Raw genomic sequence first — 57,671 nt, 5'->3', positions numbered from 1 at the left:
ACCTCGGCCACGGTCTCGGCCGTGCCGAACTCGACTGCCGAGTGCAGCGGTGTCATCCAGAACGGGCCGGCGTTCGGGTCGGCGCCCGCGTCGAGCCTGCGCCGCACGGCCTCGACGCTCTGCCAGCCGGCGGCAGGGAATCCCCGCCAGCCCTCGAGAACTTCCTCCCCCATGGGAACGGCACCCTACCGAGGCGGGGTGCCGTTCCGTGCAACGGGTTCAGGCGAGCGCGATCTGGTCCAGGTCAGGCGCTCCGGCCGTGTCGTTGCCGAACTTGATCGTGTTCGCACCCGCGTTCAGCGTCACCGGGATGTCCACGACGTACGGGGTGTTGTTGCCCTGCCCGTTCAGCTCGACCTCGACGGGCGCACCCCCGTTCACCGACACGAAGTACGACCGCGGCCCGTTCACCGTGAACTGGATGAACAGCTTGTACACGCGAGCTTCGGGCACGACGACGTTCGGGAAGGTCACCGAGGCGTCCGGGCCGCCGCCGATGTTGCGCACCTTCTCCCCGCCCGAGCAGGCCCCGCAGCTCGACAACCCGGTGCTGCCGAACGCGTTCGCCGAGTCCTCCGCCTCCCGCACGAACACGCGGTCCGCGGGCCGGGTCCGCACCGGCACCGATCCCGACACCTTGCGGTCCGAGCCGAGCAGCTGGAACGACGCGGTCACCGGGATGCTGACCGAGCCCACGTCCGCCCCGGCAGGTGAGGTCGCCGTCCACACGCCTTCCAGCACACCGGCCAGACGCATCGACGGTCGCACAGCGGGCGAACCGGTCAGCGTCCACCCGGCGGGCAGGACGGGCGCGAGCGACACGGTGTCGATCTGGTCGTCGGCGTCGAGGCGCAGCCGTGCGGTGATCTTCATGGACTGCTGGCCCGGCGCGGCCCATTGCACGCCATGGGGTTCCACCGTCAGCGTCGTCTTCGGCGTGTAGTTCGCGGGCGGCAGGCCACCGACCGAGATCCGGTCCAGGCCGAGCGGCTTGCCGGTGCTGAACACGCGGACCGTGTTGCGTCCGGCGTTCAGCGGCACGGCCAGCGACGTCGGGCCGGGCACGTCGGCACGACCCGCCGGCACCGCAACGGAAACCGGTGCCGCCCCGTTCACCGACACCGAGACGGACGAGGCGGCAGCGGACGTCAGCGACAGCTGCAGGTTGTAGGTACCGGCCGCCGCAACGGAGACATCGCGGTAGGTCACGGCGTTGCGCTCACCGCCGCCGAGCCCGGTCACCTGCCGCTGGCCGGAGCAGGCCGCGCAGAACTCGCCGCGGACCGAGCCCGACCGCACCGCGTCCTCGGCCTCCAGCGCACCGCCCCTGCCCGACCGCGGATAGCTGTGCCCGACCCGGATCTCGTCGATCTTCAGGTCCTTGAAGTAGACGGGAGCCTGCGGGCCACCCCACGTGTTGAGCACCGTCAACCGCAGCCAGCGCGCGGTGGTCGACCCGATGTCGATGAACTGCGTGCCACGCGCGGAAGGCAGTGCGCCACTGCGAACGTGCCACCAGTTGCGGCCGTCGTCGGAAGCCGTCAGCTGGTAGTCCTTGATCCGCGACGAGTCCTCCGGCCGGCCGAACGACACGCGGGCGTGCGTCGGCGACGACTCGCGCTGGTTGATCGCGAGGAACGAGGCCTCCTTGCGGCGACCGAGGTCCAGCGAGATCGACACCGGCTGAGCCGCGTTGGCGTCCCAGTACTTCTCGTAGCTGCCGTCGGTCAGGTTCGAGGCGGGGAAACCGTCCTTCGAGGACGTCGCGAAGGCCTTCACATCGCTGTAGAAGCCTTGCTGCCCACGGGTTTCCACCGCGAACACGGTGTCGTACTCGTCCCACGCCGTGATGCCCTCGATCGTCAGGTACCCGGCGGACTGCGAGAACCGCATCTTCTCACCCGTGCGGAGATCGGTCACGCGGGAAACCCGATATCCGTTGTCCCGCAGGCGAACGAAGTCGGCTCGCGGGCGCGTCACGACGTGCACGTACTGCTTGCCGGTCGACGGGTTGATGGTGATCACGCCGTGCGCTCCGTCGTTCCAGAACCCCGGCTGCATGCCGCCGTACATGTACCCGGCGCCCTCGACGCCCTGGATCGACTCGCGGATCGGCGGCACCCACGAGGCCATGAAGTTGTTGAACGCCTCCTGCTGCGCGGGCATGCGGCCGTTCACCATCGGTGTCTCGGCCATCAGCGACTTGATCGAGGAGCCCGCGTTGGTGATGTAGCGGCCGGTGTTCAGGCGCGTGTCGACGGCGTGGTTGCCGCCGTCGTACCACCAGTCGCCGGTGGTGGGCAGCTTGTAGCAGGCTTCGGACAGGCGCGGCATCGGCGTGAACGTCGCCGCCGGGTAGTCGTAGGACGGGAACATGCCGGTCTTCTGCTCGTTCGAGACCGTGTCCATGATCGGCGTGTCCTCGTTGTTGTTGCTCAACAACCAGGTGGGCTGCAGCTGCCGGATCTGTTCGTAGAGCTTGTTGCGCTCCCAGTACTCGTTGTCGTTGTCGATCCAGAAGCCGGCGAGGTCGTTGTAGTTCTTCATGACCTCGAAGAAGAGGTCGTAGCTGTACTTGCCGAAGCCCTCGCGCGTCGTGAGGTCGACCTGCTCACCCTTGTAGGCGGAGTAGGCGGCCGAGTCGAGCATCTCCACGCCCTGCTCGGCGTGCCACTGCGGGTCGTCGGTCATGTAGAGGATGACCTTGACCCCCTTGGCCTTGCCCGCCGTGACCAGCTCGCCGAGCAGGTCGCGTTGCGTGGCGCAGCTGCCGGGGATCTTCGACGGCCACGGGCGCGCGTAGCCGAGTCGCGAGTGGAACGTCGCCAGCACCACGTAGGAGGCGCCGAGCTTGCGCGCCTCGTCGATCCAGTAACCGGGCGTCCACCCGCCACCGGTGACGTCGCGCTCCCACTCGGCGCACTTCAGGTGCTTCGGGGCGGTGAACATGCCCCAGTGCAGGAAGAGACCCGCGGTCGACTTGCGCAGCCACTCCTGTCTCGGGTGGTACACCTCGGCCTGCGCCGCGGCGGGCAGGACGACCGCGACCAGGCCGGCGAGCAGCGCGGCCACCACGGCCACACACAAACGTCGTAGTGCCATGACCATCGCATTTCTCGTCGGGGCGGCGGCGAGAGATCCGATGATTGCACCCGGAACTGCGAGGTTCAAGCCTTCGTCACGCTTGCGTTTCGCGGACTCATCGGAGCACTACGAGACCTGCACGGGCGGGTCGGCCTTCAGGGCGCCGTCGCGCAGCCACCACCTGGTCAGCGAGGCGCCGCTCGGGCAGCAGTTCGCGTCGCTCGGCCGGTACCAGAGCTCCTTGACGGTGATCGCGCCCTTCTCGAACTTCGGCTCGGACAGCAGCGGCACGTGCGTCGCGTCGTCGCGCATCGTGGTCGGCGTGATCTCGCCGACCACCTCGAGCGCACCCCGCGCCGACCGCACCACCGCGAACCCGAAGGCGAGCTGGCTCGACGCCGTGCCACCGCCGTTGTCGCAGCCGAGCGAGATCGCCGCCTCCTCGCGGCCGTCGCCGTCGACGTCGCCGTAGTGCACGTCGACGTCGAGGAACACCTCCACCGACCCCCACAGCTCCGACGTCGCGCGGGCGGTGCCGTCGCTCAGCCGAACGGGTTTCCCGACGTGGCAGAACCCCGCGGGCAACGTGGCCTGCCGCCAGTCCACCGACCGCAGATCCTCGGGTGCCGGACCGAGCGTCGGCCCGGCGGCGGCGGACGAGGCCGGTGGCGTCGTCGCGGAGGCCGTCTGGTTCGGCTCGGGCTGCCCGGTGATCTTCGGGCCCGGCTCCGGTCCGGTGCACGCGGCGAGGGCCAGCACCAGCGGGAGAACGCGTCTCATGAGGTTCCCTTCACGCGCACGGCGGGTCGTAAGGGATGTCGGGAAGGTACTGCCGCCACTCGGTTTCCGGCATGGGCCGCGTGTCCGCGCACAACCGGGCCAGCAACCGCGGCACGTCGATGCTCCAGATGGTCGTGCGCGTGCCGTCCGCACCGCCGAGCATCGTGCCGTCCGGGCTGAACGCGATCGCCGCGGCGGTGTAGCGGCCGCCCGCGCGCAACGTCGACACCTCGACCGGCCGGGACGGGTCGGCGACGTCCCACAGCACGACCTCGCCCGCCACCCCCGCGCTCGCGAGCCGCTGCCCGTCCGGGTGCAGGGCGAGGTGCCGGACGCTGCCGACGTGCCTGCGCACCGTCGCGACCCGGCTGCCGTTCGCCATGTCCCACACGGTGATCAGCCCTGTGGCGCTGCCGGTGACCACCGTGTCGCCGGTGGGACGGAACAGCACGGACTCGACCGGGTCGGACTTCGTGTCGTGCGTGCGGATCAGCCGTGGCGCGTCGGGTGAGCTGACGTCCCACAGCTGCAACGTCTCGCCCTTCTCCCCTCTCGTCACCGCGCGGCTGTCCGAACCGAAGGAGATGCCGTGCGGTGCGACGACCGATCCCCGCAGCTCGGCCGCCGCCCGCATCCGGTCGCCGTCGCGCACCCACAGCCGGAAGACGCCGGGATGCGGTCCAGCGCCGAGCAGCCGGCCGTCCGGGCCGAACACCAGGCTGTCCGCGCGTTCCTCGTGCACCGGTGTCTCCCCGGCCTCCGGATCGGTGAGCGCCACGGGCAACCCGCTGGCCAGCCGCGTGCCGTCCGGGCTGAACGCGAGCTGCGGGCTGCCGCCGCGGTTGAACGTCCGCAGCGTCCGGATCTCGCGCGGGTGCACGACGTCGGTCAGGTCGTAGAGCTTCGTCGGAAACCCCGTGGCCAGCCGGTGGTTCGCACCGAACGCCAGGGTGTGGCTGCCGCTGGGCAGCACCGTCACGGCGGACGACCTGCCGGCGCCGAGCACGTTCCACAGCCGGACGTCCTCACCGGCGGAGGCGAGCGTGCGCGAGTCCGCCGCGAACGCCAACGCGTTGATGCCGTCGGCATGGCCGAGCAGCGGTTGTGCGGTCTTCGGCCGGATCGGGTCTCGCACGTCCCACAGGTGGACCGTGCCGTTGCCGTCGCCGAACGCGAGCGTGCCGCCGTCCGGCGCGAAGGCCGCCGACGTCACGAACAGGCTCGCACCGGTCAGCACGCCGTACTGCTGCGACGTCGCGGTGTTCCACAGCCGCACCGTGTCGTCCTTCGAACCGCTCGCGAGCAGGGAGCCGGTCGGGGCGAACCGCAGGACCGAGACCTCCATGGTGTGGCCGGTCAGCACCGCGCGCCTGGCCGGGGTACCGGTGATGTCCCACAGGTCGACCGCGCCGTCCGAGCCGGCCAACGCGAGGGTGGTCCCGTCTGCGCTCACCGCACTCGAGGTGAAGATCGACTCGCTGTTCGGCTCGAACTCGGTGATCAGCTTGGCCGCCAAGGGATCCGCGATGTCGAGCAGCCACGTGTGCCCGCCGCTGACGGTCACCGTGAGAACGGGTTTGCCCGGCACGAACGCGAGCGACCTGATGCCGCTCGTGCCGGTGTCCCACGTGGATCGCTTCGCCGGATCGGAGACCTGGGCGAGCAGCACCCGGCCCCGGATCGACGTGGCGGCGAGGAGGTTCCCGTCCGGGCTGAACCGCACCGCGGCGGCGTCGGGCAGCGGGATCTTCGCACGTTCGGACGTGCCCTCGTGCAGAACCAGCTCGTCCTTGCGCAGCACGGCCATGGCGTCGCCGCGGGGGCTGAACGCCACGTCCACGGCCGCTCCCGGCACGACGCGCGGGATCGACGCGCTGTCCATCAACGCCCCGAGCACCTCCGCGGTCGGCGCCATCCGGTACGCCTGGGCGAGCAGCTGCCGCGCGGTGGCCGGTCTCGCGTCGCGGACCGCCGCCGCCTGCGCCACGAGCTGCCGCGACGTGGCGACCAGCGTCTGCTGCCGCGCCCGGTTGCTCTGCTGCTCCGAACGGACTGCGAAGATCACCGCGGCGACCAGCAGCACGACCAGCACGGAGATCGTGGTGAGCACGGTTCGCCTGGTGCGGCGGCGTTCCCGGAGGTGGTGACCGATCAGCTCGGTCTTGTCGATGCCGTCCAACGGCGCCACGACGTCCGCGAGCACCGACTCCCAGTCCGGGTTGCGCACGTCGAGCTCGACGTCGCGGACTCCGCGCAGGTCGACGCAGCGCGGTTCGGGCAGGCCGTGCAGGGCCTCCGGCAGGGCGTCCGTGCGCTTCGGGTCCAGCACCCCGTCGTCCCACACCGCTTCCCCGTCGGTGAGCAGCACGAAGAGCGTGCGCCGGTCGCGGTTCTCCAGCCACCACGCCACTTCCTTGCCGACCCAGCGCGAGCGCGCCGACGCCGGTGAGGCCAGCAGCAGGAAGTTGTCCGACCGCGCGAGGCCGTCGAGGATCGCCCCGGTCAGGTCGTGTTCCGCGGCCAGCACGGAGTTGTCGAGGAACACCCGCCGCGCCCGCGGCCGGTACCAGGGCTTCGCGAACTTCTCGACACCCTCCTGCAGCAGCGGTCCCAGCGCGTGGTCCGTTTCGTGGCTGTACGAGATGAACGCCGCGTACGTCCTCTCGCCGGGCATGCCCCACCTCTCCGCTGCACGGGTGAACACCCCTACATCGCCCGGGAAGCGACCTCCGTTAGGCCTCCGTCGTGGTAACACACGTTTGGTGACGCACGATCAGCGTTGTCGGACGAGGAAGAGGGAACACGGATGGATGACGAGCACCTGCCCGGCTTCTACCACGACGCCGAGGAGGCCTCCCGGAGCGGCCAGCGCGCCACGCTGCTGCTCAGCCGGGTCCGGCTGCTCGGCGCGGTGGTGGCGGCGGTGGGTGGCGCGTTCAAGTGGAAGGTCGGCGGCGGCGTCGACGTGTGGGCCTGGGTGGCCCTGATCGGCTTCCTGATCGCGCTGTTCGGCGAGTTCCTGCTGTGGGTCATGCATCCAGAGCTGAAGTGGAACGCCGGCCGCGCGATGGCCGAACGGGTGAAGTCGCTCGGCTGGCGCTACGCCGTGGCGGGCGACCCGTTCCCGCTCACCTCGCCGGACGCCCGCGCGGACCTGGAGAAGGCCGTCATCGACGCGGCGGCCGAGCACCGCGGCACGTTGCTGCTCACCAGTGACAACCCGGCCGGCGAGGCGGTGATGACCGGGTTGCGGGGCAAGCCCTACGCCGAACGCAGGACCGCCTACTGCGAGAACCGGGTGCGCAGGCAGCTCGACTGGTACCACGACAAGGCCGCCGCCAACGAGATCAGGGCGAACCTCGCGCGCGTCCTGCTGTTCGCGGGTGAGTTCATCGCGATCCTGTTCGCGATCCTGCGCATCACCGGCGCGTGGGACGTCGACCTGTCCGGCGTGATGGCCGCGGCCGTCGCCGGTGGCGCGGCGTGGATCGGGCTGCGGCAGTACGAGAACCTCAAGGTCGCCTACTCCACGGCGGCCGGCGAACTGGCCGCCATGCACAAACGGCTGCTGCGCACCGACGAGGGCGACTGGCCGACCACCGTCGCCGAGGCGGAGGCCGTGATCAGCACCGAACACGCGGCGTGGCTCGCGTCGCGCCCCAGCACGACCTGAGAGGACCGCTGTGACGACCGACGAGCCGATGACGATCTTCGTCGCGATGCCGGGCACGACGCTCGGCGAGCGCGCGAAGTGGACGGACATCAAGCAGATCAAGGCGGGCCTCTACGATCCGCTGGCCGCGAAACTGGAGGAACGGCTCCGTCGTCCGGTGCGAGTGCAGATCGAGAAGGAACGGCGGGAGTCCGGTCCGATCAACCACACGATGTTCGCCGAAGCGTTCAACGCCGAGGTCTACATCGCCGATCTCACCGGCGCCAACCCGAACGTGTACCTGGAACTCGGCGTGCGCTGGGCCGTGCGGGACAACGTGACGGTGCTGGTGAGCCAGAACCAGGACGACGTGCGGTTCAACGTGTCCGGCAACCGGGTCGTGCCCTACAGCAACCGCTACGACGAGCTGGCCGAGGCGCACGAGGTCATCCTCAGCATGATCATGCACGGGCTGACGAAGCAGAACGTCGACAGCCCGGTGCGGCTGGGCAGCGGACTGACCACCGTGCCCACCGGCGTGCTCGACGAGCTGCACGCCAAGATCGCGGAGCTGGAGCACGCCCGCGGCGACGACCTCTTCAACGAGGCCATGGCGGCACCGCACGAGGAACGCGTCGCGAAGCTGCGTCGCGTGCTGCTGCTGAACGACACGCGAGCCGACGTGCACGGCGAGCTCGGCAAGGCGCTGCTCAAGCAGGGCGACTTCGCCGGTGCCATCCACCACCTCGGGCTCGCCACCCGGCTGGAGCCCGGCGGCGCGCAGTGGTGGCGGGAGCTCGGCATCGCCCAGAGCCGCAACGAGAACCTGCCGGAAGCGATCCACTCGCTGACCGAGGCGGTGAAGCTGAACCCCGCGGACGTGGACGCCTTCTCCGGTCTGGGCGGGGCGCACCGGCGCCTCGGCCGCGCCACCGGTGACAGCGCCGAGCTGCGCCTGGCCCGTGACGCGTACCGCAAGGCCAGCGAGATCGCGGACGACAACCTCTACGCCCGCGCCAACGCCGCGCGGCTCGACGTCCAGCTCGCCACGACCGATGACGAGCGTCAGGCGGCGGTGGACTCGTTCCTCGACCTCAACCCGCTGGCGACGTGGAAGACCAAGAACCCCAAGGCGAAGTGGGAGTGGCTGGACTTCGCGGACACGTTCGCGTTCTCCGGCAACACCGACGCCGCCCTCGACGCGGTGCGCAGGGGCATGGAGCGGTTCGAGCCGGAACACCGCGCCACCACGGCACGGACCGCGATGGAGCCGATCCAGGACATGCTCAGCGCGGGCACGCTGCCGGCGGCCGTCTCGGACGCGCTGAGCAGGATGCTGGAGGAGTACGAGTCGTACCTGTGATCGGGTGGCAGGCACGTCGGCCTGGCACCTGGTCGTGGCCGAGGTGCTGATCGACCCGCGGCTCACGGCCACCAGCGAGCAGCACCTCGTCGTCAGGCGAGGGCCTCGACGACCTTCGTCACCATCTCCTTCTCGGTCGCGGCGACCTCGCCGTCCGCGCCCGCCACCGAGCGGCACATCTCCGTCACGGCGGCGCGGAAGATCTCGACGTCGCGCGGTTCGTGGGCGTTGATGATCCGGACGGACTCCTTCAGCGCGGCGAGGACGCCGACCTCCACATCGGACGCCGTCCCCTTCGGCAGCGAGGGCGGGGCGGCGGCGATGACGGCGCGCAGGTCGTCCGAGAGCAGGGTCATGGCCCTGATGCCGGCGTGGCTCTCCTCGTCGACCGAGCCGGGGTCCGCCGTGGACACGAGCACCATGGCACCGAAAACGGCCGTGCGGAGGGTCTGGCCCTCCGCCTCCGTGTACGCAGTCATGGGCGCAAGCCTATGCAACGATCAGTGGCTATGAGTGCGGGTCAGGTGCTCGGCGCCAACATCAGGGCGTTCCGGGAGCAGCGCGGGTTGTCACTGTCGGAGCTCGCGCGGCGGTCGTCCATCGCCAAGGGCACGCTGTCCCAGCTGGAGAGCGGGGCGGGCAACCCGACGATCGAGACAGTGTTCAGTTTGTCGAACGCTTTGGACGTTCCGGTGTCGGAGCTGGTGACCGAGCGGACGGCGCCGGACGTCGTGCTGGTGCGGGCGCGGGACGTCGAGGTGCTCAGCAGCAACGCCGTCGACCTGCGGCTGATGCGGCGGATGGACATCGCCGACACCGTCATCGAGATCTACGACCAGCGGGTGCGGCCGGGTGCCACGCAAACCACCGAAGGTCATCCCGGCAAGGAACACGTGCTGGTCACGAGCGGCCGGCTGCGGGTGGGGCCGACCGAGCGGCCGTACGAGCTCGGGCCGGGCGACTACGTGTGCTTCCCCGGCTCGACCCCGCACCTGTACGAGACTGTCGAAGGAGAAGTCAGCTCGGTACTGGTGCTGGAGTACCCGAAGCACTAACGTTCATTCTAATGAACGGAGGTGGCGATGCACCCGGACGTCGTGGTCGTGGGAGCGGGCATCATCGGGGCCGCGTGCGCGCAGGCGCTGAAGGCACGCGGGCTCGACGTCGTCGTCATCGACCGCCACGGACCGGCCTCGGGCACCAGTTCCGCCGGTGAGGGCAACGTCCTGGTCAGCGACAAGGAGCCCGGCCCCGAGCTCGAACTGGCCAAGGCGAGCCGGGAGCTGTGGCCGGAGCTCGCCGAGGACGCCGAGTGGGAGGAGAAGGGCGGGCTGGTCGTCGCGACGACCGAGGAAGCCTCCGAACCCCTCAAGGCCTTCGCCGCGAAGCAGCGGACGGCGGGCGTCGACGCCTGCGAGCTCACCGCCGACGAAGCCCTGGCCCACGAGCCGCACCTCAACCCGGAGATCACCGCGGCGGTCCACTACCTGCAGGACGCGCAGCTCAACCCCGTGAAAGCGACGAAGGCCCTGCTGCGCGGCATCAGGATCATCGACGCCGAGGTGTCCACAACGGACGGTCGCAGCGTGACCACGACGACCGGCGTGATCAGCTGCGGCGCCGTCGTCAACGCCACCGGCCCGTGGGCGCGTCACTTCGGCGTCAACGTGCTGCCCCGGCGCGGCGTCGTCCTGGTCACCACCCCGATCCCCGGCACCATCCGGCACAAGGTCTACGACGCGGACTACGTCGGCGCGGTCGCGAGCGGCGACGCCGACCTGCAGACGTCCGGCGTCGTCGAGTCGACCCAGGCGGGCACCGTGCTGATCGGGTCGAGCCGTCAGCGCAAGGGCTTCGACGACACGATCGAGAGCAAGGTGCTGAAAGCGTTGGCACGCAAGGCGATCGCCCTCTTCCCGATGCTGGCCGGCGTGCCGGTGATGCGGGCGTACGGCGGGTTCCGCCCGTACGCGCCGGACCACCTGCCGATCATCGGCGAGGACCCCCGCACACCGGGTCTGTGGCACGCCACCGGCCACGAGGGCGCGGGCGTCGGCCTCGCTCCCGCCACCGGCCGCCTGCTCGCGGATCTGCTCACGGGCGGCACGCCGCTCGTCGATCCCCACCCGTTCCGCGTCGACCGCCAGGAGGTGATGGTGTGAAGGTCACGTTCAACGGCCGGCAGCACGAGGTCGCGCACGTCGCGGAACTGCTGCCGGGACGGTTCTTCTGCGGCATCGGCGTCTGCTTCGGCTGTGTCGCAGAGATCAACGGCGTGCCCGAGGTCCGCGCGTGCCGCCACCAGCTGCGCGACGGCGACGAGATCAGGACGCAACGATGAGGATCGTCGTCGTGGGTGCGGGCCCCGCCGGGATGGCCGCCGCCAGAACAGCCGCCGACGCGGGCGCCGAGGTCACGATGGTCGACTCGGAACCCGAGGCGGGCGGCCAGTTCCTGCGCGGGCGCGCCAAGTTCGAGCACAGGGGCGTCACGCACCTCAAGAACACCGAGGCGTGGATGGTCGAGGGTCGCACACTGCATCTGCGGGGTCCCCGGCAGCTCCGGTTCGACGCCCTGATCATCGCGACCGGCGCCTACGACCGCCCCCTGCCGTTCCCCGGCTGGGACGGCCCCGGCGTGATCACCGCGGGCGCCGCCCAGGCCCTCGCCAAGCAGGGCGTCACCCTCGCCGGCCGCGTGATCGTCGCGGGCACCGGCCCGTTCCTGCTGCCCGTCGCCACCGCACTGCAGGACCTGGGCGCCACCCTCGTCGGCGTCTACGAGGCCAACTCCCCGCTCGCCTGGACCCGCGAAGCGAAGGCCGTGCTCGCGAACCGGCACAAGATCGCCGAACTGGCGAGCTACCGGAAAGTGCTGCCCCGCCTGGAAACCCGCACGGCCGTGATCGCCAAACACGGCGACCGCGTCACGGTCGCGAAGCTCGACCGCCACTGGCGCCCGGTCAGCCACCGCACCGAACACGCCGACCTGGTGTGCATCGGCCACGGCTTCCTCCCGCGCACCGACCTCGTGCCGAACGCCAAGCGCACCAACGACTTCCTCGACGTCGACGACCGCCAGCGGACGTCGGTCGAGAACGTCTACGCGGCAGGCGAGGTCACCGGCATCGGCGGCGCCGACCTGGCCGCGGCCGAAGGCGTGACCGCCGGAGCCGCCGCGGCCGGGCGGCAACCGCCACCCGAAGCGGTGGAGGCCGTGCGCAGGGGCCGCCTGTTCGCGCAGGCGCTGTCGAGGGCACACGCGATCCAGCCGGGCTGGAAGACGTGGCTGAGCGCCGACACCACCGTGTGCCGGTGCGAGAAGGTGCGCCTCGCAGACCTCACCGACGCCACCGGCATGCGCGAGCTGAAGCTCACCAGCCGGGTCGCGATGGGCCGCTGCCAGGGCCGCATCTGCGCCCGCAACGCGGCAGACCTGACCGGCATCCCGTTCGACGGGCAACGCCGCGTGATCGCGGTCCCGATCCCCCTTGGCGAACTGGCCGATCTCCCGGAGGAAACCCCATGACCGAACGCCTGGACGGCGTCATCGTCGCCACCGCACTCCCCTACGCCGAGGACCCGAAGGCCCCGGCCGGACTGCGCCCCGACCTGGACAAGCTCGCCGAGCACTGCCAGTGGGTCGTCGAGAACGGCTGCCGCGGCGTGGGCCCCAACGGCTCGCTCGGCGAGTACTCGTCGCTGACCGACGCGGAACGCCGTGAGGTCGCCCGGACCGCCATCGCGGCGGTGAAGGGCCGCGGCATCGCGGTCATCGGCGTCCACGGCGTGGGCGCGCACCAGGCACGGCACTGGGCCGAACTGGCGGCAGAGGACGGCGCGGACGGCGTGCTCTGCCTGCCGCCCACGATGTACCGGGCGAACCGCGGCGAGGTCGTGCACCACTTCCGCGAGGTCGCCAAGGCCGGGCTGCCGATCATGGTCTACAACAACCCGATCGACACCAAGGTCGACCTCACGCCGGACCTGATCGCCGAGCTGGGCCAGATCGAGCACGTCGTGGCGGTGAAGGAGTTCTCCGGCGACGTCCGCCGCGTGCTGGAGATCAAGGCCGCCGCCCCGCACCTCACCGTCGTGGCCGGCGCCGACGACGTGGTGCTGGAAAGCCTGCTGATGGGTGCCACGGGCTGGTTCGCGGGCTACCCCAACGTGTTCCCTGCCGAGTGCACCGAACTGTTCGAGCTGGCGCTGGCGGGCAAGCTCACCGAAGCCCGCACGCTCTACGAACGTCTCGTGCCCGCGTTCCGCTGGGACTCGCGCACCGAGTTCGTCCAGGCCATCAAGCACTCCATGGACTTCGTGGGCCGCTACGGCGGTCCGTGCCGTCCCCCGCGCGGCCCGTTGTCGCCCGAACAGCGCGCGCAGGTCGACGCCGACATGAAGCTGGCCACCCAGAAATCGGACACGGTATGAGGTTCGCCAAGTACTTCAGCGCCGTCGACTCGCACACCGAGGGCATGCCGACGCGGGTGATCACCGGCGGCGTCGGCGTGATCCCCGGCGAGACCATGGCCGACAAGCGCCTCGAGTTCGTCAAGAACCACGACCACATCCGGCGGCTGCTGGTCAACGAACCTCGCGGCCACGCGGCGATGAGCGGCGCGATCCTGCAGCCGCCGACCCGTCAGGACGCGGACTGGGGCGTGCTCTACATCGAGGTGTCCGGCTGCCTGCCGATGTGCGGCCACGGCACCATCGGCGTGGCGACGGTCCTGGTGGAGACCGGCATGGTCGAGGTGACCGAGCCCGTCACGACGGTCCGCCTCGACACCCCGGCCGGCCTGGTGCTCGCCGACTACGACACCCGCACGAAGCTCGTGACCATCCGCAACGTCCCGGCGTACGCGCACGAGCTGGACGCGACGGTCGAGGTGCCGGGGCTCGGCGAGGTCCGCTACGACATGGCGTACGGCGGCAACTTCTACGCCATCCTCCCGCTGGAGCAGCTCGGCATCCCGTTCGACAGGGCCGAGAAGGACAGGATCCTGGCCGCCGGACTGTCCATCATGGACCAGATCAACGCGGTGAACCGCCCGGTGCACCCGGTGGACGCCGCGATCGGCGGCTGCAAGCACGTCCAGTTCACCGCGCCCGGACGGGACGGGGCTCATTCGCGCAACGCGATGGCGATCCACCCCGGATGGTTCGACCGGTCGCCGTGCGGCACGGGCACCTGCGCCCGGATGGCGCAGCTGCACGCGCGCGGCGAGCTCGAACTCGGTGCGGACTTCGTGAACGAGTCGTTCATCGGCACCAGGTTCATCGGCCGGTTGCTGGAAGAGGTTCCGCTGGGTGACCGAACGGCGGTGGTGCCCACAGTGGCCGGTCGCGCGTGGATCACCGGCATGGGCCAGTACCTGCTGGACGCGACCGATCCGTTCCCGGAAGGTTTCTCGATCTAGTCGTTACCCTCGGTGCCGTGACGACGACGCCCAGTCTGGAAGCGCTGCTACGCATCGGACCGTTCCACTCCGCTCTGCGCGCGGCCATCCGCCGCCGCGGGCTCACCCTGGAGCGGCTCCGGCTACGCCTCGCGCAACAGGACGTGGCGGTGGCGCTGTCGACCCTAAGCGACTGGCAGCAGGGCCGGGTCCGCCCGATCTCGCCGAAGTCGCTCAGGGCCGTCTCGGTGCTCGAGGACCTGCTGGAGGTGCCGCCCCGCTCGCTGCTCGCGCTGCTGGAACGCTCCGACCCGAGCGGCTGGCCGGACGTCGTCCCCGGCATGATGCCCGGCTTCAACACCAACGACCTGGAGGTCGTCTCCCGCCACGACAGGGTCTTCGTCGACGCCCAACGGCACGCGTCACGCATCCACGTGAGCATGGTCGCCCGCGCGCGCCATGACGGCGTCGACCGCTTCTACGCGCACTACTTCTGCGACGACTCCGTGCACGAGGTCCGGCACGAGGCGGTCCGCAACTGCCGGATCGGCCGGTCAGCGCGCAACGAGGCCGAGCACGTGACGGTGGACGAGCTGCTCTTCGACCGGAAGCTGGCGGCGGGTGAGACGTGGGTGTTCGAGTTCGTCATCCACGACGCGACCAGGGTCGACAGCTTCGAGCACGCGCAGGGCGTGCGGTGCTTCCTCGCGCAGAGCCTGATCGAGGTGCACTTCGACCCGGCCGAGCTGCCCACCGATCCGCACGTGTACCTGCAGGACTGGCAGGAGACGGAACCGCACCGGACCATCGATCTGGCGCTGGACCACACGAACTCCGTGCACCACTTCGAGACGAACGTGTCGGTGAACTGGATCGGCATCCGCTGGAGGTGGGCGTAGATGCTCACGACCGACTTCGTGCCCGGCGCCCCGGCGTGGATCGACCTGGGCGGCCCGGATCGGGACGCCGCCGCGGCGTTCTACGGCCGCGTGCTCGGCTGGGAACTCGACGGCCGCGGCCACTTCACCCGCGACGGCAGAACGGTCGCCGGGTACGTGCCGCGCGAGACGGGCGCGTGGACCGTCCACTTCGCGGTGACGGACGCCGGCCGGGCCGCTCAGGCGGTCGTGGCGGCAGGTGGAGCGGTCGACGGCCGGACGATGACCGATCCGCAGGGCGCGGAGTTCGGCGTGTGGCAGCAGACCGGGCTCGACGCGGTGTCGGTGCCGGGAGCGCTGACGTGGCTCGAACTGCACTCCCCCGCCGACGGCGTCTCGTTCTACCGCACGGTGTTCTCCTGGGACGTCGTCACGATTCCCGGTGCGCCCGGCGCTTTCTTCCGTCCCGCGGGCACGGGTGCGGGCCGGTTGTTCGGTGCGGTGGTCGAGGACTCCGCGGCTCATTGGTTGCCGTACTTCGAGGTGACCGATGTGGATCAGGCCGCCGGTGCGGCCGAGGTGATCGTCGAGCCGTACGAGCTGGACGGAGTCGGCCGGATCGCGGTGCTCGTTGATCCGTTCGGAGCCCGGTTCGGCGTCATGCGTTCCGTTACCTCCTGAAGGCTCCCCAAATCGCGGAACGGCGGTTAGCGTGCGCTGGTGCAGTTGCCGTGGAGAGCCGCGCCCGGGGCAGCGCTGTCGAGCCCGCTCACGTTGCTGGTGAGCATCGCGACGACGTTGCTGCTGGGCTTCGTGGTGGCCGCGGCCGTGCTGCACTCGTCCTCCGCCGGGAGCGCCGCTCTCGCCTACCAGCAGGACCGGATCTGCCCGCAGTCGCTGCACCCGTCGCTCGACGGCGGCGCGCTGCCGCTCTCCACCGCTGTCGCGATGTCGTCGCACAGCCCGCTGGGTGCGGTCTACACGCGGATCGGCAGGCCCGACTTCAACGGCCTCGCGACCTACGGCCGGTTCGGGTACCGGCCGGACGCCCTGGCGCACCTGACGGTCGTCGAGGGCGGTGGCACCGGGTTGTGGGTGCCGAGGACGATCGCCACCGCGGCACGGGTGAAGGTCGGTGATCGGCTGACCGGGTCGTCGCTCGTGGTGAGCGCGATCTACGCCGATCTGGCGCACCCGGTGTCCGGGTGGTGGTGTTCCGAGTCGAAGACCGTGGTGCCGAACCCTTTGGGCGGCGACGGGGACAGCACCTCGGTGATCTGGGTGCCGCGGGTGTCCGACCTCGCCTCGCTGCCGCCGGAGTTCTCGTCAGGGGCCTCGGTGTCGCTGAGGTTCCCCACCGAACCCGTGTCCACGCTCGCCGAGGCGGAGGCGTTGCGGGACAGGGGGAACGCGCTCATCACCTCGCTCGGGCTGCCGTTGACGCGGGCGGACGTGCTGTCGTCCGCCATCACGGCGGCCAGGACCTCGCAGCGCAACGTCTCGTCGGCACTGCTGCCGTTGGTGATCATCAGCGTGCTCGTGGGGCTCGCGGGCGTCGGCACGGTGACCGTGCAATGGGCTCAGCGCAGGCATTCCGAGCTGCGGCTGCTGTGGGTGCGCGGCGCCGGTCCGCTCGCTCTCGGCTTCCGCGGGGTGCTGGAGCTCGGGTTGCCGCTGGTGCTGGGCGGTCTGCTCGGGCTGGTGGCGGCGCGGTTGCTCCTGCCGTCGTACGCGCCCGGTGTGGCGCTGGCCCCTGGAACGCTCTGGGTGGCGCTGGGCTTCGTGCTGGCGGTGGTCGTCGCGTCGTTGGCCGTGACCGTGCTGGTGGCCTGCTGGCGGACGCACCGGACGTTCCAGCGGCGTGCCCGGTCGTGGCGGCTTTCTGTGGTGCCGTGGGAACTGGTCGTCGCGGGTCTGGCCGTGCTGGCGTGGGTTCGCTTGTCCCGCAACGGGTTGGGCACGGCGGTGAAGTCCAGCGAGCTGCCGCGGATCGACGTGGCGGCGCTGACGTTCCCGCTGCTGGTCGTGCTGGCGGCGGCCTTGCTCGCGACCCGGCTGCTGCGGTGGTCGCTCGCCTGGTCGCATCGCGTGCGGTGGTGGCAGGTCCCCGCCGCGCAGCTGGCGGTGCGCCGGCTCGCGGCGGCGGTGGGCCCGGTGACCGGTGTGGTGCTGGTCGGGGTGCTGGCCGTCGGGACCATCGCGGTGGGCAGTGCGGTGGCGGGCGCGCAGAAGTCGGCGCTGGACTCGAAGTCGGGAGTGTTCGTCGGCGCCAACAGCACGGTGCAGGTGCCGCAGGACATCGCTCTGGGACGGGTGGCGCTGCCGTCGTCGCTGCGGGGCACCACAACGCTCGTGGGCGTGAGCACCGGCGCGTTGATCGTGGATCCCGCCACCTTCACGGACGCGGCCGTCGTCGACGACGCCGCTGCGGTGCGCTCGCTGCTGGCCGGGCTGCGCCGGACCGGTGAGGTCGCTCCCGCCCTGCGGATCGGGCGGGCGTCGAACCAGGAAGTCCAGATCCCGGGGCTGCCGCTGGTGAAGCCCGTGTCGTGGCTGCCGTCGTTCCCCAAGCTGGGCACGCGGGGCTACGTCGTGGCGCGGGAGTCGGTGCCGGGGGTGGACCAGGTGGGTTCCTGGCACCTGTGGTCGTCGTTGCCGTTGGCCGAGCTGACTTCTTCGTTGCAGGCAGCGGGGATTCACTACACGAACGTCGCCGACCGGGCTCGGGTCCTCGACGGGCTGCCGTTCCTGACCGTGGAGTGGACGTTCGGGTTCGTCGCCGCGATCGGCGTGGTGCTGGCCGTGGTGGCCGCTGTGGCGTTGTTGCTCGCCATCGAGGTGCGACGGCGGCAGAACGCCGTCTCCGGCGCGTTGTCGACGCGGATGGGCATGCGGCCGTCCGTGTTGTGGACGAGCCATCTGCTCGAAGTGGGCGCGCTGGCGCTGGTGGCCTTGGCGATCGGTGCGGTGGCGTCGTTCGTGAGCGCCGGGTTCGCGGTACCGCGGCTGGATCCCGCGCCGTGGCTGAACCCCGCCCCGATGCTGCCCGACCTCACGCCGCTGCTGGGCTCGATGGTGCTGTGCGGACTCGTGGTCGTCGTCGTGGCGGCATGGCTGGCGTTGCGCGGTGTCCGCACCGCGCGGATGGGAGAACTGCTCAGGTGATCCGCGCTTGTGGCGTCGGGGTTTCCTACGGTCCGGTGCGCGCCGTCTCGGACGTGTCGCTGACGATCGCGCCCGGCCTCACCGTGCTGTCCGGGCCGTCGGGGTCGGGCAAGTCGACGCTGCTGCGGGTGCTGTCGCTGGTCGAACGACCCTCCGCGGGTGAGGTCTTCGTGCACGACCGGCCGACGTCCGCGCTGTCGTGGGCGCAGCTGAGGTCGTTGCGGCGCAAGGAGATCGCGGTCGTCTTCCAGAACCCGTCCGACAACCTGATCCCGCACCTGACCGTCGGGGAGAACCTGCGGGCCGCCGGGGCCGCTGATCTGTCCGTTCTGGACCGGCTGGGGCTGGGCGGATCCGGGACGTGGCGGATCGGCGCGTTGTCCGGTGGGCAGCAGCAGCGGCTCGCATTCGGATGTGCGTTGGCGCGCGGGGCTTCCGTGGTGGTGGCGGACGAGCCGACCTCGCAGCTGGACGTCCGGTCCGCCGATCTCGTGCTGGAGACGCTGACCTCGTTGCCGGTGCCCGCCGTGGTGGCGTCGCACGACCCGCGGTTGATCGAGCTGGCGGATCTGTGCGTTCCGCTGGTGGCGTCGTGATCCGGGCGTCGGGAGTGCACCGGTCGTTCGGCGGCGTTGCCGTGCTGCGCGGGGTGGATCTCGCGGTGTCGGCAGGGGAGCTCGTGACGTTGAGCGGGCCGTCCGGGTCAGGCAAGACCGCGCTGCTGTCGTTGCTGTGCGGCTTCGACTCCCCCGACAGCGGGACCGTGTCGCCGGGGCTGGCTTCGTGGTCGGACTGCGCGGTGTTGCCGCAGTCGCTGGGGCTGGCTTCCGAGCTGACGCTGGAGGAGAACGTCGCTCTGCCGTTGCGGCTGGCGGGCCGGGCGGTCGACGGGGTGTCCGGGCTGCTGGCCGAGCTGGGCATCGACGGGCTGGGCGCCCGGTATCCGGGGCAGGTGTCGTTCGGGCAGCAGCAACGGGCAGCGCTCGCGCGTGCCGTGGTGGCCAGGCCCGCGGCGTTGCTCGCCGACGAACCCACGGCGCACCTGGACGCCGTCAGTGCGGTCGCGGCGGTGGGGTTGTTGCGGCGGGTCGCGGACGAAGGTGCCGCCGTGCTGATCGCCACGCACCACGACGCCGTGCACGCCGTCGCCGATCGCGTGCTGGTGCTGGCCGACGGGCAGGTTCAGGGCTGACCGGTGGGCCGGGCGCAGCTCATCACCTCACGGTCGGTGCGCCGCAGATGCGTCTCGCCCCACACGCGGACGCTCTCCACGACGGGCAGGACCGTCGTTCCGTAGGGCGTGAGGCGGTAGATCACGGGCGCCGGGACCGGCCCGGTCTCCACGCGTTCGACGAGCCCGTCGGCCTCCAGCTCCCGCAGCTGCTCGGCCAAGACCTTCGGCGTGATCGGCTCGGCCCGGCGGCGCAGCCCGGCGAAGTGGGACTCGCCGTGCGCGAGCCAGTACACCAGGGTCAGCTTCCACTTCCCGCCGATCGCCGCGAACGCCGCCGCCATCGGGCAACCGGGCAGCGGGTTGGGGCGCGCGAGGTTACCTGCAGGTGCCTTCTTGTTCATGGTGATGGCTCCGTCGACAGTCGAATCATGAACATGCGCAGGCTGCTCACCGTGCCACACGGACGCGTTTTGGTCGCGTGCCTTGCTTTTCTCGCCCTGACCGGGTCGGCGTCGGCCGACACCACCGACGGGCAACGGGACTTCGACTGGGAGCTCGGGACCTGGCACACCGACGTGCGGGTGCTCGCCGATCCGCTGTCGGAGACCGAGGACCAATGGTTGCAGTTCAGCGGCACGTCGGTCGTGCGGCCGCTGATGGACCGGCGGGCGAACGTCGTCGAGCTGAAGGTCACTGGACCGGCCGGCCGGATCGAGGGGCTCAACCTGCGCCTCTACGAACCGCAGGCGCAGCGCTGGAGCCTGACGTTCGTCAACATGCGCGACGGGCTGCTCACGCCGTCGGTGTACGGCGGGTTCCACGACGGCGTCGGCGAGTTCTACGGCGACGACCAGCTCGGCGGGCGCCCGATCAAGGTGCGCTTCGTCGTGCGGCGACAGGGGATGGACAGGGCGACGTTCGAGCAGGCGTTCTCCCAGGACGGTGGCGCGTCCTGGGAGACGAACTGGATCGCCGTCGACCGCCGCTTCTAGCTCAGACCGCCGGGGGACGGTCCTCGTAGGGTGTCGACAGCACGACGGTCGTGCGCGTCGACACGTTGGCCGACTCCCTGATCTTCTGGAGCAGCTCCTCCAGCGCCGTCGGTGAGGCGACGCGCACGCGCAGCACGTACGACGCGTCGCCCGCCACCGAGTAGCAGGCCTCGATCTCCGGCAGGTGCTCGAGGCGCTTCGGGTAGTCGTCCGGCTCGGCCGGGTTGATCGGGAAGAGCGAGATGAACGCCGACATCGGCAGGCCGATCTCGGCGCCGTCCAGCCGGGCGGCGTAGCCCTTCACGATGCCGCGCTGCTCCAGCCGCTTCACGCGCTGGTGCACGGCCGACACCGACAGGCCGACGCGCTCGGCCAGGTCGGTGAAGCTGCACCGGCCGTCCGAGGCGAGTTCCTTCAGTATCGCTCTGTCGATCTGCTCGAGGGTCAAAGCACCACCAGCTCGTGAGGTCGGTTGTTGAAGGACTCGACGCCGGTCTCGGTGGCGACGACGATGTCCTCGATGCGCGCGCCCCAGCGGCCGGGCAGGTAGATGCCGGGCTCGACGCTGAAGGCCATGCCGGCCTCGAGCGGCAGCGCGTTCCCGCTGACGATGTAGGGCTCCTCGTGCACGTCCAGGCCGATGCCGTGCCCGGTGCGGTGCACGAAGTACTCGCCGAAGCCCGCGTCGGTGATGACCTTGCGGGCGACGTTGTCGATCTCCTCGCAGGTGACACCCGGCTTCACGGCCTCGACGGCGGCCTGCTGCGCGGCCTGCAGGACGGCGTAGGTGTCCCACACGTCGTCGTGGGCGGGCTCGCCCATCACGTAGGTGCGGGTCGAGTCGGAGTTATAGCCCTCGGCCACCGGCCCGCCGATGTCGATGACCACGACCTCGCCCGCCTCGATCACGCGGTCGGAGTCGCGGTGGTGCGGCGACGCGCCGTTCGGCCCGGAGCCGACGATCACGAAGTCGGCGACGGTGTGGCCTTCCTCGACGATCGCGGCGGCGATGTCCTTGGCGACCTCGCGTTCGGTGCGGCCCACGCGCAGGAACTCGCCCATGCGCGCGTGCACCCGGTCGATCGCCTGGCCGGCCTTGCGCAGCGCGGCGATCTCACTGGCGTCCTTGCGCATGCGCAGCTCGCGGATGATCGGCCCCGCCAGGCTCTGCGGCCCGCCGATGGCGTTGCCCAGCTTGATGGTGTGCAGGGCGGGCATCATGTCCGCCACCGCCGTCCTCGTACCCTTGATCGCGGCCTTGACCAGCGCGTACGGGTCCTCGCCGTCGACCCACGTGACGACCTGGACACCCAGCTCGTCGGTGGGGATGGCGGCGTAGCCGGGCTGTTCGAGCTTCGGCACGACCAGCGTCGGTGTGCCGCCGACGGGCAGCGCCAGGCACGTGAGGCGCTCGAAGGAGTCGCCACCGGCACCGATCAGGTACCGCAGATCCGAGCCGGGCGAGATGAGGAGGGCGTCGACGCCCGCCTGCTCGGCGGCTGCGGTGGCGCGGTCAAGCCGCGCACGCAGCGCGGACACGTCGATGGGCCCGGTGATCGTTGCCATGGCCAGAAGCCTAGTAGCTTGTCGGGTTGTGAGCTCTCCCCTGGTGCTGCTCGACTCCGCGAGCCTCTACTTCCGGTCGTACTACGCGCTGCCGGACTCGATGACCGCGCCCGACGGCACGCCGGTGAACGCCGTGCGCGGCTTCGTCGACACGATCGCGCGCGTCATCACCGAACGCGGCGCGAGCCGCCTGGTTGCGTGCCTGGACGCCGACTGGCGCCCGGAGTTCCGCGTGAAGGCCCTCCCCTCCTACAAGGCCCACCGCGTGGCCGAGGACGCCGTGGACGGCGAGGAGGAGGTGCCCGACACCCTCACGCCGCAGATCCCGATCATCCTCGACGTCCTCGACGCGGCCGGCATCTGCACCGGCGAGGCGGCGGGCTACGAGGCCGACGACGTCATCGGCGCCCTCGCCCACCGCGAGACCGCGTCGCCGGTCGAGGTCGTCACGGGCGACCGCGACATGTTCCAGGTCGTGCGCCTCGAACCCACGCCCGTCCACGTCGTCTACGTCGGCCGCGGCTGGAACAAGGCCGAGGTCCTGGGCCCGGCGGAACTGGCGGCCAAGTACGCGCTCCCGGTCGAGAACGCCGGCTCCGCCTACGCCGACATGGCCGTCCTGCGCGGCGACCCCTCCGACGGCCTGCCGGGCGTGGCGGGCATCGGCGAGAAGACCGCCGCCAAGCTCATCACCGAGTTCGGCTCGCTGGACGCCCTGCTGAAGGCCGTGAGCGACCCGATGGACCGCAAGCTCACCACCAAGGCCCGCAACGCCCTGCTCGCCGCCGAGGACTACCTGGCGGCCGCCCCCACCGTCGTGCGCACCGCGCTCGACGCCCCTGTCGTGCTGGACCGCGACGACGCGGTGCCGCGGGTACCCGCCGACCCCGAACGGCTGCGCGAGCTCACGCAGCGCTGGGGCCTGGGCAGCTCGGTGCCGCGCCTGGTCAACGCGATGGAGCGCCGCGCCTGACCGCGTGCTGGCCAGGCGCGGCGCACGATCAGGCGAAGGAGTCCGGGTAACCGGCGTCCACGGCAGGTGACGAGACCGACGTCCAGCCGCTGCCGTCGAACCTGTCGCACAGCACGATGCTCCCGGTGCCGACGCGGCGGCAGTACGACGCGGTGCCGTCGCGGCTGGTGAGCCACGCGCGATCGCTGTCGTAGCCCCAGTCGCCGCGCGCCGACGTCACCGACACCCAGCCGGACGGGGTCAGCACCGTGCACACCAGCGCCTGGTAGTTCTGATCACCAGCGCGCCCGCACAACGCCGGACCGTCCTTCGCCGCGAGGTAGGTGCGGTTGTCCGGGTAGGCGGTGTCGACCTGCGGCGACGTCGTGCTCGTCCAGGCCGTTCCGTCGAACCTGTCGCACATCACCCTGCCGCCATCACCGACCCGTCGGCAGTACGAGACGCTGCCGTCGGCGTTCGTGAGCCACGCGCGGTCCGCGTAGCCCCAGTCGCCGCGCGCCGACGTGACGGACACCCAGCCGGACGGCGTCTGCACCGTGCACACCAGCGCCTGGTAGTTCTGATCACCAGCACGCCCGCACAACGCCGGACCGTCCTTGGCCGCGAGGTAGGTGCGGTTGTCCGGGTAGCCGACGTCCACCTGTCCCGAGATCGAGCTGGACCAGGCCGTGCCGTCGAACCTGTCACAGCGGACCCGGCCGCCGTCACCGACCCGGCCGCAGTACGACACCGTGCCGTCGCGGTTCACCAGCCAGGACCGGTCCGCGGAGTAGCCCCAGTCACCGGCCCCGGACGTCACCGAACGCCAGCCGGACGAGGTCAGCACCGTGCACACCAGCGCCTGATAGGTGTCGCCGCCCGCCCGGCCGCAGAGCGCCGGACCGTCCTTGGTCGACAGCACCGCCCGGTTCTCCGGGTAGCCGGCGTCGATCTGCGGCGAGGTCGTGCTCGTCCAGGCTGTTCCGTCGAACCTGTCGCACATGATCCGTCCACCGTCGCCCACCCGGCGGCAGTACGACACGCTGCCATCGGAGTTCGGCAGCCACGTGCGGTCGGCGAGGTAGCCCCAGTCGCCGGCGCCCGTCGCCGCCGACGACCAGCCCGTCGCGGTGCGCATCGTGCACACGAGGGCCTGGTGGTTCTGCGCACCTGCCCGCCCGCACTCCGCCGGACCGTCCTTTGTGGGCAGATAGGCTCGGTCGGCGGCCTCGAAGCCCGTGGTGATCCGCTTGGTCGACGGCGGCGACGTGCCCGCGGAGTTCCGCGCCACGACCGCGTAGTTGTACGACTGCCCCGGCGAGACGCGCGCGTCGAGGTAGGTAGTGCCGCCGACCGCGGCCAGGAGCGCGCCGTCGCGGTACACCTGGTAGTCGGCAGCACCGGCCGCGGCGCCCCAGGACAGGTTCACCCGCGACCCGTGCACCAGAGCGGTGATGGCGCCGGGAGCGCCCAGCGCGGGCGGCGGCGCGACGACGTCCTTGAAGTGGATGAACCCGGTCGGGTAGTAGCCGCCAGGCGTGAGCTTCTTCCAGTGGAATTCGCGGCCGTAGTTGTCCTCGGAGACGATGACGTAACCCGGACCGACTTCCTCGACGTACGCGACGTGACCGTAGTAGCCCGAACCGTTCGAATTGGAATCCCACCACGCGATCGAGCCCACGGCAGGTGTGCCGTTGACGGCGACACCGTACTGAGCGGCACGGGATCCCCACTGATACGCGTTGCCGTAACCCCGCAAGTAACTCGCGTCCGCCCCGTTCCGGATGAGACGGTAGGCCGCGTAGTTGGTGCAGTTGTGACCGGGATCCATGCCCCAGTACGAGGTGCCGCTGTTGGCCGCGTAGTCCCCGTTGCCGCGGCCGGCGGCAGCACACCCCTGGTACCCGGTGCAGAGCGTGGTCGACACCGCGGAGGCCAGGGGTGTGCTCAGGCCGGCGAGCACGACCGCGAGCACTGCCAGCAGAACAAAACGTCTTCGCACAACACGAGCGATCCGCACAAGCGACTCCTCTTCCCGGGAACGACAAGTCGTTTGTCGCGGAGTCACTCGCGCCGGTTAGCGCTCTTCCTGACGATCACACGGACCGCCCAGCCCGAATTCCTATGCGCAGACCCGTGGTCGATGTGGGCACCAGGAGAATCACCCGCAATTCGCAATCTCGTTCACCCGACTGCCACCCGCCTCGATGTCCACAGAGGACCATTCCTGGCGGAGTGGGATCTCCGTTGTCACACTTGGGCTTTCCGGCTCGATGGAGTCCGCATGACCCCAACTCGACACCGAAGACGGCTGTTCAGCCTGACCGGGCTGCTGGTGCTGCTCGCCACGTTGCTCGTGCCCGCCCCAGCGATCGCACTGGGCAACGACTACCCGTGGCCGCAGGCGAACATGAACCAGCTTTCCCCGCTGCGCTTCTACTACCGCAACTGCACCGACTACGCCGCCTGGACGCTCAACCAGCAGCTCGGCGGCACCACGACCGACATCCGGTTCAACTGGAGCAGCATCCAGGTGAACAACAGCGGGCACGCCAAGGACTGGCGACAGGGTGCGATCAACCGCGGAAAGCCCGTGGATGACACGCCGAGACGTGGTGCCGTCGCCTGGTGGGGCGCGAACTACGGCGGCGGGTACGGGCACGTGGCCATGGTCGCCGAGGTGCGCGACGGCGGGAACACCGTGGTCGTGCACGAGTACAACCGCAGCTACACGGGCGTTTTCGGTGCTCGCACGCTCACCAGGTCGAACGGCTGGCCGGAGGCGTTCCTGCACATCGCCGACCTGCGCAACCCGGACGTCAGCGGGGACGGCCGCGCCGACCTCGTCATCGTCGCGACCGGGCCGACCGGATCGGGCCGCACCGAAGCACACGTCCTCGACGCCGCCACCGGCTACTCCACCTGGTACGCGCACTGGGCCACGGCCGCCGGCTACAGCGGCGCGGACAGCGACCGCCACCTCGTCGGCGACGTCAACGGAGACGGCCGCGCCGACCTTGTCATCGTCGGTACCGGACCGACCGGATCGGGCCGCACCGAGGCACACGTCCTCGACGGCGCCACCGGCTACTCCACCTGGCTCGCCCACTGGGCCACCGCCGCCGGCTACGGCAACTCCGCCGACCGATTCGTCCTCGGCGACGTCAACGGGGACGGCCGGGCCGACCTCGTCATCGTCGGCACCGGACCGACCGGATCAGGCCGCACCGAAGCACACGTCCTCGACGCCGCCACCGGCTACTCCACCTGGCTCGCCCACTGGGCCACCGCCGCCGGCTACGGCGACTCCACCCTCCGGTACGCCATGTGATCGAACCGCGCTAGAAGAACGTGCCGCAGTACGGCTTCCGCGGCACCGCGAACAACGCGTCCGCGTCGGCCAGGCGGGTCCCCTCGATCCGCTTGGCCGCCGCGAGCTGCGAGAACGTCGTGTCGCCGAGGTAGGCGGCACCGAGCAGGTCGACCGGCATCGTGATGTCGGCCTGCTCGTCGACGCGTTCGGCGCCGTCCGGCGACACCCGGTAGCAGCCGTCGTTGGCGGGCAGCAGCCTGTCCCGGATCTCGATCACGACCGGTTCGGCGGCGCCGTAGGTGCGGGCCGAGAGCATGCGCGGGACGTCGACCAGGCGCAGCCAGATCTCGTCGTACACGTCCTTGGAGCGGACGACGCGAGGGTCCTCGAAGAGCCACCAGAACGGGTCGTCGAGCGCCGCGTCGATCTCGATCAGGTCGACCAGGTCGAGCCGCGCCGCGTAGATCCACAGGTCGCGCCACGCGTCGTCGTTCGCCCACTCGAAGTCCTCAATGGACATCCGGCGCTTGAAGTCCTTGTCCTCAGTCACCTGGTAGGTCAGGAAACCGTCGTCACCGTCCGATCCACTGTGGACGACGGTGACCGTGTTCTTCGCGTTGCTCTCGCGGTCGCGCGACCGGGCCCACCACCCCGGCCACCGGCTGATCTGGCCCGGCCGCCACAGTCCGACGGCCTCGTGCAGCTCCGGCAGCAGCTTGTCGGCGGTGTCCTGGTCGAGCATCCGCACGCGGCCGGTCATCTCGCCGGGGATCACGGCGCGCCGGGCGTCGATCTCCACGACCCGCCACCGACCGGCGAGGCCGTAGCCGAAACGGCCGTAGATGCGGCCCTCGGAGGCGCGCAGCGTGGCCACCGGGTCGGGCAGCGTGGACAGTTGCTCGCGCATCAGGGCGGTCAACACGCCACGGCGCGTGTAGTCGGCACGGACGCCGACACGGGAGATGGCGGAGTGCGGCACCACGGCGCCACCGGGCACCACGAGAGAGGAACCGTACGACTGGGTGGTGCCGATCATTTCGTCGCCGTCGAAGGCCGCGAGCGCGCGATCGGGCTCGTAGGAGGGCCGGGTGACCTTCCAGTCGTCGTCCGAGGGGCCCGGCATGTGCATCGCACGGCGGAAGACCGTGGTGTGGGCCCGGAACTGCGCTTCGTCGTTCAGCACGCGGATGTCGGTCACGCCCGTGATCGTGGCTCACGCACGACCGCGGGCGCACCCGAGTTTCCGCTGTGCGGATCAGCCGGTGGGCTGACCGACCTCGTACTCGCCGTCCTCGGTCTTGACGACGATCTTGACCTTCTTGTCCTTGCCGCCGACCTGGACCTTGCACTCGAACGAGGTGTTGGGCTTGACCTCGTTCTCACCGGTGCAGGTCGCGCTGCCGACGTCGGAGATCTTGTACTCGTCCTTCAGGATCTGGACGATGCCGGTCTGCACGGCGGTGTTGTCGAAGATCTTCTTCTTGAAGAAGGCGGGCGTCACGAAACCGGCGAACAGCACACCGCCGACGAGCAGCACGACGACGACCGCGGCGACCCAGATGCCCGCGCTGGACTTCTTCTGCGGCACCGGCGGGCCGAAGCCCGGCTGCTGCCCGTACGGGTTGGGCTGCTGGCCGGGGTACTGCTGGGTCTGCTGGCCGTACGGGTCGCCCTGCACGGGCGTGCCGTACGGGTTCGACTGGGGCTGCTGGGGCACGCCGTACTGCTGCGTCTGCTGCTGCGACGGATCGAAACCGGGGTACGGCTGCTGCTGGCCCGGCTGGGGCTGCGGCTGGCCGTAGGGGTTCTGAGCCGGGAAGCCGCCGGACGGGGTACCGGGAGGGAAACCGCCACCGTAGGGCTGCTGCGGCTGGCCCCAGGGCTGCTGCGGATCGTTCCCTCCGGACGGTCCGTACGGGCTGCTCATCTGTCGACCTCCGTGTGTACGACGTTGCGGCGCGATCCAACCACACCGTTGACGTCAGTCTTTACTCCGACTCGCAAAACCTTTGTCAGGCCCATGTCACATCATCGCCACAACACCGCGCCGCAGCGCGTCGACAGCCTTCGCCGCGGCCGAGCCGACCGGGTCCTCTCGTCCGACCACATCACGGATCTGGTCCAAAAGGTCGATCACCTGACGGCACCAACGGACGAAATCGCCCGCGCCGAGCTCGTTGCCGCCCGCCTCGGCCGCGCTCAGCACCTTTTCGAGCGACTCGCCGCGCGCCCAGCGGAACACCGGCCACGCGAACCCGGGGTCGGGCTGGCGCGTGATGCGCTCCAGCTTGTGGCGGCGCTCGTCGTCCTCGATCTCCGCCCACAGCCGCACGGTCTTCAGCATCGCGTCCGACACCGGCCCCTGCGGCAGCCGCGCCTCGACCGGACCGTCCCGCCGCGCCTCGTAGACCAGCGACGACACCACGGCCGCCAGCTCCTCCGGCCTGAGGCCCTTCCACACGCCGTGGCGCAGGCACTCGGCGGCGAGCAGGTCCGACTCGCTGTAGAGCCTGGTCAGCCGCATGCCGTCCTGCGTGACCTCGTCGTTCTCGGACAGGTAGCCCCGTTCGCGCAGCAACGCCCGGATGCGGTCGAACTGACGCGCCAGCGAGTGCGTCGTCGCCGCGACCTTGCGCTCCAGCTGCTCGGTCTCGGCCAGCAGCCGGTGGTACCGCTCGCCCCACCGCGCGTGGTCTTCGCGCTGGTCACAGCCGTGGCAGGGGTGCGCGCGCAGGGCACGGCGCAACGTCGCGAGCTCGGGGTCGTCGTCCGCCGTGGTCTTCTTGCGCCCGCGCGACGGCACGGCGATCCCGGTGTTGCGGACCGTCGACGCGAGGTCGCGCCGCGACTTGGGCGAGCGCACGTCCACCTGCCGCGGCAGCCGGATGTGGCCCAGCACCTCGACCGGCGCCGGGAAGTCCGCCGAGGTCAGCCGGCCCGACCAGCGGTCCTCGGTGACGACCAGCGGCCGCGCCTCGCCCAGCGGCTCGATGCCGGGGTCGATGACGACGGCGAGGCCCGACCTGCGCCCGGACGGCACCGCGATCACGTCGCCCTTGCGCAGTCGCTCCAGCGACTTGGCGGTCTCGATGCGCCGCGCGTTCGTGTTCTGCTTCGCGAGCTGCTTCTCCCGGTCGGCGACCCTGCGGCGCAGCGACGCGTACTCCGCGAAGTCGCCGAGGTGGCACGTCATCGACTCGGCATAGCCCTCGAGCGCGTCCTTGTTGCGCTCGATCCGCCGCGCCAGCCCGACCACCGACCGGTCGGCCTGGAACTGCGCGAACGACTGCTCCAGGATCTCGCGCGCGGCCGCGGCACCCAGCTGGTGCACGAGGTTGACGGCCATGTTGTAGCCGGGTCGGAAGCTGGAGCGAAGCGGGTACGTGCGCGTGGAGGCGAGCCCGCCGACCGCCTTGGGGTCGATCCCGGGCTGCCACACGACGACCGCGTGCCCCTCGACGTCGATGCCACGACGCCCCGCCCGCCCGGTGAGCTGCGTGTACTCCCCCGGCGTGAGGTCGACGTGCGCCTCACCGTTGTACTTGACGAGCTTCTCGAGCACGACCGTCCGCGCGGGCATGTTGATGCCCAGCGCGAGCGTCTCGGTCGCGAACACGACCTTGACCAGCCCGCGGACGAACAGCTCCTCGACCGTCTCCTTGAACGCGGGCAGCAGCCCGGCGTGGTGCGACGCGATGCCCCGCTCCAGCGCCTCCCGCCACTCCCAGTACCCGAGCACCATGAGATCGGCCTCGGGAAGGTCGCGCGTCTTCTCGTCGATGATCCGCCGAACCTGCTCGGTCTCCTCCGGCGTGTTGAGCCGCAACCCGGCCCGCGCGGTCTGCGCGACCGCAGCGTCACACCCGGCCCGGCTGAACACGAACACGATCGCGGGCAACAACCCGGCCGCGTCCATCCGCTGGATCATGTCGATCCGCGACGGCGGCTTGAACCCGCTGTTGCGCGACGGCCTTCCGGTGCCACCGCGATTGCGGTTCCGGCTGAACGGCACGTGGTACCGCGTCAGCTCCTCGGTCTTGCGCAACACCTGGGCGTTGATCCGCGCATGCGTCTCGTCCCCCTCGAAGAGATCGAGCATCTGGTTGCCCACCAGCATGTGCTGCCACAACGGCACGGGCCGATGCTCGTCGACCACGACCGTCGTGTCGCCCCGCACCGCGACCAGCCACTCACCGAACTCCTCGGCGTTGCTGACCGTCGCGGACAACCCGACCACCTGCACGTGCTCCGGCAGGTGCAGGATCACCTCTTCCCACACGGGCCCGCGAAACCGGTCCGCGAGGTAGTGCACCTCGTCCATGACGACGTACGCGAGTCCGTCCAGAGTGGACGAACCCGAGTACAGCATGTTCCGCAGCACCTCGGTGGTCATCACCACGACGGGAGCCCCACCGTTGACACTCGTGTCGCCCGTCAGCAGCCCGATGCTCTCCGGCCCGTAACGCGCGGTGAGATCAGCGAACTTCTGGTTGCTGAGCGCCTTGATCGGCGTGGTGTAGAAGCACTTGCGACCCTCGGTGAGGGCCAGGTGCACGGCGAACTCGCCCACCACCGTCTTGCCGGCACCGGTGGGGGCGCAGACGAGCACTCCGTGACCGTCCTCCAGGGCCTCGCAGGCCTGGCGCTGGAACGGGTCCAGCTCGAACGAGATGACGGAGCCGAAGTCGGTCAGCTTGGGCCGCTGGGCGTTGCGCCGGGAGTGGGCGTAGGCCTCGGCCGGGGACCGCGAAGCACGTGACACCCCTTCAGGCTTTCACATCGCACCGACAATCGCCGCTGAGATAGATTAACTTCAGGAAACACTGAAGGTATTGAGCGTACTGGCGTGACGCTGAGGGTTCCAGCGGAGGGGTCGCCGATGCGGTTCGGTCACCTTGGGCAGGTGCTTGCGCGGGCATTGACGAGCGTTGGTTACGTCATCGCCGCTTCGCGACGATTGCGATTGGGGCTTGACTTCGGGGCCCTTGCGAGGCGCAGATCGGCCTTAAAAAGCCGGGCAGGTAAAGCGCCCGGCCGATCCGAACACGGTAGCACCTCGCACCCAAAGTCAAGCCCCAATCGCGAGCGCGCGTGGTTGCGTTAGGCGGTCGGGTTCCGGACATTACCGCTTGAACAGCGTGGCATCAGGCCTTTACGGCTCGGCTTCGCCTTCGCAGTTTCGGGGAGGCACCTCGGCTTCGCCGTTGGTAATGCGTGGCGGCGGGGGCTTTGCGGTTTGTGTCGTATAGCCGCAGTGGGCTCGGTGCTTGCCTTCGGGTGATCCCTCTTGTCGCTGTCGCGGCTTGCCGACCGTGGCCGGATTTTGGGCATGGCTGTGCCACGGCCGTGGTGGAGCTGCACGGCCGTGGCGGTTGGCGTGGTGGAGGGACCGCTCGCGTTCCCTGGTCGGAGTCAGGCGGCGGTGTGGAGCTGGTTGCGTCTGGGTTTTCGCAGCGGGTCCAGCCAGGCGGGCGGGTAGAAGACCGGTAGGCCGTGCTCGATCTTCACTTCCCAGCCGCTGCGGTGGATCAGCGTGTGGTGGTGGCGGCACAGCAACACGCCGTTGTCGACGCGGGTGTCTCCGCCGTCGGCCCAGTGGTGAACATGGTGGGCATCGCAATGCTTCGGCGGCCGGCCACACCCAGGGAACGCACAGCCGTGATCACGCGCGACCAGAGCCCGGCGGATCCCGGCGGTGAACAGCCGCGACCGGCGACCCACATCGAGCGGCTGCGACCGGCCGCCCATCACCATCGGGATGATCCCCGCAGAGCAAGCGAGCTGACGGACCTGATCAGCCGGGATCCGCTCGCCGTTGTCCAGCACCGCGTGACCCACCTGCTCGGCCAGATCCTGATAAGCCATGGTCAGGATGAGAGTGACCGGTTCGCCGCCGTGTTCGGGCAGCTGATCGGCGCGCAGCATCAGGTCGATCAGCTCGGCCAGGGCGTCGCCCTGGCGCTCGTCAAGCGAGCGCGGGTCCGGGCCTTCGTCGGTGGTCGGCCGGGGCTTGGCCAGCGGGTCCAGCAGCGTCGCGAACTTCGCGCCGGTCACCGCGTCCAGCGTCGCCGCGAGCTTCCAGTCCCCGGCCTTGTTCTGCCGCAGCGTAAGCCGGTTGCCCGCAGACTCGGGCTCGGGGTCACGCGGTTCGGGGTCGTTCTGGTAGAGGCCGTAGGCCAGGTCTTTGCCGAACGTGCGCACCGCGGCGGGCTCGTGGTCGCGGGCACACTCCACGACCAGGTTCTCGACCTCGGCGGGCAGGTTCTTCATCGCCTCCGCGACCGCGGCGACGTGGTCGAGCGACAACGCGCCCTCCGCCGCGGCCGCGGCGGTCACCGGAAGGACGGGGGCGAGTTCGTTGCCGGTCGGGGTGATCTCACTGCTGAGCAGGACGGCCTGCTCCACCCAGCGCCTGGCGGTCGCCGGATCCCAGCGGAGGGCGTGCCGCAGCACCTGCGGCAAAGTTTTGTACCCCAGCTCCGCGGCGGCCCCGCGCCGATTCAGCTCGGCGATGTCCTGCATCACCGAGTATTCGCGGGCCCGGATTTCCGTCACCTTGCCGACGATGCTGCGCAGCAGCTCGTCAGTGGAGAGAAGGGAAAGCCCGGGGTCGCTCACATGTTCGACCCTACCGCAAGATCACGACAATATTACGGCCGAAAATAAACACCATCGAGTGAATCGAACCGACGCGAAGCCTGCCGCGCTGTTCGAGCGGTAATTACGTGCTCGGATCAGCCGGGCTCCTTATGCCCGGCTTTTGAAGGCCGATCTGCGCCTCACAAGGGCGCCGAAGTCAAGCCCCAATCGCAATCGTCGCGAAGCGGCGATGAAATGACCCGGCCCGTCAAGAGCCAGCGCAACCGCGCTGGAACTCGACAGAGCCGGGCCACCAAGAGGGTCAGAACGTGCGCTGCACCCGATCAGCCACCAGCTTCACGAACCGCGACGGATCGGCCAGCTCCCCGCCCTCGGCGAGCAGTGCCAGCCCGTAGACCAGTTCGGCCGTGTCGGCGAGCGACTCGCGTTCGCCTGCGGCAAACGCCTTGTGCAGGCCCTCCACCAGCGGGTGCGACGGGTTCAGCTCCAGGATGCGCTTGATCTTCGGCAGCTCCTGGCCCATCGCCTTGTACATCTTCTCCAGGGTCGGCGTGATGTCGTGCGCGTCGCCGACGACGCAGGCCGGAGAGGTCGTGAGGCGGGTGGAGAGGCGGACCTCCTTGACGTCCTCGGCGAGCGAGGTGGACATCCAGGAGAGCAGGTCCGCGAACTCCGCCGCCTTGGCCTCGTTCGCCGACTTCTCCTCCTCCGTCTCCAGGTCGACCTGGCCCTTGGCGACCGACTGGAAGGGCTTGCCGTCGAAGGACGGGACGGAGTCGACCCACATCTCGTCGATCGGGTCGGTGAGGATGAGGACCTCGTAACCCTTGGCGCGCAACGCCTCCATGTGCGGCGAGTTCTCCACGGCGGTGCGCGAGTCGCCCGTCATGTAGTAGATGTGCTCCTGGCCCTCCTTCATACGCGACACGTAGTCGGCGAGGGAGGTCAGCTCGCTCTCGGAGTGGGTCGAGGCGAACGAGCAGATCTCCAGGATGGCGTCGCGGTTGTCGAAGTCGGAGAGCAGGCCCTCCTTCAGGGCCGCGCCGACCTCGCGCCACAGCTTCAGGTAGTCCTCGGTGCGCGAGCTCATCAGCGACTTGATGGAGGACAGCACCTTCTTCACCAGGCGACGGCGCATCAGCTGGATGTGACGGTCCTGCTGGAGGATCTCGCGCGAGACGTTCAGGGAGAGGTCGGCGGCGTCGACGACGCCCTTCACGAAGCGCAGGTACTCCGGCATCAGCTCGGCGCAGTCGTCCATGATGAAGACGCGCTTCACGTAGAGCTGGACGCCGCGCTTGCTGTCGCGCATGAACAGGTCCAGCGGTGCCTGCGACGGCAGGAACAGCAGGGCCTGGTACTCGAAGGTGCCCTCCGCCTGCATGCGGATGGTCTCGAGCGGCGCGTTCCAGTCGTGGCTGATGTGGCGGTAGAACTCCGCGTACTCCTCCTCCGTCACCTCGGAGGCCGGGCGGGCCCAGAGGGCCTTGCGGGAGTTGATCTCCTCGCCGCCCAGGCGCACGGGCCAGGTGATGAAGTCCGAGTAGCGCTTGACGATCTCGCGGATCTTCGCCGGCTCGGTGTAGTCGGGCAGGCGGTCCTCGTCGTCGGCCGGCTTGAGGTGCAGCGTGACCGAGGTGCCCTGCGGGGCGTCGTCGACGTCCTCGATCGTGTAGGTGCTCTCGCCGGTCGACTCCCAGCGGACGCCCTTCTCGGCGTGCGGGTACTTCGTCACCAGCGTGACCTTGTCGGCCACCATGAACGACGAGTAGAAGCCGATGCCGAACTGGCCGATCAGGTCCGAGGACGTGGAGGACTGCTGTTCCTTGAGCTGGCGCAGGAACTCCGCCGTGCCCGACTTCGCGATCGTGCCGATGAGCCGCACGACGTCCTCACGCGTCATGCCGATGCCGTTGTCGCGCACGGTCAGCGTGCGCTCGGCAGGGTCGGTCTCGATCACGATGTGGAGGTCGTCGACGTCGACCTTCATGTCCTTGTCGCGGAACGATTCCAGGCGCAGCTTGTCCAGTGCGTCCGAGGCGTTCGACACGAGCTCGCGCAGGAACGTGTCCTTGTTCGAGTAGATCGAGTGGATCATCAGCTGGAGCAGCTGACGCGCCTCGGACTGAAACTCGAGCGTTTCCATGCATCCCCACCGAAACAGAAAGCGGAACGAACTGCCCCAAAGATTAGCGACCCACCACTGTGAGAGCTCCTGGAACCGTCCGAACGGAGACGGGCAGGGCCTCCTGGCGTTCGCCGTCGGCGTAAGCGATCCAACCGTTGCCACCGGACAGCGACACCTCACGCGCGCGGAACGTCCGCACGGACGGATGGTCGGTGTGCTTGCCCGTGCGCAACGTCGGCAGCATGCGCATCAGCATCGACCGGCTGGCGTGCTCCACGACCGTCACGTCGAACAGGCCGTCGGAGGCGTCCGCGGTGGGGCACACCGGGATTCCGCCGCCGTAGTTCGGCGTGTTCCCCACGGCCACCAGCGTCGCGTCCAGCGAGAACGTGTCGGTCTCCGTGGTGATGAGCAGGGGTGCCGAGCGCAACGACGCCAGCTCGGCCACGATCGCCAGGTCGTAGCGGCGCGGACCGGCGGGCCAGCGCATCGCGTTCGCCCGCTCGTTCACCGCCGAGTCGAACCCGGCGCACAGCACCGTCGCGAACCACTGGCCCGTGGACAGCCGGCCCAGGTCCAGCGTCTTGCGGGTGCCGGACACGACGTCGTCGACCGAGGCCGACCCGATCGCGGCGGCCAGGTCGTTGCCGGTGCCCGCCGGGACGATCCCCAGCGCCGTCGACGTGCCCGCGCACGCCTGGACGCCCAGGTGCGCGGCCCCGTCGCCACCGAGGACGACCAGCAGGTCGACACCGGACTCGACGGCCTCGCGCGCCATCGCCAGCGTGCCCGCCGCGTCGTGCGCGACCAGCTGCGTCAGCGACGAGAAGTGCGGGCGCAGCGCGGCAGCGGTCGACCCGGCCATCCGGGCCGCCCGCCCCTTGCCCGACGCCGGGCAGACCAGCAGGGCTGCCCGCGTCACGTGGCGTCGTCGTAGTTCACGCGCTTCGCGGGTTCCGAAGCGATGGCGTTCTCCGAGGCCTTCTCGCCGGGCAGGTTGCCCTCCGCGTCGGACGGCGTGTAGTCGAACGGCGCAGCCTCGTTGTCGTCGAGCGCGTCCCAGCCCTCGGCCGCGCGGAGCCTGGCCTGGCGCTTGTCGTGCAGCCGCGCGATCTGGATCGCCATCTCGAACAGCAACGACAGCGCGATGGCCAGCGCCACCATCGAGATCGGGTCGGTGCCCGGCGTCGCGACGGCCGCGAACACGAAGAGACCCATCAGCAGGCCCCGGCGCCACTTGGCCAGCGTCTCGTAGGAGACCACGCCCGCCCGGTTCAGCATCACCACGACCAGCGGCAGCTCGAAGCTGACGCCGAAGATGAACAGCATCGTGATGATGAACGAGATGTACTTCTCACCGGTCAGCGCGGTGATGAAGTTGTCGCCACCGAAGCTGATCAGCACCTGCAGGCCCTGCGGCACGACCCAGTAGGCGAGCACCGCACCCGCGGCGAACAGCACCGCGGCGAACGACACGAAGGTGCGCGCGAACTTGCGCTCCTTCGCGTACAGGCCGGGCGTGATGAACGCCCAGAACTGGTACAGCCAGAGCGGGCTGAGCAGCACAGAGCCCGCGGCCGCACCGACCTTGAGCCGGATCATGAAGACCTCGAACGGCTCGGTCTGCAGCAGCTTGCAGCCCTGCTCGCCGGGGAACTGGACGCGGTACGGCGCGAGGTCCGGCTGGCAGTACGGGCCCGTCATGATCTCGCCGAGCGACGGGATCGGGCCCAGCCGCACGCCGAACCAGATCCAGCCGAAGATGGCACCGATGGCGATGATGAGCATCGCCATGCCGAGACGGTGCCTCAGCTCGTACAGGTGCTCTTTGAGCGACATGGTGCCGTCGGGGTTGCCCCGACGGCGCTTGGAGCGTTCCCGGCGCTCGGCGAACCACCGGAACGGACTTGCCACCGCCGTGACCGTCCTTACGAGTTAGAGGACCAGGAGGTCAGTTGGTGTTGTTGGCCTTGTTCTGCGAGGTCTGCTCGATCGGCTGCGCGACCTGCGGCTGCTGCTGAACAGGCTGCTGGACCTGCGGCTGAGCCGGCGGCAGCTGCTGCTGAACAGGCTGCTGCACGGGCTGCTGCTGGACAGGCGCGTCGTCCGCGTCCTGCTCGCGCAGACCCTTCGTCTCGGCCTTGAAGATCTTCGCCGACCGCCCGAGCGAACGGGCCATGTCAGGCAGCTTCTTCGCACCGAACAGCAGAATGATCACCACTGCGATGATGATCAGCTCGGTGGGTCCGAGGTTACCCATTGGTGATCCTCCTGTCTCCCCCGCCACGACGATCGTACGCGGGGTTCGCCCTGCTACGGGCCTGTTCCGGACGTCGCCGTCGTTCGGCGAAGGCCACCTTCAGCGCGGCCGTCCGCGCCTTCAGCAGTCCTACACCGTCGCCGACCCTGTCCCCCACCAGAGTGCGGGCGCTGGCGAATCGACGCAAGGATCGGATGACTCGGACCGAGATCGCGGCCACCGCGATCAGGCCGGCGGCGATCAGCGCCAGGGTCGGTGTGTACGGCACGAGCACACGTTATACGTCTTGGGTGGACAGCAGGTGATCTGCCCGTTGCAATGCTTCCTCCGCCCGGCGGACCACCTCGTCCGCGAGCTCGGCCGGCTGCTCCACGTGCACGTCACCGCCAAGTCCGAGGAGCAGGCGGACCATCCACGAGGAGTCGTCGTAGCGCATGAGGACACGCGTGCGGCCGTCGGAGAGCTCCGCGGCGTGATCGACGGGGTAGTACTCGGCGACCCAGTGCGCGTCCGGTTCGAGCAGAAGGACCGCGATCTTCTGATCGTCTCGTGGCTGGAACAACCCCTCCGATGTATCCGTGAGCCGGGCGTGCGGCGGAGGCGACGACGGCTCGTCGAGCACCTCCACGTCGTCGATCCGGTCCAGGCGGAACAGCCGCACGCCTAGAGCGGAACGACACCACGCCTCCAGGTAGCCTCGACCCTCGACGAGCAGAAGACGCATCGGATCGACCACCCGATCGCTCATAGCGTCGTGCGACTGGGAGTAGTAGCGGATGCGCACGGCCCGTTCGCGCTTCACGGCGTCCTGCACGGCCGCGCGGATCTCCGCGGTCTCTTCCCGCTCGAACGCCCCCAGCCCGACCACCATGCCCGCTGGCTGCGCCTTGCCAACCGCCGACTCGATCTTGGCCAGGGCGCGCTGCACCGCGTCCGTGTCGACGACGCCGGGCGTGTCCGCGAGCGCCCGCAACGCCACGAGCAGCGACGACGCCTCGGCCGCGGTGAGCCGCAGCGGGCGGTTCATGCCCGCGTCGAACGAGACGGTGATCGTCTCGCCCTCGAAGGACAGGTCGATCAGGTCGCCAGGCCCGTAGCCGGGCAGGCCGCACATCCAGAGCAGCTCCAGGTCCTTGCGCAGCTGCTTGGGGGTGATGCCGAAGTCGGCGGCAGCCTCGGAGATCGTGATGGCGGGCCGGTTGAGCAGGTACGGCACGAGTGCGAGCAGACGCGGCAGCCGTTCGTTCGACGCGGTCACCGCGCTCCTTCCAGTGCACCCTGCAGGCGGTCGCGGACCGACTTGGCCAGCACCTCGGGCTCCAGCACCACGACGTCGGGCCCGAATCCGGCCAGCCACTTCGCCGCCGAGTCGGGGAACTTCAGGTCGATCTCGACGACGTCGCCGCCGTCGCGTTCCTCGACGATCTTCGCGTGCCGGCGCACCCCCTGGGCGCGGCCCTTCGCGACCCAGATCCTGGCGGGTGCCGTGTGGTGCGGATCGGCCTCCGTGCGCGCGATGAGGCTCATCAGGTCTGTTCCCTCAGGCACCTTCACGACGCCGGGCTTGCCGACCGTGCGCACCTGACCGACGACGCGGGACAGCCGGAAGCAGCGGGTGTCGTTGCGATCGCGGTCCCAGCCGACGAGGTACCACTTGCCGCGCCACGCGACCACGCCCCACGGCTCGACCGTGCGTTCGCTCTGGCCGCCCGGCGGCGGCTTGCGATATCCGAACGTCACGACCTGCCCCGCCTGCACGGCCTGCAGCAGCGGCGGGAACGCGGGCTCGTTGGCGCGAACCTTGGGCTCCACGGCGGCCGGCGCGTCCTGGTCGACGTCCACCCCGGCCGCCCGCAGCTTGATCAACGCGCCGTGCACGGCACCCGTGAGCTGCGGCGAGTCCCACAGCCGCGCGGCCAGCGCCACCGCGGCGGCCTCGTCGGGTTCGAGGTCGATGTCGCCGAGCTCGTAGTCGCGCCGCGCGATGCGGTACCCGTCCTCCGCGCCCTCGGCGTTGGACTGCCTGCCCGTCTCCAGCGGCACGCCGAGATCGCGCAGTTCGGACTTGTCCCGTTCGAACATGCGGAAGAACGCCTCGTCCGTCGGAGCCTCGTGATAGCCCGGGACGATGGCGCGGATGCGCTCCGCTGTCAGGTACTGGCGGGTCGACAGCAGGCACAGCACCAGGTTGACAAGGCGTTCGGCGCGTGCGATGGCCACGGACAAACCCTAACCCCGTGTGCTTCGAAACCTTGACATCACCTGTTGTGAACGGTCCGTTCAGAGCAGCGTGCGCAACTCTCGTACCAGCTCCACGGGCGCTTCCTCGGCCATGTGGTGTCCACAGTCGAGGGCACGTACCTGCACGTCATCGGCCCATTCGGCCCACACGTCCTGAAGATTCTCGTAAAGGTCCCCGAGGTCGTCCTTGGCCGCCCACAACGCCAGCACGGGACACGTGATCTTCCTCTTCGCGGCGTGGTCGGCGTCGTCGTGCTGACGATCGACCTCCAGCCCGGCCCGGTAGTCCCCGCACATCGCGAGCACGGTCTCGGGGTCGTGGATGGCGCGCTGGAAGTCCGCCCAGTTCTCCACCCCCATCGCGAGCGGCGTGTCGTGGTACCGCCCGCCGTAGAAGAGATCGGGGTCCTGGTTGATCATCGCCGCGGCGAGCTCCTGCTGCGCCAGGAAGAACCAGTGGTACCAGGCCTGCGCGAACCGGGCGTCGCAGCGCTGGAGGTGAGCCCCGATCGGCAGCCCGTCGAGCACGGCGAGCCGCGTGACCCGGCCGGGGTGGTCGAGCGCGAGCCGGATCGCCGCCGCCGCGCCCCGATCGTGCCCGACGACCGCGAACCGCTCGTGCCCCAACGCACTCATCAGGTTCACGAAGTCCCGCGCCATGGCCCGTTTCGAGTAGTCACCGGGCTTGCTGGACTCCCCGTAGCCACGCAGATCCGGGCACACCACCGTGTGGTCCGTGGCGAGCAACGGCGCGACGCGGTGCCACGTCGTGTGAGTCCGAGGGTGGCCGTGCAGGAGGAGAACCGGTGGCCCTGCCCCACCGGTTCTCACTCGCAGCACGGCCTCGCCGACATCGATGCGGCGCAACGAGAATCCCTCGAACACGCGCTAGAACTACCCCAGTCCACCGCGATCGGAAACCAGTGCCGTCAGTGTTCGGTACTTTCGTTGCCCCGCAACTGATCCCACGCACCGCGGACGCGATCGAGCAACGACGGATCGCGCTGACCCGGATACGTCGCACCGCCGATCGCCCGCTCGAGTCGTCCGACGTCGGGCGCGGGATGGGCGTAGTGGACGGTCACTGTGACCGTGCCCGTGTATCCGGCCAGATGCCCCAGCAGCTGCGTGATGCCGGCGTTGCCGATGTCGATGCAGCCCGACGACCCGCTCAGCGAACCACCGTGAATGTAAAACCCGCTGCGGCGCCCGGTGTTCCCGCAGCCGCGCGGCGCGGGAACCACGTGGGCAGGGTGCAGCGGCGCCCGTCCCGCGCCCCAGTCGCCGCCGTGCAACGCCTGGCCGAACGGGTCGGTGAACGAGCCGCCGCCGATCATCCGCAGCTGTTCCACCTGGTCGAACAGCCCGAACTCGGCCGCCCGGAAGGTGAACGTCCCCTCGGGAATCGGGCCGAAGTCGCTGATGCCCACGTAACGCGGGTTGTTCTTGTACGACTCGCTGGTCGCCCCGCCGCACGTGCGCGCGTCGCCCGAGCGCACGCTCACCGGGCGACCGGACGCCGCCTCGACCGCCATCAACACCGTGCTCCCGGCGCGGACGCGGAACATCTGCCCGTCGAACTCCGCGGTGATCGACCGGTGCGGGCTGCGCACCCCGGCCGGGTGCCGGAACCGGGTGCCGACCCGCGGTGCGGCGCCGTGGCTCTGCCGCTGGACGTGCGCCACGGTCGCCTGGTTTCCCGCGGTGGCCTGCAGGCGCAACAGGTCGTGGTCGGGCGCAGGTCGCGGCCCGCGGCTCGCCTCGTGCGCCGGTTCTTCCTCGTTGCGCCTGGTCCTCACCCCTTCACCGTCCACGGCGGCGGCGTGCGCGGCCACGTCCATCCGGGCAGACCTGAGGTCAGGTCCTGCCGACCCTGCCCTTCTCCCCGGCCGCCCAGCAGGTGAACCCGGCGCAGTCGACCGTGTCGAAACTGCCCGTGTCGGCGACCTTCCAGCTCTTGCCGTCCTTCGACACGTCGGTGCCCGACGGCCCGACCGCCACGAGCCCGTTGCCGCGGTAGGCGATGCCGGACCGGTACCCCACCGGCGCCTGCGCCCCGGCCTTCCACCCACGCCCGTCCTTGGTGGCGAACGCCGGCGTCGGATCCGTCGGCTTCAGGTAGTCCCCGCCGATCGCCACCCCTCGCCACGGCGTCCTGAACGCCACCGCGAACACCCCGGCCGCCGCACCGCTCGGCAGCGGCACCTCCGACGCCTCCCACGACCGGCCACCGTCCCGCGACTCCAGCACCCGTGTCTTCGCCCCGCCGCCGGTAGCGATCCACGCGTGGTTGCCAGCCGTGGTCACGCATTGCCCTGACGCCGCGAACGCGAACTCCCCCGGCAACGCGTCAGGCATGCCCTTGGTGTCGTTGACGTGCCATGAACGCCCACCGTCCCACGTCCGCAACACCCGGAACTTGCCGTCGACCGGGTCGCTCAACGCAAGCCCGCGAAACCGGTCGAAGAACGCCACACAGTCGTAGAACGCCTTCGGATCGTTGTTGCGGAACGACTCCTGCCACGTCTTGCCACCATCGGACGTGCGGTAGATCCGCGACGACTCCCCCTCACCGATCGACAGCGCCACGGCGTTGCGCGCGTCGAACGCCTGGATGTCGCGGAAGTCGAGCGTCGCGGTGTCCGGCGGCGCGACCGAGTCCCACGACCGGCCACCGTTCGTCGTGCGCAGGATCGTGCCTTTCGAGCCGCTGACCCACGCGACCTGACCGGACACGGCGGACAACCCGCGCAGGCGGGCGTCGGTGCCGGTCGGCTTGAGCTCCCAGTAGGAGTCGGCTGCCGCGACTCCGGGCAGAACCAGGAAGGCGGCGAGTGCCGCCGCGATGATCCTCATGCGGTCACTCTGGTCCAGCCGGTGACAGCTTCCTACCCTCCGTTCGGCGTGACACGGCTGAACGGGTGATGTGCTGCGTCGGTCCCGCACTTCCGTCCGGCCACGGCAGAGGATCTCCGGCATGCACGAGAACGACCCGCGCCTGGTGATCGGGGCGACCGCCCCTCAGCGATCACTCGCGGAGGTCACTGCGACGCACCCGTGGGTGACGACGGCGCGCGAACACCTAGGTCCCTCGAACTCGATGCTGGCCGCCACTACAGCGGTGATTTCGCGGCTGTCGGACGAGTGGGACGACCACCGCACCGCCCTCGCGCTCGATCCGTGGCTCGACACCGCTTTCGCGGAGCGGTTCACCCAGCGGCTGCGCTGGCTGACCGCGCTGGTCGAACTACGTCTCTCCGACGCCGAGGCCGCCCTCCTCGTCACCTTCCCGTACCTGTACCAGGCGTTCTGGACGAAGCAGGCGGCAACCGTGCTGCGGGGCGCCGATCCGGTGGCTGCGGCGTTCACGTCCACCACCGCGCTGCCGGAGTTCAGCGCGTTCGCGGCCGAGCACGGCACCCTGCACCGCCGAGGCATCCGCGCCCACGAAACCGGCAACCCCGCTGCCGAGAGCATCGGGTGGTGGCTGTTCCACCGCTGGCTCGTCCAGCAGCCCGCTTGCTACGACCCTGGCTACATCGCGTCGCTGCTGCCCGCGCCCCCGAACGCGGTGCTCACCGCGCCACGCCTGATGGAACTGATGCGCGTGGTCCAGATCGATCCGGCGTTCCTCCGCCGCGCCGATCGTCCGGGAAAGCTGAAGCCCACGGCGCGCATCGCCGGCGGCACCGAGTTCGAGCAGGACCTGCGCGAACAACTCATCGGATACCTGCTGGTCGTGGCTCACCGCACGGCCATCGACCCCACCGTGCTTCCCCGCGTCGTCGTCGACCACATCGGCATCGACGACCCGGTCACGCCCGACGAGGTGCTCACGTCGATCCGCGAGGCGACCTGGGACGGCAAGCGGACCCGCGTGCTCACCGCGGAATGCCGTCATCCCGCCACGGCGCTCGCCCTGCGTGACCGTGCGGCGGCGGTCGACTCGGTGCTGACCGAGATCGTCCGCGCGGTCGAGGAGTCGGACACCCTCAAACCCCTCAAGGACCTGCCCGTCCACGCTTCCGCGGACGACGCGTGCGCACCGGTTTCCGCGGGCCACCGGTTCCGTCTGACGCACGACCGGATCCAGTCGCTGCTGATGGGCGAGCAGCTCTACGGCACGCCGGAACTGGCCATCCGCGAGCTGTACCAGAACGCCCTCGACGCCTGCCGCTACCGCGCCTCCAGGACGGCCTACCTCGCCGCGACCGGCACCGCGCTCCCCCCGTGGCAGGGCCGGATCAGCTTCCGGCAGGGCGTCGACGACCAGGGCAGGCCGTTCCTCGACTGCACCGACAACGGCATCGGTATGGGCGACCGGGAACTCGTGGACGTGTTCGCCCGCGCCGGCGTGAGGTTCACCGACATGCCCGAGTACGTCGAGGAACAGGCCGACTGGGCCGCGGCCGGCATCGAGTCGTTCCCCAACAGCCGCTTCGGCATCGGCGTGCTGAGCTACTTCATGCTGGCCGACGAGATCACCGTGACGACGTGCCGGCTCGATCGCTCCGGCCGGCCAGGACGACGCCTCCAGGTGCACATCGCCGGGCCGGACGCGCTGTTCCGCGTGCAGGACCTCGGGCCGGGTGACGAGGCAGGCACCACGGTGCGGCTGCGGCTGCGACCGACCGCCAACCCGGTGCACTGCACCGAACTGCTGCGCCGGATCCTCTGGGTGAGCGATTTCCACGTGACATCGGACGACCAGGGCGGACGGCACATCTGGGAACCGCGGCAGCTGTCGGCGGCCGCCCCGGTGGGGACAAAGGACGCACTCGACCCAGAAGCCCCCTGGACAGCCGACCCGAAGATCGTGCCCGCGGACGGCGGCTCGGTGTGGTGGTGCGACGGTCAGGGCGCAGTCCTCGCGGACGGACTCTGGGCAGGTGCCACCATGTACGGCGCCGTGGTCGATCTGGCAGGGCGCGACCAGCCGAGACTCACCGTCGACCGCAAGACGATCATCGACCTCGACCGGGCGCCGGTCGAACGGCTCATGCGGTCAGCCACAGCGGCACTGACTTCACCGGGTTCACCGCTGTCGCACAAGTGGCTGGCGCACCTGGCCAGGTTCATGCCGCGGCTGGCGGACGAGATCTGCGAAAGCGCGATCGACGTCCGGTACAGGCCGTGGCGGGTCGGAGCGAGAGAGGCTCCGATCGAAATCGTCGGCTGTTTCTCCAGCGATGGCGGAAAGCGGTCATCGGACAGGTGGCCCCCGGAAACGTTCTTCAGCGACCACATCAACAGATGGAGGCTCGCGGCCTGGCTGTGCGCCGATGCCGGGCAGACTCAGGAGGCTCGTGACTCGGTCGTTCCGGCGCTTCCGTCGGACGAGATCCTGCTCGGCACCTATCAGGGCCCGATGACTCTGGGCCAAATCATCCAGGCGGCCCTCGACACACAACGGTCACCAGCTGAAGCCGCCGCACGGCTCGCGTTGCTCGGCTGCCAGGTCCCCGGTCCGGGGTCATTGCCCACCGAGGTCAGCGCGACCGATCCGCAGCTGCTCCGCGACGACGTCGACCACTGGCTGAGCAAGGACGAACCGGTGTCACATCGCCATGTGCTGAGCGCTGCGGCCGCAACCGGGCTGGCTCCCTCCGCTGTGGTCGAGAGGCTGGCCGAACTCGGCTTCGACACCAGCGAGGTCGGCAGGCTGCCTGCAGAGGTGCGCGCGGATGACATGGATCTGCTCACGACGAAGGCCCTGAGACAACCGCTCCGATCCGGCGAAGCCGTCCTCGTCGCACACATCATGGTTGTTGCCGCCGAGACCGGCCGGGCACCGGTCGCAGTCGCACAGAGGCTCGCTTATCTGGGCTACGTCACACCGGATGCCGCCACGCTGCCACCGGACGCCGACCGCAGTGACTCGGTGACCTTCGTCCAACACCAGCAAGGAGTGCTCTCCTACGTTCGAAACCCGGTTCGGCGACAGCACGTCGTCCTCACGGCGGTGCACATCGGCAGACAACCGGCCGAGGTTGCCGCCCGGCTCGCGGCAGCCGGCTTCGAGATCTCGCCAGGGGACGATTTCCCGGACCGCGTCACGCCATCCGACCGCGAGATCACCTTGAGAAGGGAAGGGCCCAGCCACACCGCCAGTACCCGCCTCCACCACCCAACCGCCCACATCGGACACGTGCTCGCTTCGGCTCTGGCGACCAAACAGTCGGCCGTGGTGGTCGCACGGCGACTGGCCGAGTTCGGTTACGAGGTTCCGCCTCTCGACTGCCTGCCGAGCGAAGTGGAAGTCGACGATCTCGCACTTGTGAGCACCATGATCACAGACGGCAGCGGGAGCCTGACACCAGAAGGGTTTCGTGTCTGGCTGCGCACCGGTCAGCAAGTGAGTCTGCAGCACATCCTGGTCACGGCGGCGAAGACAGCGCTCCAACCGCTCGCAGTCGCACGCCGCCTGGCCCGGTTCGGTTTCGTCACTCCCCCCGACAGCCTGCTCGATGTCACCGTGCGGCTGGAGGATCTGCTGCTGCTGAGTGTCAACCTTGACGGGCATCCGCCGTGGCTGGACGGCAACCACCGCGCACTGGTGCGTGGGAACATGACCGTACCAGTCGGCCACGTGCTCGCCGCGGCGGCCAAGCTCCCCGCTTCGCCTGCCAATGTAGTCGCGCGGCTTGCACGGCTGGGTCTGCGCACCGAAACCTCGACGCTCCCGGCGAGAGTGGACAAGCACGACGCTCAACTGCTCGCCCGTGCGATCCCTGCCCGGGACTGGCGGGATGGGCAGCCGAACGAGTTCGGCTGGCTCGGGATGTCCACTCCTGTCGACAGACAACACCTGGTGGTCGCGGCGGGACGCACCGGCAGGCCGACCGCCGAGATCGCCGAGCGGCTGTCAGCGCTCGGCTTCGCAGTCCCGGACACTCAGGGCCTGCCGCGCTCAGTCGACCAGAGAGATCTGAAACTGCTGAGCGACCGCTTGTACGGTGGACCGCCCTACCGCGACCTGAGCAAGCCGTTCCCCCGCGCTCAGGTCATGCGTGCCGTGAACGAAACGGGTCTGTCGCCGCGCGACGTGCTGGACCGCCTGCGACGACTCGGCATCGAACTCGGCGAATGAAGAAGCGGCGGACTCCGGAAGGAACCCGCCGCCCGTCACGACGTGCTCAGAGCGACGAAATGAGCCTTTCCACGCGCTCGTCCACCGCGCGGAACGGGTCCTTGCACAGCACGGTCCGCTGCGCCTGGTCGTTCAGCTTCAGGTGCACCCAGTCCACGGTGAAGTCACGCCCGGCGGCCTGCGCGGCGGCGATGAAGTCGCCGCGCAGCTTGGCCCGCGTGGTCTGCGGCGGGGTGTCCTTGGCGGCCTCGATCTCGCCGTCGTCGGTCACGCGCTCGACCTGGCCCTTGCGCTGCAGCAGGTCGAACACGCCCCGGCCGCGGCGGATGTCGTGGTAGGCGAGGTCGAGCTGGGCGATGCGCGGGTTGGACAGGTCCATGTTGTGCTTGGCCATGTACCGCTCCATCAGGCGGTTCTTGATGGCCCAGTCGATCTCGCGGTCGATCTTGGTGAGGTCCTGCGACTCGACGGCGTCCAGCGTGCGGCCCCACAGCTCGATCACGCGCTGCGCCATCGGGTCCGGGGAGCGCTTGGCCGTGTGCTCGACGGCCTTCTCGTAGTACTCGCGCTGGATGTCGAGCGCCGAGGCCTCCTTGCCGCCGGCCAGCCGGACCGTGCGGCGGCCCGTCAGGTCGTGGGAGATCTCGCGGATGGCGCGGATCGGGTTGTCCAGCGAGAAGTCGCGGAACTGGACGCCCTGCTCGATCATCTCCAGGACGAGGTTGGCGCTGCCCACCTTGAGCAGCGTCGTCACCTCGGACATGTTCGAGTCGCCGACGATGACGTGCAGGCGCCGGTAGCGCTCGGCGTCGGCGTGCGGCTCGTCGCGGGTGTTGATGATCGGGCGGGAACGCGTGGTCGCGGACGACACGCCCTCCCAGATGTGCTCGGCGCGCTGGGAGAGGCAGTACACGGCACCGCGCGGGGTCTGCAGGACCTTGCCCGCGCCGCAGATCAGCTGGCGCGTGACCAGGAACGGGAGCAGCACGTCGGCGATGCGGGAGAACTCGCCTGCCCGTGCGACCAGGTAGTTCTCGTGGCAGCCGTAGGAGTTGCCCGCGGAGTCCGTGTTGTTCTTGAACAGGAAGATGTCGCCGCCGATGCCCTCGTCGGCCAGTCTGCGTTCGGCGTCCACGAGGAGGTCCTCGAGGATGCGCTCACCCGCCTTGTCGTGGGTGACGAGCTGGGCCAGGTCGTCGCACTCGGCCGTGGCGTACTCCGGGTGTGAGCCGACGTCGAGGTAGAGCCGAGAACCGTTGCGCAGGAAGACGTTCGAGGAACGCCCCCACGACACGACCCGGCGGAACAAGTACCGCGCGACCTCGTCCGGGGACAGACGACGCTGCCCGTGGAAGGTGCACGTCACCCCGAACTCTGTCTCAATGCCGAAGATCCGCCGCTGCATACCTCAACAGTAGGCGACTCGTAGGCGGAGAAGGGTGATCCGTTCGGGCGGCACGCCGGTTGCGGTTTAGTGTCGGTGGGGTGTGGAAACGGGTCAGCGCTCTCGACAAGAAGCTCATGAGCTCCTCGGCCGGACTGCCTCCGAGCAGGCTGGACAGGGGTTTCAAGAGGCTTTCGAAAGCCGCCAACCACAGCCTGCTGTGGTTCGTCGTCGCGGCGATTCTGGCAACGGGGAAAGGGCCGTTCCGGCGGGGTGCGCTCCGGGGTCTCGCGGCCATCGCAGGGGCCTCTGCCAGCGCGAACCTGGTCGGCAAGTCCCTTTTTCCACGACGGCGGCCCGCGGCTGATCTGATCGCCGTGGAACGCCGGTTGTCGCGCCGGCCGACATCGTCGTCGTTTCCGTCCGGTCACTCCGCGTCAGCCGCCGCTTTCGCCACGGCGGTGGCCATGGAATCACCCAAAGCAGGCGCCGTCGTGGCACCGATCGCGGCCGCCGTGGCCTATTCACGCGTCCACACCGGCGTGCATTGGCCGACGGACGTCGCGGCCGGCGCGGCGGTGGGCGTGGGCGCCGCGCTGCTGACCCGGCGGTGGTGGCCGCTCGGGGTGAACGAGCCCGCGTCGGCCTACGAGCACGCCGACCTGACGTCGTTGCAGGAGGGCGACGGGCTGGTCGTGGTGGTGAACCCGCACTCGGGGCTCGGCCCGGATCCGACGCCGCAGATCGCCGAGGAGTGGCCGAAGGCGCAGATCGTGCCGATCGAGGAGCTGGACTCGCTGCCGGACGCGAAAGCGCTGGGTGTGGCCGGTGGCGACGGCACCGTAGCCGCCGTGGCGGCCATCGCCGCTGAGCGCGACCTACCGCTCGTGCTGATCCCCTCCGGCACGTTGAACCACTTCGCGCGCGACGTGGGCATCACGGGCCTGCACGACACGGCGCAGGCGGTCGCGGACGGCGTGGGCGTGCGGGTCGACCTGGCGCAGGTCAACGGGCGGTGGTTCGTGAACACCGCCAGTCTCGGGGGCTACCCGGACATGGTGCGCATCCGAGAGAAGCTGCAGAAGCGCTGGGGCAAGTGGCCAGCGGCGGCGATCGCGCTGGGCCGCGTGCTGCAGCGCGCCAGGCCGCTGGAGATGACCATCGACGGCGACAGGCACCTGGTGTGGCTGTTGTTCGTGGGCAACGGGCCGTACCGGCCGAAGGGGTTCGCGCCGACGATGCGGCCGCGCCTGAACGACGGGCTGCTCGACGTGCGGTACGTGCGGGCGGACCGCCAGTTCTCGCGGACCAGGTTCTTCCTGGGCGCGCTGCTCGGGGCGCTGGAGCACTCGCGCACGTACCGGCACCTCGAAGTCGCCTCGCTGAACGTCGAGGTGCACGGTGCGCCCGTGTCGATCGCGACGGACGGTGAGGTGCGCGAGAGAGGTACGCACTTCTCGTTCCGTTCGCGCGCGGCGGCGCTGGGCATCTATCGGCCCTAGACGTTCGACATTGTCGAACATTCGCAGCTAGAGTGCGTGTGTGCCCGGACCCATTCAGTCGATTCAGCGCGCGGCGGAGGTCCTGAAGCTGCTCGCGCACGGCGGCGCGCACCAGCTCAGCGTCGGCGAGATCTCGCGCGCGCTCGACTTGGCCAAACCGACCGTGCACGGCATTCTGCGCACGTTGCAGGAGGTCGGGTTCGTCGAGCAGGAGGTGGAGGGCGGCAAGTACCGGCTGGGTGCCGCCCTGTTCCAGATCGGCACGAGCTACCTCGACGGCAACGAGCTGCGCGCGAAGGCGTTGAACTGGTCGGACACGCTGGCGATGCGTGCGCGCGAGGCGGTGCGCATCGGCGTGATGCACGGCAAGCACGTGCTCGTGGTGCATCACGTGTTCCGGCCGGACAACAGCCGGCAGGCGCTCGACACCGGCGCGTTGCTGCCGTGGCACGCGACGGCGCTCGGCAAGGTGCTGGTCGCGTTCGGCGAGTGGCCGGACGGCGAGCTGCAGCGGTTCACCCGCCACACGCTCGGCGCGGACGAGTTGTCCGGCCAGCTGGATTTCGTCCGAGACCGTGACTGGGCCTACGACCTGCACGAACTCGTCGAGGGCGAGGCGTCGATCGCCGCCCCGATCCGCGACAAGCGCGGCGTCGTCGTGGGTGCTGTCGGCATCTCGGGACCGGTCGAGCGCCTGTGCGAGTCACCCGATCAGCCGCCGCGACTCGAACTCGTGTCCTACGTACGTGAGGCAGCTCGCAGTGTTTCCAGGGAGCTGGGAGGGCTCTCCTGGTAGTAGCCTGTCACCGTTCGACAATGTCGAATGGCACAGAGAGGTGCAGACGGGTGAGCTACATCGCGGCGATCGACCAGGGCACGACGTCGTCCCGGTGCATCGTGTTCGACCAGTCAGGCGGGATCGTGTCGGTCGCCCAGCGCGAGCACCGGCAGATCTTCCCCAAGCCCGGCCTGGTGGAGCACGACGCGACCGAGATCTGGACGAACGTGCGGGCCGTCGTGCGCGACGCCCTGGCCAAGGCCTCTCTCACGCACGCCGACATCGCCGCGTTCGGCATCACGAACCAGCGCGAGACGACGGTCGTGTGGGACCGCCAGACCGGCGAGCCCGTGCACAACGCGATCGTCTGGCAGGACACCCGCACCGACGCGGTGATCAAGCAGCTCGGCGACCCCGACCGGTTCCGCGAGCGCAGCGGCCTGCCGCTCGCCACCTACTTCTCCGGCCCGAAGCTGCGGTGGCTGCTGGACAACGTCGAGGGCCTGCGCGCCAGGGCCGAACGCGGCGAGGTCCTGTTCGGCACCATGGACACCTGGCTGATCTGGAACCTGACCGGCCGTCACGTCACCGACGTGACGAACGCGTCGCGCACCATGCTGATGAACCTGGAGACCCTCGACTGGGATCCCGAGCTGGTGTCCGCGATGGACGTCCCGCTCGCGATGCTCCCCGAGATCCGGTCGTCCTCAGAGGTCTACGGCACCTACGAGGGCGTTCCCGTCGCGTCGGCGCTGGGCGACCAGCAGGCCGCGCTGTTCGGCCAGACCTGCTTCGCGCCCGGCGAAGGCAAGTGCACCTACGGCACGGGCGCGTTCCTGCTGCTCAACACCGGTGACCGGCCGGTGCGCTCGCAGAACGGGCTCCTGACCACCGTCGGCTACCAGATCGGCGACGAGCCCGCCGCGTACGCGCTGGAGGGCGCGGTCGCGGTGACGGGCGCGCTGGTGCAGTGGTTCCGCGACAAGGTCGGCCTGATCTCGTCGGCGGCGGAGATCGAGACGCTCGCCCGCACGGTCGACGACAACGGCGGCGCGTACTTCGTGCCCGCGTTCTCCGGGCTCTTCGCACCGCACTGGCGCAGCGACGCGCGTGGCGTGATCGCGGGCCTGACGGGCTACATCTCGCGCGGACACCTCGCACGGGCCGTGCTGGAGGCCTCCGCGTGGCAGACCAAAGAGGTCGTCGACGCGATGAACGCCGACTCCGGGGTCGACCTCACGACGTTGCGGGTCGACGGCGGCATGACGGCCAACAACCTGCTCATGCAGTTCCTCTCGGACGTGCTCGACGTGCCGGTGGTGCGCCCGATCGTGGCCGAGACGACGTGCCTCGGCGCGGCGTACGCGGCCGGTCTGGCGGTGGGCTACTGGCCCTCGATCGAGGCTTTGAAGGCGAACTGGCACAAGGCGGCCGAATGGGAGCCGTCGATGGAACCGGCGGCCCGCGACAAGGGCTACCGGAAGTGGAAGAAGGCGGTCGAGCGGACCGTCGGGTGGATGGACGAGGACGATGACTGATTCTTCTTTTGGCCTTTCCCAGCGGGCGCGGGCCCGCGAAGAGCTCCAGCACGGCAAGTTCGACGTCGTCGTGATCGGCGGCGGCATCCTGGGCATCGCGACCACGTGGGCCGCGGCGCGCTCGGGACTGCGCGTGGCGCTGGTGGAGAGCGGTGACTTCGCGGGCGCGACCTCGTCCGCGTCGTCGAAGCTCGTCCACGGCGGCCTGCGCTACCTCGCGATGGGTCCGTCGGCCGTGCCGATGGTCCACGAGAACCACAAGGAACGCCGGGCCCTGGGCGACCGCCTGGCTCCGCACCTGGTGCGCCCGCTGCCGTTCCTCGTCCCCGTCTACAAGGGAGGCCCGCACAGCCGTTTCGTGCTGGGTGCGGGCGTGACGCTGTACTCCGCGCTGTCGGGCTTCGGCGACGGCATGGGGAAGGTGCTGTCGGCGCGCAGGGCTGTTGAGTGGGTGCCTGACCTGCGCGCCGACGGTCTGCGCGGTGCCGCGATGTACTACGACCACCAGATGAACGACAGCCGCGTGGCGATCACCGCCGCGCGCGCCGCCGCCGAGGCCGGTGCCGTGCTGCTCAACCACATCTCGGTCGTGGGCCTGCGCAAGACCGGATCGAAGGTGACCGGCGTCGACCTGAAGGACTCGCTCGGCGAGTTCGGCGTCGACGCGAAGGTCGTCGTCAACGCCACCGGCCCGTGGCTCGACGTGCTGCGGCGCATGGAGGACCCGTCCGCCGACCCGTCGATCCGCCTGTCGAAGGGCTCGCACCTGGTGCTGCGGACCTCGTCGGAGTGGAAGGCCGCGCTCACGATCCCGGTCGACGACGTGCGCGTGTCGTTCGCGATCCCGTGGGAGGGCCACCTGCTGCTGGGGACCACGGACGAGGCGTACGAGGGCGACCCGGCAAAGGTGGCCTGCACCGACGCCGACGTCGACCAGATCCTGTCCGAGGCGGGCGTCGCGGTGACCGGCCTGGACCGCTCGCGCATCGCCTACACGTTCGCGGGCCTGCGTGTCCTGCCCGGCGGTCCCGGCGACACCTCGCACGCCAAGCGGGAGACCGTGATCACCTCCGGCTCCGGCGGCATGATCAGCGTGGCCGGCGGCAAGTGGACGACGTTCCGCAAGATCGGCGCCACGGTGCTGGCCCGCGTGAACGCCGAGCTCGGCCGCACGTTCGACGGCCCGCTGGACGGCGTGGCCCTGCCCGGCTCGGCCCAGCCCGACACCGTGGGCGACGTGCTGCACACCGCGTGGGACGCGCTGCCCGACGACGTGGTCCGCCACCTGGCCACGCACTACGGCACGACGTCGCACGAGGTCGTCGCGCTCGGCCTGGAGAACCCGGCGCTGCTCGAGCGCGTCCACCCGGACGGCCCGGACATCTGGGCCCAGGTCGAGCACGCCCGCCGCACCGAGTGGGCGTCCGAAGTGGACGACGTGCTGCGCCGCCGCACCACCGTGATGGTCCGCGGCCTGGACTCGCCCGAGGTCCGCACGCGCGTCTCCGAGCTGCTCGCGTCCTGACCCTCTCGCCCGGGGTGGCGGTGCGATCAGGCACCGCCACCCGGCGCGGGGTGACTACGGTCGGTTCCACCGAGGCAACGACTCAGACACGCCATGCCGAGCTCCACGAGGTACTCGGCCAGCTCGGGCTCGGAGTGGAACGCGCTGCGCAACGCCAGCGATCCGTCACAGCCGAGGGCGACCTCCTCCCGTGACACCGCGCGGCCTTCCAGCCGCAGCCCTTCCAGGTAGGCGTCGATGATCTCCTCCCGGACCGCGGGGAGTTCGTCGACCGCCATCCGTCCCTCCTGCGCGAGCCCCACGAGCAGCTGCCCCAGATCGGCGCCCACCGGGAACGGGACCTGCCACGTCACGTCGATCACCACGAACGACTCCGGATCGTCGGCGGGTACCAGCAGGTTCTGCGGACACGCGTCCCCGTGCCCAACGGCCTGCGGCAGCGCCTCCAGCCGCCCGAGCAGGTCCGGCACCCGGTCCGCGAGCCGCCGCGGACAGTCCGGCCGCAGGAACGCGTCGCGGACCAGCCTTCCCTCGTACAGCAACCGCAACGCCCGTCCCGGCGCGCCGCCGAACCGCCGCCCCGCCCACCGGCCGAGCCCGAGCGCCGCCCGCCGGAACCGCGGCAGGTCCCACTCCACGTCGGCGCAGCGCACGTCCTCGAGCCACAGCGCGATCCGGTCGCCGAGGTCGTCCACCCGCAGCACCCGAGGCCGGCGCAAACCCGGCGCCAGCGGGAAGTCCGACAGCAGGAACTCCGCCTCGTCGCGCCAGGGGAACTGCCCGACCAGTTCGGCCAGCGAATCCGGAACCACCGGCCGTCGCAGGACTTTCACGAACACCGACGAGCCACCGGTCACGACCCGGTAGACCGCCGCGGTGGTCAGGGCGATCGGCCGGAACGCCACCGGCACGACCCTGCTCAGCGGTACGGGTCGGTGATCTCGCCCAGCTTCTCCAGCGCGTCGCGCAGCTGCGCCATGCGGCGCTTGCCGATGTGTCGTTCCCATTCCGCCTCGATCCTCGCCATCTCCGCGTCCGCGACGGGGACGGCCTCCCGAGCCTTGTCGGTGACCTGCACGAGCCGGGCCCTGCCGTCGGTCGGGTCCGGCACCCGCTGCACGAACCCGGCCTTCTCCAGCTGGTCCACCAGGAAACCGGCGGTCTGCTTGGTCACCTGGGCCGCCTCGGCGAGCTCGGTGAGCCGCGAGCCGCCGGGGTTGATGCGCTGCAGCAGGCGCGCCTGGGCGATCGTCATGTCGAAGCCGGCCGCGGTGACCGCCGCCATGATCCGGTTCTCCAGATCGCGGTACGGGATGTAGAGCAGCAGCCCGATGTTCACCCGGGACCCCCCTTGTTTTTAGTCAGAGACACTGATTAAAGTAGTCAGCCTCTCGAACTAAATCAAGAGGAGGCTCCCGATGGACACCACCCAGATCTGGCAGACGATCGACTCCGAACGCGCGGCGACGGCGGACCTGCTCGCCGGCCTGTCGGACGTGGAGTGGACCTACCCGTCGCTGTGCGAGGGCTGGACCGTGCGCGAGGTCGCCGCCCACCTGACGCTCGCGCCGCGGGTGAAGATCGGCGAGGTGCTGCGCACGCTCGTCAGGGCCCGCGGGAACTTCAACCGCATGGTCGACCTGGCCGCACGCGAGGAGGCGCGCAGACCGACCGGCGAGATCGTCGCGGAGCTGCGCGGCATCGTCGGATCGCGCAAGCTCGCGCCCGGCCAGAAGCTCAAGGACTGCCTGATGGACATCATGGTGCACACGCAGGACATCGCCCTGCCTCTCGGCATCGAACGCCACATGCCGACCGAGGCCGCCGTCGTCGCCGCGGACCACCTCTGGCACATGAACTTCCCGTTCCACGCACGCCGCAAGCTGGCAGGACACCGCCTCGTCGCCACCGACGCCGACTGGTCCGCGGGCGAGGGCACCGAGGTCAGCGGCCCGATCGAGGCCCTGGCGATGCTGCTCGCCGGGCGCACCGCCACCATCCCGCGGCTGACCGGCATCAGCGTCTAAACTAGGCCCCTGACCATCCCGCGGCACACGTGCACGCGCTCGAACCGTTGCCGCAGCTCGGTTTCCCGCTCGATCCTGGCGTGCAGGAACGCCCCCACGGGCGTCAGCCCGTACCTGGCGCTCACCACGGTGCCGACCTCGTCCTCCGACGCGTACACGTGCAGAGACCGCGAGGTCTCCACGAACCCGTTGCGCGCCAACCACGACAGCACCGGTTCGTCCTCGCGCACCGAGACCTCCAGCGTCCGCACCCCGCACCGCGCCAGCCGCCTGACCGCCTCACCGAGCAGAGCGGTCGCGACACCCCGTCGCTGGTGATCCGGATGCACGGCCACCGTCTCGACGACGGCACCCTCCCCCGGCACCGACACGTCCAGCACGCCGACGACCCCGTCACCGCCGGCCGCGACGAGCTCCAGGTCCGTCCGACGCTTCACCGGCCACACGTCGTCGTAACTGCTCGTCGCGAGGAACGCCAGCACCCGGCACCGCAACCACGACGCCTCGTCCGCCGTCTCGTAGTCCCGGACCGCCACCTGCCCACCGGTCACCGCGGGACGGCCCGGCGCCCCCAGCAAACTCACTCGCCCGGCCCCGACCACGTCTCCCCCCAACACGCTTCCGCCGGTCGTTGCAATTTCCAGGGTTCCTGATCGCCGCCCTGCTCGCACGCGGGTTTCCGCATCACCGTTTGACGCTCCAGGAATACACGCGCCAGTGAGAAGCGATGACCTTCCACACCGAAGCCGAACTCCGCTGGTCGGACCACTGCGAGGCAACCCTCGTGCAAGGATGACAACTCAACAGAGCTCAAGGGGGATGCACGTGGCTCAGTCCGAAACAGCTCCAACCACGGTGCTATGGCGCCCAACGGGCCCAGAAGAACTGGAACTGGTCCGACAGTCCGGCTGGCGCGCCTGGCCACCCCGCCTCCCAGACCAGCCGATCTTCTACCCCGTCCTCAACGAGGACTACGCCATCAAGATCGCCAGAGAGTGGAACGTCCCCCACAGCGGCGTCGGCTACGTGACCCGTTTCCACGTGGACTCCGACTACCTCCAGCGCTACCCGGTGCGACAAGCAGGCGGCAACACCATCCTCGAACTCTGGGTCCCCGCCGAAGAACTGGACGAGTTCAACGCCCACCTCGCCGGCCCGATCGAACTGGTGCACGAGTTCAGATGACGATCTTCGCGATAGCGCACGGCGCAGGCGACGCAGGCTGGTCCTGGAACCTGGTGGCAGAAGCCCTGAAAGCCAAGGGCCACACCACGATCGCCCCCGACCTCCCCACCGAGGACGAGTCGAAAGACCTGACCGACTGGGCAACGACCCTGATCGAAGCCCTGCCGTCCACTTCGGACGTCGTGGTGGTCGGCCACTCCTTCGGCGGCTTCGTGGCCCCACTGGTGGCCGACCGCATCAACGCCAAGGCCCTCGTCCTGGTCACCGCAATGCTCCCGAGCCCCGGCGAGGCCCCAGGCGACTGGTGGACGAACACGGGCTACACGGACAGCGGCCTGGAAGACAAGTTCTGGCACGACGTGCCACCCCACCTGGTCGAGGAAGCGGAAAAGCACGAACGGGGCATGTCGGAAACCGCCATGGTGAAACCGTGGCCCCTCAGCGCAATGCCAGCGATCCCAACGCACTTCATCCTGTGCACAGAGGACCGCTTCTTCACACCGGAGTTCATGCGCCCAGTAGTGACTGACCGCCTGGGCGTAGCACCGGTGGAGCTGGCCGCAGGCCAGCTCCACCTGAGCAGACCAACAGAACTGGCCGCACTATTGGCCACCTACGCGACCTGATCCGCGAAGGCAAAGGCGAAGGCGAGCAGTTCCGAAGCCGAAGGCGAGCAGTTCCGAAGCCGAAGGCGAGGCACGCGAAGGCGGAGCCGAGCCCCAAGCGATGGCGCAGCCGAGCAGTCCTTGGCATACCGGGCTGGTGGGGTGGGTCCCGTCACGAGTCGTGCCTGATCGTTCGCCGCGCCCACCCGAATCGCAACCCACCCACGCAACCGGCGGCCGCCCAACGCAACAGGCGTGCCATCAACCCGCCCGCGGCGCTGGTGGGTCTTTGATCAGATTGGCGGGGTCTGGGGCCAATGCCGCGTAGCTTAAGTTGATCTTGTTGTGTCCGGTTGGAGGAAGTAGAACCGGAGGGTGGCAGGGCCGGGGTGGCGGGTGCTGGCGGGTTCGTCGTGCTGTTTGACGCGATAGCTGTTGTGGCGCATGCGTTTGACGGCGCGGGGGCAGGTGCGGTGCCGGCGGCGGGG

Annotated in this window: 51 protein-coding genes (1 of these 51 running past the window's edge); 24 read left to right on the top strand and 27 right to left on the bottom strand. The window is 69.9% G+C overall.

What is annotated here, in order from left to right; all coding sequences use genetic code 11:
* The 4 genes from IEZ09_RS20595 to IEZ09_RS20580 all read right to left on the bottom strand — a co-directional run.
* Nucleotides 1-173, bottom strand: partial view of an ankyrin repeat domain-containing protein gene (locus tag IEZ09_RS20595; RefSeq protein WP_189255353.1) — the 5' portion only. 778 nt of this gene lie to the left of the window's left edge; the window shows 173 of its 951 coding nt (coding positions 1-173); it begins with the start codon at nucleotides 171-173; its stop codon lies beyond the left edge, outside the window.
* 46 nt (nucleotides 174-219) lie between these two features.
* Nucleotides 220-3,108, bottom strand: coding sequence for an alpha-L-fucosidase (locus IEZ09_RS20590; protein WP_370467736.1), 2,889 nt, complete (start codon nucleotides 3,106-3,108; stop codon nucleotides 220-222).
* A 102-nt stretch (nucleotides 3,109-3,210) separates the two neighbouring features.
* Nucleotides 3,211-3,864: a hypothetical protein gene (locus tag IEZ09_RS20585; protein ID WP_189255351.1), complete on the bottom strand. Its 654-nt coding sequence runs from the start codon at nucleotides 3,862-3,864 to the stop codon at nucleotides 3,211-3,213.
* A 10-nt stretch (nucleotides 3,865-3,874) separates the two neighbouring features.
* Nucleotides 3,875-6,538: a toll/interleukin-1 receptor domain-containing protein gene (locus tag IEZ09_RS20580; RefSeq protein WP_189255350.1), complete on the bottom strand. Its 2,664-nt coding sequence runs from the start codon at nucleotides 6,536-6,538 to the stop codon at nucleotides 3,875-3,877.
* Between the two features lie 132 nt (nucleotides 6,539-6,670).
* Between IEZ09_RS20580 and IEZ09_RS20575 the strand changes: the two genes are divergently transcribed.
* Both IEZ09_RS20575 and IEZ09_RS20570 read left to right on the top strand, forming a co-directional pair.
* Nucleotides 6,671-7,537, top strand: coding sequence for a DUF4231 domain-containing protein (locus tag IEZ09_RS20575; RefSeq protein WP_189255349.1), 867 nt, complete (start codon nucleotides 6,671-6,673; stop codon nucleotides 7,535-7,537).
* A gap of 10 nt (nucleotides 7,538-7,547) precedes the next feature.
* On the top strand, nucleotides 7,548-8,879 hold the full coding sequence (locus tag IEZ09_RS20570) for a tetratricopeptide repeat protein (protein WP_189255348.1): 1,332 nt from the start codon (nucleotides 7,548-7,550) through the stop codon (nucleotides 8,877-8,879).
* Between the two features lie 92 nt (nucleotides 8,880-8,971).
* On the opposite strand, the gene IEZ09_RS20565 is transcribed toward IEZ09_RS20570, so the two are convergent.
* Nucleotides 8,972-9,358, bottom strand: a complete 387-nt coding sequence (locus IEZ09_RS20565; RefSeq protein WP_189255347.1) for a hypothetical protein — start codon at nucleotides 9,356-9,358, stop codon at nucleotides 8,972-8,974.
* 30 nt (nucleotides 9,359-9,388) lie between these two features.
* On the opposite strand from IEZ09_RS20565, the gene IEZ09_RS20560 reads away from it, so the two are divergent.
* Genes IEZ09_RS20560 through IEZ09_RS20510 form a run of 11 tightly spaced genes read left to right on the top strand, consistent with a single transcriptional unit; the run spans nucleotide 9,389 to nucleotide 19,515 of the window.
* Nucleotides 9,389-9,934, top strand: coding sequence for a helix-turn-helix domain-containing protein (locus tag IEZ09_RS20560; RefSeq protein WP_189255346.1), 546 nt, complete (start codon nucleotides 9,389-9,391; stop codon nucleotides 9,932-9,934).
* 27 nt (nucleotides 9,935-9,961) lie between these two features.
* The gene (locus tag IEZ09_RS20555) at nucleotides 9,962-11,041 is read left to right on the top strand and encodes an NAD(P)/FAD-dependent oxidoreductase (protein WP_189255345.1); all 1,080 of its coding nucleotides are present in this window, start codon (nucleotides 9,962-9,964) and stop codon (nucleotides 11,039-11,041) included.
* Nucleotides 11,038-11,220, top strand: a complete 183-nt coding sequence (locus IEZ09_RS20550; RefSeq protein WP_189255344.1) for a 2Fe-2S iron-sulfur cluster-binding protein — start codon at nucleotides 11,038-11,040, stop codon at nucleotides 11,218-11,220. The genes IEZ09_RS20555 and IEZ09_RS20550 overlap by 4 nt, the downstream gene beginning before the upstream one ends.
* Nucleotides 11,217-12,407 carry an NAD(P)/FAD-dependent oxidoreductase gene (locus tag IEZ09_RS20545; protein WP_189255343.1) on the top strand — a complete coding sequence of 397 codons (1,191 nt, stop codon included), beginning with the start codon at nucleotides 11,217-11,219 and terminating at the stop codon, nucleotides 12,405-12,407. The genes IEZ09_RS20550 and IEZ09_RS20545 overlap by 4 nt, the downstream gene beginning before the upstream one ends.
* On the top strand, nucleotides 12,404-13,312 hold the full coding sequence (locus IEZ09_RS20540; protein WP_189255342.1) for a dihydrodipicolinate synthase family protein: 909 nt from the start codon (nucleotides 12,404-12,406) through the stop codon (nucleotides 13,310-13,312). The genes IEZ09_RS20545 and IEZ09_RS20540 overlap by 4 nt, the downstream gene beginning before the upstream one ends.
* A complete protein-coding gene (locus IEZ09_RS20535) occupies nucleotides 13,309-14,301 on the top strand; it encodes a proline racemase family protein (protein WP_189255341.1) in 993 nt (330 codons plus the stop codon). The genes IEZ09_RS20540 and IEZ09_RS20535 overlap by 4 nt, the downstream gene beginning before the upstream one ends.
* Nucleotides 14,302-14,318: 17 nt before the next feature.
* Nucleotides 14,319-15,179, top strand: coding sequence for a hypothetical protein (locus IEZ09_RS20530; RefSeq protein WP_189255340.1), 861 nt, complete (start codon nucleotides 14,319-14,321; stop codon nucleotides 15,177-15,179).
* A complete protein-coding gene (locus tag IEZ09_RS20525; protein WP_189255339.1) occupies nucleotides 15,180-15,839 on the top strand; it encodes a VOC family protein in 660 nt (219 codons plus the stop codon).
* A gap of 39 nt (nucleotides 15,840-15,878) precedes the next feature.
* Nucleotides 15,879-18,323, top strand: coding sequence for an ABC transporter permease (locus tag IEZ09_RS20520; RefSeq protein WP_189255338.1), 2,445 nt, complete (start codon nucleotides 15,879-15,881; stop codon nucleotides 18,321-18,323).
* 35 nt (nucleotides 18,324-18,358) lie between these two features.
* A complete protein-coding gene (locus IEZ09_RS20515) occupies nucleotides 18,359-18,919 on the top strand; it encodes an ABC transporter ATP-binding protein (RefSeq protein WP_308202428.1) in 561 nt (186 codons plus the stop codon).
* Nucleotides 18,919-19,515: an ATP-binding cassette domain-containing protein gene (locus IEZ09_RS20510; protein ID WP_189255418.1), complete on the top strand. Its 597-nt coding sequence runs from the start codon at nucleotides 18,919-18,921 to the stop codon at nucleotides 19,513-19,515. The genes IEZ09_RS20515 and IEZ09_RS20510 overlap by 1 nt, the downstream gene beginning before the upstream one ends.
* Here IEZ09_RS20510 and IEZ09_RS20505 read toward each other — a convergent pair.
* Nucleotides 19,506-19,898 (bottom strand): winged helix-turn-helix transcriptional regulator, encoded by a 393-nt coding sequence (locus IEZ09_RS20505; RefSeq protein ID WP_229812771.1) that lies wholly within the window; start codon nucleotides 19,896-19,898, stop codon nucleotides 19,506-19,508. The genes IEZ09_RS20510 and IEZ09_RS20505 overlap by 10 nt on opposite strands.
* Before the next feature lie 27 nt (nucleotides 19,899-19,925).
* Here IEZ09_RS20505 and IEZ09_RS20500 point away from each other — a divergent pair, with 27 nt between their 5' ends.
* On the top strand, nucleotides 19,926-20,489 hold the full coding sequence (locus tag IEZ09_RS20500; protein WP_229812770.1) for a hypothetical protein: 564 nt from the start codon (nucleotides 19,926-19,928) through the stop codon (nucleotides 20,487-20,489).
* Between the two features lies 1 nt (nucleotide 20,490).
* Here the strand turns inward: IEZ09_RS20500 and IEZ09_RS20495 are convergent, their stop codons facing one another.
* The gene (locus IEZ09_RS20495) at nucleotides 20,491-20,937 is read right to left on the bottom strand and encodes an Lrp/AsnC family transcriptional regulator (RefSeq protein WP_189255336.1); all 447 of its coding nucleotides are present in this window, start codon (nucleotides 20,935-20,937) and stop codon (nucleotides 20,491-20,493) included.
* Nucleotides 20,934-22,055, bottom strand: a complete 1,122-nt coding sequence (locus IEZ09_RS20490) for a M24 family metallopeptidase (protein ID WP_189255335.1) — start codon at nucleotides 22,053-22,055, stop codon at nucleotides 20,934-20,936. Before IEZ09_RS20490 ends, IEZ09_RS20495 begins: the two co-directional genes overlap by 4 nt.
* A 28-nt stretch (nucleotides 22,056-22,083) precedes the next feature.
* Between IEZ09_RS20490 and IEZ09_RS20485 the strand changes: the two genes are divergently transcribed.
* Entirely contained in the window at nucleotides 22,084-23,028 is a 945-nt protein-coding gene (locus IEZ09_RS20485) for a 5'-3' exonuclease (RefSeq protein ID WP_189255334.1), read from the top strand.
* A 28-nt stretch (nucleotides 23,029-23,056) separates the two neighbouring features.
* On the opposite strand, the gene IEZ09_RS20480 is transcribed toward IEZ09_RS20485, so the two are convergent.
* Nucleotides 23,057-25,009: a CHAP domain-containing protein gene (locus IEZ09_RS20480; RefSeq protein ID WP_229812769.1), complete on the bottom strand. Its 1,953-nt coding sequence runs from the start codon at nucleotides 25,007-25,009 to the stop codon at nucleotides 23,057-23,059.
* Nucleotides 25,010-25,291: 282 nt separating this feature from the next.
* On the opposite strand from IEZ09_RS20480, the gene IEZ09_RS20475 reads away from it, so the two are divergent.
* Nucleotides 25,292-26,338 (top strand): CHAP domain-containing protein, encoded by a 1,047-nt coding sequence (locus tag IEZ09_RS20475; protein ID WP_189255332.1) that lies wholly within the window; start codon nucleotides 25,292-25,294, stop codon nucleotides 26,336-26,338.
* 10 nt (nucleotides 26,339-26,348) lie between these two features.
* On the opposite strand, the gene IEZ09_RS20470 is transcribed toward IEZ09_RS20475, so the two are convergent.
* From IEZ09_RS20470 to IEZ09_RS20405, 14 genes are all read right to left on the bottom strand, one after another.
* Complete coding sequence (locus IEZ09_RS20470) at nucleotides 26,349-27,518, bottom strand: GNAT family N-acetyltransferase (RefSeq protein WP_189255331.1); 1,170 nt, start codon at nucleotides 27,516-27,518, stop codon at nucleotides 26,349-26,351.
* Nucleotides 27,519-27,575: 57 nt separating this feature from the next.
* Nucleotides 27,576-28,247, bottom strand: a complete 672-nt coding sequence (locus IEZ09_RS20465) for a DUF4333 domain-containing protein (protein ID WP_189255330.1) — start codon at nucleotides 28,245-28,247, stop codon at nucleotides 27,576-27,578.
* Between the two features lie 96 nt (nucleotides 28,248-28,343).
* Complete coding sequence (locus IEZ09_RS20460) at nucleotides 28,344-31,082, bottom strand: DEAD/DEAH box helicase (protein WP_189255329.1); 2,739 nt, start codon at nucleotides 31,080-31,082, stop codon at nucleotides 28,344-28,346.
* 650 nt (nucleotides 31,083-31,732) lie between these two features.
* Complete coding sequence (locus IEZ09_RS20455) at nucleotides 31,733-32,938, bottom strand: HNH endonuclease signature motif containing protein (RefSeq protein ID WP_189255328.1); 1,206 nt, start codon at nucleotides 32,936-32,938, stop codon at nucleotides 31,733-31,735.
* A gap of 283 nt (nucleotides 32,939-33,221) precedes the next feature.
* Nucleotides 33,222-35,066, bottom strand: a complete 1,845-nt coding sequence (gene htpG / locus IEZ09_RS20450) for a molecular chaperone HtpG (RefSeq protein WP_189255327.1) — start codon at nucleotides 35,064-35,066, stop codon at nucleotides 33,222-33,224.
* A gap of 43 nt (nucleotides 35,067-35,109) precedes the next feature.
* A complete protein-coding gene (locus IEZ09_RS20445) occupies nucleotides 35,110-35,970 on the bottom strand; it encodes a diacylglycerol kinase family protein (RefSeq protein WP_189255326.1) in 861 nt (286 codons plus the stop codon).
* Nucleotides 35,967-36,887: a twin-arginine translocase subunit TatC gene (gene tatC / locus IEZ09_RS20440; RefSeq protein WP_189255415.1), complete on the bottom strand. Its 921-nt coding sequence runs from the start codon at nucleotides 36,885-36,887 to the stop codon at nucleotides 35,967-35,969. Before tatC ends, IEZ09_RS20445 begins: the two co-directional genes overlap by 4 nt.
* 112 nt (nucleotides 36,888-36,999) lie before the next feature.
* Nucleotides 37,000-37,308, bottom strand: a complete 309-nt coding sequence (gene tatA / locus IEZ09_RS20435; protein ID WP_189255325.1) for a Sec-independent protein translocase subunit TatA — start codon at nucleotides 37,306-37,308, stop codon at nucleotides 37,000-37,002.
* Nucleotides 37,301-37,576, bottom strand: a complete 276-nt coding sequence (locus tag IEZ09_RS20430) for a bacteriophage holin (protein ID WP_189255324.1) — start codon at nucleotides 37,574-37,576, stop codon at nucleotides 37,301-37,303. Before IEZ09_RS20430 ends, tatA begins: the two co-directional genes overlap by 8 nt.
* A gap of 9 nt (nucleotides 37,577-37,585) precedes the next feature.
* Complete coding sequence (locus IEZ09_RS20425; RefSeq protein ID WP_189255323.1) at nucleotides 37,586-38,566, bottom strand: helix-turn-helix transcriptional regulator; 981 nt, start codon at nucleotides 38,564-38,566, stop codon at nucleotides 37,586-37,588.
* Nucleotides 38,563-39,528 carry a helix-turn-helix transcriptional regulator gene (locus IEZ09_RS20420; RefSeq protein WP_189255322.1) on the bottom strand — a complete coding sequence of 322 codons (966 nt, stop codon included), beginning with the start codon at nucleotides 39,526-39,528 and terminating at the stop codon, nucleotides 38,563-38,565. The genes IEZ09_RS20425 and IEZ09_RS20420 overlap by 4 nt, the downstream gene beginning before the upstream one ends.
* A 60-nt stretch (nucleotides 39,529-39,588) precedes the next feature.
* Nucleotides 39,589-40,434, bottom strand: a complete 846-nt coding sequence (locus IEZ09_RS20415) for an alpha/beta fold hydrolase (RefSeq protein WP_189255321.1) — start codon at nucleotides 40,432-40,434, stop codon at nucleotides 39,589-39,591.
* A gap of 44 nt (nucleotides 40,435-40,478) precedes the next feature.
* The gene (locus tag IEZ09_RS20410; RefSeq protein WP_189255320.1) at nucleotides 40,479-41,390 is read right to left on the bottom strand and encodes a hypothetical protein; all 912 of its coding nucleotides are present in this window, start codon (nucleotides 41,388-41,390) and stop codon (nucleotides 40,479-40,481) included.
* A gap of 16 nt (nucleotides 41,391-41,406) precedes the next feature.
* Nucleotides 41,407-42,405 carry a beta propeller repeat protein gene (locus IEZ09_RS20405; RefSeq protein WP_189255319.1) on the bottom strand — a complete coding sequence of 333 codons (999 nt, stop codon included), beginning with the start codon at nucleotides 42,403-42,405 and terminating at the stop codon, nucleotides 41,407-41,409.
* 121 nt (nucleotides 42,406-42,526) lie between these two features.
* On the opposite strand from IEZ09_RS20405, the gene IEZ09_RS20400 reads away from it, so the two are divergent.
* Nucleotides 42,527-46,639 (top strand): wHTH domain-containing protein, encoded by a 4,113-nt coding sequence (locus IEZ09_RS20400; RefSeq protein WP_189255318.1) that lies wholly within the window; start codon nucleotides 42,527-42,529, stop codon nucleotides 46,637-46,639.
* Nucleotides 46,640-46,685: 46 nt separating this feature from the next.
* On the opposite strand, the gene pafA is transcribed toward IEZ09_RS20400, so the two are convergent.
* A complete protein-coding gene (gene pafA, locus IEZ09_RS20395) occupies nucleotides 46,686-48,044 on the bottom strand; it encodes a Pup--protein ligase (RefSeq protein ID WP_030471544.1) in 1,359 nt (452 codons plus the stop codon).
* 116 nt (nucleotides 48,045-48,160) lie between these two features.
* Here pafA and IEZ09_RS20390 point away from each other — a divergent pair, with 116 nt between their 5' ends.
* The 4 genes from IEZ09_RS20390 to IEZ09_RS20375 are packed head-to-tail and all read left to right on the top strand — an operon-like array spanning nucleotide 48,161 to nucleotide 53,366.
* On the top strand, nucleotides 48,161-49,525 hold the full coding sequence (locus IEZ09_RS20390) for a bifunctional phosphatase PAP2/diacylglycerol kinase family protein (RefSeq protein WP_189255414.1): 1,365 nt from the start codon (nucleotides 48,161-48,163) through the stop codon (nucleotides 49,523-49,525).
* 40 nt (nucleotides 49,526-49,565) lie between these two features.
* Nucleotides 49,566-50,321: an IclR family transcriptional regulator gene (locus IEZ09_RS20385; RefSeq protein WP_189255317.1), complete on the top strand. Its 756-nt coding sequence runs from the start codon at nucleotides 49,566-49,568 to the stop codon at nucleotides 50,319-50,321.
* A gap of 50 nt (nucleotides 50,322-50,371) precedes the next feature.
* Nucleotides 50,372-51,841, top strand: coding sequence for a glycerol kinase GlpK (gene glpK / locus IEZ09_RS20380; RefSeq protein WP_229812768.1), 1,470 nt, complete (start codon nucleotides 50,372-50,374; stop codon nucleotides 51,839-51,841).
* A complete protein-coding gene (locus IEZ09_RS20375) occupies nucleotides 51,834-53,366 on the top strand; it encodes a glycerol-3-phosphate dehydrogenase/oxidase (RefSeq protein WP_189255315.1) in 1,533 nt (510 codons plus the stop codon). The genes glpK and IEZ09_RS20375 overlap by 8 nt, the downstream gene beginning before the upstream one ends.
* Before the next feature lie 26 nt (nucleotides 53,367-53,392).
* On the opposite strand, the gene IEZ09_RS20370 is transcribed toward IEZ09_RS20375, so the two are convergent.
* Both IEZ09_RS20370 and IEZ09_RS20365 read right to left on the bottom strand, forming a co-directional pair.
* Entirely contained in the window at nucleotides 53,393-54,271 is an 879-nt protein-coding gene (locus IEZ09_RS20370) for an aminoglycoside phosphotransferase family protein (RefSeq protein WP_189255314.1), read from the bottom strand.
* A 14-nt stretch (nucleotides 54,272-54,285) separates the two neighbouring features.
* On the bottom strand, nucleotides 54,286-54,705 hold the full coding sequence (locus IEZ09_RS20365; protein WP_229812767.1) for a MarR family winged helix-turn-helix transcriptional regulator: 420 nt from the start codon (nucleotides 54,703-54,705) through the stop codon (nucleotides 54,286-54,288).
* Nucleotides 54,706-54,784: 79 nt separating this feature from the next.
* Here IEZ09_RS20365 and IEZ09_RS20360 point away from each other — a divergent pair, with 79 nt between their 5' ends.
* Nucleotides 54,785-55,393 (top strand): maleylpyruvate isomerase family mycothiol-dependent enzyme, encoded by a 609-nt coding sequence (locus IEZ09_RS20360; protein WP_189255313.1) that lies wholly within the window; start codon nucleotides 54,785-54,787, stop codon nucleotides 55,391-55,393.
* On the opposite strand, the gene IEZ09_RS20355 is transcribed toward IEZ09_RS20360, so the two are convergent.
* Complete coding sequence (locus IEZ09_RS20355; protein WP_229812766.1) at nucleotides 55,390-55,977, bottom strand: GNAT family N-acetyltransferase; 588 nt, start codon at nucleotides 55,975-55,977, stop codon at nucleotides 55,390-55,392. The genes IEZ09_RS20360 and IEZ09_RS20355 overlap by 4 nt on opposite strands.
* A 271-nt stretch (nucleotides 55,978-56,248) precedes the next feature.
* Here IEZ09_RS20355 and IEZ09_RS20350 point away from each other — a divergent pair, with 271 nt between their 5' ends.
* Both IEZ09_RS20350 and IEZ09_RS20345 read left to right on the top strand, forming a co-directional pair.
* Entirely contained in the window at nucleotides 56,249-56,578 is a 330-nt protein-coding gene (locus tag IEZ09_RS20350) for a hypothetical protein (RefSeq protein WP_229812765.1), read from the top strand.
* On the top strand, nucleotides 56,575-57,204 hold the full coding sequence (locus IEZ09_RS20345) for an alpha/beta hydrolase (RefSeq protein WP_189255311.1): 630 nt from the start codon (nucleotides 56,575-56,577) through the stop codon (nucleotides 57,202-57,204). Before IEZ09_RS20350 ends, IEZ09_RS20345 begins: the two co-directional genes overlap by 4 nt.
* Nucleotides 57,205-57,671: the final 467 nt, after the last annotated feature.

The sequence above is a fragment of the Lentzea flava genome, assembly GCF_014648475.1.
In the GTDB taxonomy this organism is placed as follows: Bacteria; Actinomycetota; Actinomycetes; order Mycobacteriales; family Pseudonocardiaceae; genus Lentzea; species Lentzea flava.
Note: the sequence above shows the minus strand (reverse complement) of the source record. Positions and strands in the feature narration are given on the sequence as shown.

Bases quoted from the DNA above. Each gene is read 5' to 3' on its own strand.
- IEZ09_RS20390 (WP_189255414.1), top strand. From the start codon at position 48,161: ATGAGCTCCTCGGCCGGACTGCCTCCGAGCAGGCTGGACAGGGGTTTC.
- htpG (WP_189255327.1), bottom strand. From the start codon at position 35,066: ATGGAAACGCTCGAGTTTCAGTCCGAGGCGCGTCAGCTGCTCCAGCTG.
- tatC (WP_189255415.1), bottom strand. From the start codon at position 36,887: ATGTCGCTCAAAGAGCACCTGTACGAGCTGAGGCACCGTCTCGGCATG.
- pafA (WP_030471544.1), bottom strand. From the start codon at position 48,044: ATGCAGCGGCGGATCTTCGGCATTGAGACAGAGTTCGGGGTGACGTGC.
- IEZ09_RS20535 (WP_189255341.1), top strand. From the start codon at position 13,309: ATGAGGTTCGCCAAGTACTTCAGCGCCGTCGACTCGCACACCGAGGGC.
- IEZ09_RS20490 (WP_189255335.1), bottom strand. From the start codon at position 22,055: ATGGCAACGATCACCGGGCCCATCGACGTGTCCGCGCTGCGTGCGCGG.
- IEZ09_RS20580 (WP_189255350.1), bottom strand. From the start codon at position 6,538: ATGCCCGGCGAGAGGACGTACGCGGCGTTCATCTCGTACAGCCACGAA.
- IEZ09_RS20375 (WP_189255315.1), top strand. From the start codon at position 51,834: ATGACTGATTCTTCTTTTGGCCTTTCCCAGCGGGCGCGGGCCCGCGAA.
- IEZ09_RS20410 (WP_189255320.1), bottom strand. From the start codon at position 41,390: ATGGACGTGGCCGCGCACGCCGCCGCCGTGGACGGTGAAGGGGTGAGG.
- IEZ09_RS20345 (WP_189255311.1), top strand. From the start codon at position 56,575: ATGACGATCTTCGCGATAGCGCACGGCGCAGGCGACGCAGGCTGGTCC.
- IEZ09_RS20590 (WP_370467736.1), bottom strand. From the start codon at position 3,108: ATGGTCATGGCACTACGACGTTTGTGTGTGGCCGTGGTGGCCGCGCTG.
- IEZ09_RS20465 (WP_189255330.1), bottom strand. From the start codon at position 28,247: ATGAGCAGCCCGTACGGACCGTCCGGAGGGAACGATCCGCAGCAGCCC.
- IEZ09_RS20525 (WP_189255339.1), top strand. From the start codon at position 15,180: ATGCTCACGACCGACTTCGTGCCCGGCGCCCCGGCGTGGATCGACCTG.
- IEZ09_RS20575 (WP_189255349.1), top strand. From the start codon at position 6,671: ATGGATGACGAGCACCTGCCCGGCTTCTACCACGACGCCGAGGAGGCC.
- IEZ09_RS20400 (WP_189255318.1), top strand. From the start codon at position 42,527: ATGCACGAGAACGACCCGCGCCTGGTGATCGGGGCGACCGCCCCTCAG.
- IEZ09_RS20505 (WP_229812771.1), bottom strand. From the start codon at position 19,898: ATGAACAAGAAGGCACCTGCAGGTAACCTCGCGCGCCCCAACCCGCTG.
- IEZ09_RS20360 (WP_189255313.1), top strand. From the start codon at position 54,785: ATGGACACCACCCAGATCTGGCAGACGATCGACTCCGAACGCGCGGCG.
- IEZ09_RS20500 (WP_229812770.1), top strand. From the start codon at position 19,926: ATGAACATGCGCAGGCTGCTCACCGTGCCACACGGACGCGTTTTGGTC.
- IEZ09_RS20555 (WP_189255345.1), top strand. From the start codon at position 9,962: ATGCACCCGGACGTCGTGGTCGTGGGAGCGGGCATCATCGGGGCCGCG.
- IEZ09_RS20475 (WP_189255332.1), top strand. From the start codon at position 25,292: ATGACCCCAACTCGACACCGAAGACGGCTGTTCAGCCTGACCGGGCTG.
- IEZ09_RS20565 (WP_189255347.1), bottom strand. From the start codon at position 9,358: ATGACTGCGTACACGGAGGCGGAGGGCCAGACCCTCCGCACGGCCGTT.
- IEZ09_RS20540 (WP_189255342.1), top strand. From the start codon at position 12,404: ATGACCGAACGCCTGGACGGCGTCATCGTCGCCACCGCACTCCCCTAC.
- IEZ09_RS20585 (WP_189255351.1), bottom strand. From the start codon at position 3,864: ATGAGACGCGTTCTCCCGCTGGTGCTGGCCCTCGCCGCGTGCACCGGA.
- IEZ09_RS20545 (WP_189255343.1), top strand. From the start codon at position 11,217: ATGAGGATCGTCGTCGTGGGTGCGGGCCCCGCCGGGATGGCCGCCGCC.
- IEZ09_RS20560 (WP_189255346.1), top strand. From the start codon at position 9,389: ATGAGTGCGGGTCAGGTGCTCGGCGCCAACATCAGGGCGTTCCGGGAG.
- tatA (WP_189255325.1), bottom strand. From the start codon at position 37,308: ATGGGTAACCTCGGACCCACCGAGCTGATCATCATCGCAGTGGTGATC.
- IEZ09_RS20405 (WP_189255319.1), bottom strand. From the start codon at position 42,405: ATGAGGATCATCGCGGCGGCACTCGCCGCCTTCCTGGTTCTGCCCGGA.